At 70.3% G+C, this 55,624-nt stretch carries 54 protein-coding genes (2 of these 54 running past the window's edge); 15 read left to right on the top strand and 39 right to left on the bottom strand.

The features are described from left to right. Positions 1-866, top strand: partial view of a UDP-glucuronic acid decarboxylase family protein gene (locus tag ABFX50_RS30210; RefSeq protein WP_346150997.1) — the 3' portion only. The gene continues 121 nt to the left of window position 1, outside the view; the window shows 866 of its 987 coding nt (coding positions 122-987); its start codon lies beyond the left edge, outside the window; its stop codon occupies positions 864-866. On the opposite strand, the gene ABFX50_RS30205 is transcribed toward ABFX50_RS30210, so the two are convergent. The 7 genes from ABFX50_RS30205 to ABFX50_RS30175 all read right to left on the bottom strand — a co-directional run bounded on the left by ABFX50_RS30205 (position 795) and on the right by ABFX50_RS30175 (position 6,684). Then, positions 795-2,282 carry an FAD-dependent oxidoreductase gene (locus ABFX50_RS30205; RefSeq protein ID WP_346150995.1) on the bottom strand — a complete coding sequence of 496 codons (1,488 nt, stop codon included), beginning with the start codon at positions 2,280-2,282 and terminating at the stop codon, positions 795-797. The genes ABFX50_RS30210 and ABFX50_RS30205 overlap by 72 nt on opposite strands. Before the next feature lie 5 nt (positions 2,283-2,287). After that, the gene (locus tag ABFX50_RS30200) at positions 2,288-2,704 is read right to left on the bottom strand and encodes a CBS domain-containing protein (protein WP_346122260.1); all 417 of its coding nucleotides are present in this window, start codon (positions 2,702-2,704) and stop codon (positions 2,288-2,290) included. Between the two features lie 94 nt (positions 2,705-2,798). After that, positions 2,799-4,022, bottom strand: coding sequence for a cysteine--1-D-myo-inosityl 2-amino-2-deoxy-alpha-D-glucopyranoside ligase (mshC, locus tag ABFX50_RS30195; protein WP_346150993.1), 1,224 nt, complete (start codon positions 4,020-4,022; stop codon positions 2,799-2,801). Between the two features lie 9 nt (positions 4,023-4,031). Continuing rightward, the gene (locus ABFX50_RS30190) at positions 4,032-4,688 is read right to left on the bottom strand and encodes an NRDE family protein (protein ID WP_346150991.1); all 657 of its coding nucleotides are present in this window, start codon (positions 4,686-4,688) and stop codon (positions 4,032-4,034) included. 2 nt (positions 4,689-4,690) lie between these two features. Further along, entirely contained in the window at positions 4,691-5,443 is a 753-nt protein-coding gene (locus tag ABFX50_RS30185) for an SCO1664 family protein (protein WP_346150989.1), read from the bottom strand. Further along, positions 5,440-5,988 (bottom strand): DUF3090 domain-containing protein, encoded by a 549-nt coding sequence (locus tag ABFX50_RS30180; RefSeq protein ID WP_346150987.1) that lies wholly within the window; start codon positions 5,986-5,988, stop codon positions 5,440-5,442. Before ABFX50_RS30180 ends, ABFX50_RS30185 begins: the two co-directional genes overlap by 4 nt. A 9-nt stretch (positions 5,989-5,997) precedes the next feature. Then, positions 5,998-6,684 (bottom strand): histidine phosphatase family protein, encoded by a 687-nt coding sequence (locus ABFX50_RS30175; protein WP_346150985.1) that lies wholly within the window; start codon positions 6,682-6,684, stop codon positions 5,998-6,000. Between the two features lie 102 nt (positions 6,685-6,786). Here ABFX50_RS30175 and ABFX50_RS30170 point away from each other — a divergent pair, with 102 nt between their 5' ends. Next, complete coding sequence (locus ABFX50_RS30170; protein WP_346150983.1) at positions 6,787-7,734, top strand: aldo/keto reductase; 948 nt, start codon at positions 6,787-6,789, stop codon at positions 7,732-7,734. Positions 7,735-7,922: 188 nt separating this feature from the next. Continuing rightward, a complete protein-coding gene (locus ABFX50_RS30165; RefSeq protein WP_346150982.1) occupies positions 7,923-8,822 on the top strand; it encodes a hypothetical protein in 900 nt (299 codons plus the stop codon). Between the two features lie 33 nt (positions 8,823-8,855). Here ABFX50_RS30165 and ABFX50_RS30160 read toward each other — a convergent pair whose 3' ends face one another. The 4 genes from ABFX50_RS30160 to ABFX50_RS30145 all read right to left on the bottom strand — a co-directional run bounded on the left by ABFX50_RS30160 (position 8,856) and on the right by ABFX50_RS30145 (position 12,914). Next, positions 8,856-10,433, bottom strand: a complete 1,578-nt coding sequence (locus tag ABFX50_RS30160; protein WP_346150980.1) for an MDR family MFS transporter — start codon at positions 10,431-10,433, stop codon at positions 8,856-8,858. A 265-nt stretch (positions 10,434-10,698) separates the two neighbouring features. Beyond that, a complete protein-coding gene (locus ABFX50_RS30155) occupies positions 10,699-11,319 on the bottom strand; it encodes a TetR family transcriptional regulator (protein WP_346150978.1) in 621 nt (206 codons plus the stop codon). A gap of 131 nt (positions 11,320-11,450) precedes the next feature. Then, entirely contained in the window at positions 11,451-12,215 is a 765-nt protein-coding gene (fabI, locus tag ABFX50_RS30150; RefSeq protein ID WP_183661800.1) for an enoyl-ACP reductase FabI, read from the bottom strand. Positions 12,216-12,218: 3 nt separating this feature from the next. Then, entirely contained in the window at positions 12,219-12,914 is a 696-nt protein-coding gene (locus ABFX50_RS30145) for a beta-ketoacyl-ACP reductase (RefSeq protein ID WP_183661802.1), read from the bottom strand. A 77-nt stretch (positions 12,915-12,991) separates the two neighbouring features. Here ABFX50_RS30145 and ABFX50_RS30140 point away from each other — a divergent pair, with 77 nt between their 5' ends. Together ABFX50_RS30140 and ABFX50_RS30135 are read left to right on the top strand one after the other, a co-directional pair. After that, a complete protein-coding gene (locus tag ABFX50_RS30140) occupies positions 12,992-14,485 on the top strand; it encodes a TldD/PmbA family protein (protein WP_346150976.1) in 1,494 nt (497 codons plus the stop codon). A gap of 14 nt (positions 14,486-14,499) precedes the next feature. Continuing rightward, positions 14,500-15,855: a metallopeptidase TldD-related protein gene (locus tag ABFX50_RS30135; RefSeq protein WP_346150974.1), complete on the top strand. Its 1,356-nt coding sequence runs from the start codon at positions 14,500-14,502 to the stop codon at positions 15,853-15,855. Between the two features lie 34 nt (positions 15,856-15,889). On the opposite strand, the gene ABFX50_RS30130 is transcribed toward ABFX50_RS30135, so the two are convergent. After that, the gene (locus ABFX50_RS30130; RefSeq protein ID WP_346150972.1) at positions 15,890-16,912 is read right to left on the bottom strand and encodes a linear amide C-N hydrolase; all 1,023 of its coding nucleotides are present in this window, start codon (positions 16,910-16,912) and stop codon (positions 15,890-15,892) included. Positions 16,913-17,008: 96 nt separating this feature from the next. After that, positions 17,009-17,221, bottom strand: coding sequence for a dodecin (locus ABFX50_RS30125; protein ID WP_183661808.1), 213 nt, complete (start codon positions 17,219-17,221; stop codon positions 17,009-17,011). 99 nt (positions 17,222-17,320) lie between these two features. On the opposite strand from ABFX50_RS30125, the gene ABFX50_RS30120 reads away from it, so the two are divergent. Beyond that, complete coding sequence (locus ABFX50_RS30120; RefSeq protein ID WP_346150971.1) at positions 17,321-17,635, top strand: DUF3099 domain-containing protein; 315 nt, start codon at positions 17,321-17,323, stop codon at positions 17,633-17,635. 257 nt (positions 17,636-17,892) lie between these two features. On the opposite strand, the gene ABFX50_RS30115 is transcribed toward ABFX50_RS30120, so the two are convergent. From ABFX50_RS30115 to ABFX50_RS30105, 3 genes are all read right to left on the bottom strand, one after another. After that, positions 17,893-18,150, bottom strand: coding sequence for a DUF6457 domain-containing protein (locus tag ABFX50_RS30115; protein WP_183661812.1), 258 nt, complete (start codon positions 18,148-18,150; stop codon positions 17,893-17,895). Further along, positions 18,147-18,782: a molybdenum cofactor guanylyltransferase gene (mobA, locus tag ABFX50_RS30110; RefSeq protein ID WP_346150970.1), complete on the bottom strand. Its 636-nt coding sequence runs from the start codon at positions 18,780-18,782 to the stop codon at positions 18,147-18,149. The genes ABFX50_RS30115 and mobA overlap by 4 nt, the downstream gene beginning before the upstream one ends. A 121-nt stretch (positions 18,783-18,903) precedes the next feature. Next, positions 18,904-20,064, bottom strand: coding sequence for an acyl-CoA dehydrogenase family protein (locus tag ABFX50_RS30105; RefSeq protein ID WP_346150969.1), 1,161 nt, complete (start codon positions 20,062-20,064; stop codon positions 18,904-18,906). A gap of 72 nt (positions 20,065-20,136) precedes the next feature. On the opposite strand from ABFX50_RS30105, the gene ABFX50_RS30100 reads away from it, so the two are divergent. The 3 genes from ABFX50_RS30100 to ABFX50_RS30090 all read left to right on the top strand — a co-directional run bounded on the left by ABFX50_RS30100 (position 20,137) and on the right by ABFX50_RS30090 (position 22,998). Continuing rightward, positions 20,137-21,249 (top strand): CaiB/BaiF CoA transferase family protein, encoded by a 1,113-nt coding sequence (locus ABFX50_RS30100; protein ID WP_346150967.1) that lies wholly within the window; start codon positions 20,137-20,139, stop codon positions 21,247-21,249. Then, a complete protein-coding gene (locus ABFX50_RS30095; protein WP_346150965.1) occupies positions 21,246-21,908 on the top strand; it encodes a GntR family transcriptional regulator in 663 nt (220 codons plus the stop codon). The genes ABFX50_RS30100 and ABFX50_RS30095 overlap by 4 nt, the downstream gene beginning before the upstream one ends. A 154-nt stretch (positions 21,909-22,062) precedes the next feature. After that, complete coding sequence (locus ABFX50_RS30090; protein ID WP_346150963.1) at positions 22,063-22,998, top strand: LLM class flavin-dependent oxidoreductase; 936 nt, start codon at positions 22,063-22,065, stop codon at positions 22,996-22,998. Here ABFX50_RS30090 and moaA read toward each other — a convergent pair. After that, on the bottom strand, positions 22,985-23,974 hold the full coding sequence (moaA, locus tag ABFX50_RS30085) for a GTP 3',8-cyclase MoaA (RefSeq protein WP_346150961.1): 990 nt from the start codon (positions 23,972-23,974) through the stop codon (positions 22,985-22,987). The two genes, ABFX50_RS30090 and moaA, sit on opposite strands and share 14 nt — an antisense overlap. 193 nt (positions 23,975-24,167) lie before the next feature. On the opposite strand from moaA, the gene ABFX50_RS30080 reads away from it, so the two are divergent. Further along, the gene (locus ABFX50_RS30080) at positions 24,168-25,325 is read left to right on the top strand and encodes an RtcB family protein (RefSeq protein WP_346150959.1); all 1,158 of its coding nucleotides are present in this window, start codon (positions 24,168-24,170) and stop codon (positions 25,323-25,325) included. Positions 25,326-25,356: 31 nt separating this feature from the next. Here ABFX50_RS30080 and ABFX50_RS30075 read toward each other — a convergent pair whose 3' ends face one another. The 5 genes from ABFX50_RS30075 to ABFX50_RS30055 all read right to left on the bottom strand — a co-directional run bounded on the left by ABFX50_RS30075 (position 25,357) and on the right by ABFX50_RS30055 (position 30,418). Further along, positions 25,357-25,773: a hypothetical protein gene (locus ABFX50_RS30075; protein ID WP_346150957.1), complete on the bottom strand. Its 417-nt coding sequence runs from the start codon at positions 25,771-25,773 to the stop codon at positions 25,357-25,359. A gap of 15 nt (positions 25,774-25,788) precedes the next feature. Beyond that, on the bottom strand, positions 25,789-26,646 hold the full coding sequence (locus tag ABFX50_RS30070) for an aldo/keto reductase (protein WP_346150955.1): 858 nt from the start codon (positions 26,644-26,646) through the stop codon (positions 25,789-25,791). A 94-nt stretch (positions 26,647-26,740) separates the two neighbouring features. Beyond that, positions 26,741-27,223, bottom strand: coding sequence for a hypothetical protein (locus ABFX50_RS30065; protein ID WP_346150953.1), 483 nt, complete (start codon positions 27,221-27,223; stop codon positions 26,741-26,743). 116 nt (positions 27,224-27,339) lie between these two features. Further along, positions 27,340-28,521: a hypothetical protein gene (locus ABFX50_RS30060; RefSeq protein ID WP_346150951.1), complete on the bottom strand. Its 1,182-nt coding sequence runs from the start codon at positions 28,519-28,521 to the stop codon at positions 27,340-27,342. A gap of 67 nt (positions 28,522-28,588) precedes the next feature. Then, positions 28,589-30,418 carry an AMP-dependent synthetase/ligase gene (locus tag ABFX50_RS30055; protein WP_346150949.1) on the bottom strand — a complete coding sequence of 610 codons (1,830 nt, stop codon included), beginning with the start codon at positions 30,416-30,418 and terminating at the stop codon, positions 28,589-28,591. 148 nt (positions 30,419-30,566) lie between these two features. Here ABFX50_RS30055 and ABFX50_RS30050 point away from each other — a divergent pair, with 148 nt between their 5' ends. Together ABFX50_RS30050 and ABFX50_RS30045 are read left to right on the top strand one after the other, a co-directional pair. Further along, complete coding sequence (locus ABFX50_RS30050; RefSeq protein WP_346150947.1) at positions 30,567-32,063, top strand: peptide MFS transporter; 1,497 nt, start codon at positions 30,567-30,569, stop codon at positions 32,061-32,063. Between the two features lie 5 nt (positions 32,064-32,068). Continuing rightward, positions 32,069-32,683 (top strand): trimeric intracellular cation channel family protein, encoded by a 615-nt coding sequence (locus tag ABFX50_RS30045; protein ID WP_346150945.1) that lies wholly within the window; start codon positions 32,069-32,071, stop codon positions 32,681-32,683. Here ABFX50_RS30045 and yczR read toward each other — a convergent pair. Next, a complete protein-coding gene (gene yczR / locus ABFX50_RS30040) occupies positions 32,667-34,100 on the bottom strand; it encodes a MocR-like transcription factor YczR (protein WP_346150943.1) in 1,434 nt (477 codons plus the stop codon). The two genes, ABFX50_RS30045 and yczR, sit on opposite strands and share 17 nt — an antisense overlap. Positions 34,101-34,162: 62 nt before the next feature. Between yczR and yczE the strand changes: the two genes are divergently transcribed. Then, entirely contained in the window at positions 34,163-34,774 is a 612-nt protein-coding gene (gene yczE / locus ABFX50_RS30035; RefSeq protein ID WP_346150941.1) for a membrane protein YczE, read from the top strand. Positions 34,775-34,824: 50 nt separating this feature from the next. After that, on the top strand, positions 34,825-36,579 hold the full coding sequence (locus tag ABFX50_RS30030) for a glycoside hydrolase family 15 protein (RefSeq protein ID WP_346150939.1): 1,755 nt from the start codon (positions 34,825-34,827) through the stop codon (positions 36,577-36,579). Between the two features lie 21 nt (positions 36,580-36,600). Here the strand turns inward: ABFX50_RS30030 and ABFX50_RS30025 are convergent, their stop codons facing one another. The 3 genes from ABFX50_RS30025 to ABFX50_RS30015 are packed head-to-tail and all read right to left on the bottom strand — an operon-like array spanning position 36,601 to position 39,107. Beyond that, on the bottom strand, positions 36,601-37,470 hold the full coding sequence (locus ABFX50_RS30025; protein WP_183661843.1) for a hypothetical protein: 870 nt from the start codon (positions 37,468-37,470) through the stop codon (positions 36,601-36,603). Positions 37,471-37,516: 46 nt separating this feature from the next. Then, the gene (locus ABFX50_RS30020; protein ID WP_346150936.1) at positions 37,517-38,389 is read right to left on the bottom strand and encodes a S66 peptidase family protein; all 873 of its coding nucleotides are present in this window, start codon (positions 38,387-38,389) and stop codon (positions 37,517-37,519) included. Continuing rightward, a complete protein-coding gene (locus tag ABFX50_RS30015) occupies positions 38,376-39,107 on the bottom strand; it encodes an SIR2 family NAD-dependent protein deacylase (protein WP_346150935.1) in 732 nt (243 codons plus the stop codon). The genes ABFX50_RS30020 and ABFX50_RS30015 overlap by 14 nt, the downstream gene beginning before the upstream one ends. Before the next feature lie 30 nt (positions 39,108-39,137). On the opposite strand from ABFX50_RS30015, the gene ABFX50_RS30010 reads away from it, so the two are divergent. After that, a complete protein-coding gene (locus ABFX50_RS30010; protein ID WP_346150933.1) occupies positions 39,138-40,016 on the top strand; it encodes a sulfotransferase family protein in 879 nt (292 codons plus the stop codon). A gap of 13 nt (positions 40,017-40,029) precedes the next feature. On the opposite strand, the gene ABFX50_RS30005 is transcribed toward ABFX50_RS30010, so the two are convergent. The 13 genes from ABFX50_RS30005 to ABFX50_RS29945 form a co-directional block, all read right to left on the bottom strand. Then, positions 40,030-41,901: an ABC transporter ATP-binding protein gene (locus tag ABFX50_RS30005; protein ID WP_183661851.1), complete on the bottom strand. Its 1,872-nt coding sequence runs from the start codon at positions 41,899-41,901 to the stop codon at positions 40,030-40,032. A 40-nt stretch (positions 41,902-41,941) separates the two neighbouring features. Further along, positions 41,942-42,751: an enoyl-CoA hydratase/isomerase family protein gene (locus ABFX50_RS30000; protein WP_346150931.1), complete on the bottom strand. Its 810-nt coding sequence runs from the start codon at positions 42,749-42,751 to the stop codon at positions 41,942-41,944. Positions 42,752-42,885: 134 nt separating this feature from the next. Continuing rightward, complete coding sequence (locus tag ABFX50_RS29995; RefSeq protein WP_020547488.1) at positions 42,886-43,101, bottom strand: helix-turn-helix domain-containing protein; 216 nt, start codon at positions 43,099-43,101, stop codon at positions 42,886-42,888. A 113-nt stretch (positions 43,102-43,214) separates the two neighbouring features. Beyond that, the gene (locus tag ABFX50_RS29990; RefSeq protein ID WP_183661855.1) at positions 43,215-44,813 is read right to left on the bottom strand and encodes an ABC-F family ATP-binding cassette domain-containing protein; all 1,599 of its coding nucleotides are present in this window, start codon (positions 44,811-44,813) and stop codon (positions 43,215-43,217) included. A 146-nt stretch (positions 44,814-44,959) separates the two neighbouring features. Continuing rightward, positions 44,960-47,533, bottom strand: coding sequence for an exo-rhamnogalacturonan lyase family protein (locus ABFX50_RS29985; RefSeq protein ID WP_346150928.1), 2,574 nt, complete (start codon positions 47,531-47,533; stop codon positions 44,960-44,962). After that, the gene (locus tag ABFX50_RS29980) at positions 47,530-48,135 is read right to left on the bottom strand and encodes a rhamnogalacturonan acetylesterase (protein ID WP_346150926.1); all 606 of its coding nucleotides are present in this window, start codon (positions 48,133-48,135) and stop codon (positions 47,530-47,532) included. The genes ABFX50_RS29985 and ABFX50_RS29980 overlap by 4 nt, the downstream gene beginning before the upstream one ends. Continuing rightward, on the bottom strand, positions 48,135-49,022 hold the full coding sequence (locus ABFX50_RS29975) for a carbohydrate ABC transporter permease (RefSeq protein ID WP_346150924.1): 888 nt from the start codon (positions 49,020-49,022) through the stop codon (positions 48,135-48,137). The genes ABFX50_RS29980 and ABFX50_RS29975 overlap by 1 nt, the downstream gene beginning before the upstream one ends. A gap of 10 nt (positions 49,023-49,032) precedes the next feature. Further along, on the bottom strand, positions 49,033-50,004 hold the full coding sequence (locus tag ABFX50_RS29970) for an ABC transporter permease (RefSeq protein ID WP_246453717.1): 972 nt from the start codon (positions 50,002-50,004) through the stop codon (positions 49,033-49,035). Positions 50,005-50,060: 56 nt separating this feature from the next. After that, complete coding sequence (locus tag ABFX50_RS29965; protein ID WP_346150921.1) at positions 50,061-51,620, bottom strand: extracellular solute-binding protein; 1,560 nt, start codon at positions 51,618-51,620, stop codon at positions 50,061-50,063. After that, positions 51,620-52,246 carry a YesL family protein gene (locus ABFX50_RS29960; protein ID WP_346150919.1) on the bottom strand — a complete coding sequence of 209 codons (627 nt, stop codon included), beginning with the start codon at positions 52,244-52,246 and terminating at the stop codon, positions 51,620-51,622. Before ABFX50_RS29960 ends, ABFX50_RS29965 begins: the two co-directional genes overlap by 1 nt. Before the next feature lie 123 nt (positions 52,247-52,369). Next, a complete protein-coding gene (locus tag ABFX50_RS29955; RefSeq protein ID WP_183661868.1) occupies positions 52,370-53,005 on the bottom strand; it encodes a DUF1961 family protein in 636 nt (211 codons plus the stop codon). Then, positions 53,002-54,021 carry a LacI family DNA-binding transcriptional regulator gene (locus ABFX50_RS29950; protein ID WP_346150916.1) on the bottom strand — a complete coding sequence of 340 codons (1,020 nt, stop codon included), beginning with the start codon at positions 54,019-54,021 and terminating at the stop codon, positions 53,002-53,004. The genes ABFX50_RS29955 and ABFX50_RS29950 overlap by 4 nt, the downstream gene beginning before the upstream one ends. Before the next feature lie 134 nt (positions 54,022-54,155). Beyond that, positions 54,156-55,624, bottom strand: the 3' portion of a protein-coding gene (locus ABFX50_RS29945; protein WP_346150914.1) for a golvesin C-terminal-like domain-containing protein. The gene runs 31 nt beyond the window's last position; 1,469 of the gene's 1,500 nt are visible here — the last part of the coding sequence; its start codon lies off the right edge, out of view; the stop codon is at positions 54,156-54,158.

Here is a 55,624-nt window from a genome sequence, read left to right as displayed (position 1 = left end):
TGGAACATCTGCTGGGCAGGCCGGGCCTCGAGATCATCGAGTGCGACCTGACCGGCTTCGTGCACGTGCCGGGCGAGGTGGACCTCGTGCTGCACTTCGCCTCGGCCGCCTCCCCCGCCGACTACCTCAGGCATCCCATCGAGACACTCAAGGTCGGCAGCCTCGGCACGCTGCACGCGCTCGGGCTGGCCAAGGAGAAGCGCTCCAGGTTCGTCCTGGCCTCCACCAGCGAGGTCTACGGCGACCCGCTCGAACACCCGCAGCGCGAGACCTACTGGGGCAACGTCAATCCCGTCGGCCCGCGCAGCGTCTACGATGAGGCCAAGCGCTTCGCCGAGTCGCTGACCACGGCCTACCGCAACGCGCACGGCACCGACACCGGCATCGTGCGCATCTTCAACACCTACGGCCCGCGCATGCGCCCCTTCGACGGCAGGGCCATCCCGACCTTCATCAGGCAGGCCCTGTCGAACGAGCCGCTGACGGTCACGGGCGACGGACGCCAGACCCGCTCCATCTGCTACGTCGAGGACACCGTCGAAGGCGTGCTGCGCATGGCCGACAGCCACTTCCCCGGGCCGGTCAACATCGGCAACCCCGACGAGCTGACCATGATCGAGCTCGCCGAGCTGATCCGGGAGCTGGCGGGCTCCTCCTCACCCATCGAGTTCATCGACAGGCCCGTCGACGACCCCAAGGTCCGCAGACCGGACACCACGCTGGCCGCCGCCGAGCTGGGCTGGGCGGCCAAGGTCGGGGCCGAGGACGGGCTGCGCCGTACCGTCGAGTGGTTCTCACAGCTCGATGCGCTTGAGGGGTTCGGTGGCGGGGCCCTGGAGGATCGAACCGTCCAGCGCGAAGCGTGAGCCGTGGCAGGGACACTCCCAGGTCCGCTCGGCGTCGTTGAAGGCGACCACGCAGCCCATGTGGCTGCACAGCGCCGACACCGCGTGGACCTGGCCCTCGACGTCGCGGTAGGCCGCGCAGCGCTCCCCCGCCACCTTCACCACGGCCGCCTGGCCCGGCAGGAGCCCTTCGAGGTCGTCACGCCCGCCTGTGCCGAAACGGTCGCCGACGAAGTGCGCGGCGACCGAGGCCTGAGCCTTCAGCAGCGGGCCCGCCTCGCGCACCGGATGCACCCTGCGCGGGTCGTACAGCCCCGCCCACGGCCGGTCCTCGCCTGAGATCAGCGCTGCCAGCAGCAGTCCCGCCATGACGCCGTTGCTCATGCCCCACCCGCCGAAGCCGGTGGCGACGTAGGCGTGGCGGGCCCCCACGTGCAGCGGTCCCACGAAGGGCAGGCCGTCGGTGGTGTCGTTGTCCTGCGCGGCCCACCGGTAGCGGGGCTCGACGCCGAACCGCTCGGTCATCCACTCACCCAGCCGCTCCAGGCGGGCTCCCACCGAGCCCTCGCCCGGCCGGTACTTCTCGCCCGTCACCAGCAGCAGGCGCCGCCCGTCCTCGAGGGGAGCGGTCCTGACCGAGCGGGTGCCCTGCTCGGTGGTGATGAACGTGCCGCGCGGGTCGGCCGCCGCCTCGATCGGCGCGGCGACGACCAGCTCGCGGCGCGGCGTCATGCGGGCGAACAGCAGCGCCCTGTCGAAGACCGGGTAGTGGGTGGCGACCACCACGTCGTCCGCGGTCACGACGAGCCCGTCGGCGGTGGTCACCTTGCCGGAGTCGAGCCGTACGGCGCGGGTGTGCTCGTAGATCTGCGCGCCGCTCGCGGTCATCGCCTCGGCCAGCCCGAGCAGGTACTTGCGGGGGTGGAACTGGGCCTGGCCGCGCACCCGTACGGCGCCCACGATCGGGTACGGCAGCGCCGTCTCGGTGACGAACTCGGCCGGCAGCCCCGCCCGTCTGGCGGCCTCCACCTCGGCTCTGATCTGCTCGAGCCCCTCGGTGGTCTCGGTGTAGGTGTGGGCGGCGGCGCGCTCGAACTCGCACTCCAGGTCGAGCTCGGCGGCGGTGCGGGCCACGTGCTCGACGGCCTCGAGCTGGGAGCGCGCGTACAGCTCGCCGTCGCCCGCGCTCAGGCTGGAGTAGATGAGCGTGTGCAGCGCCGACAGCTTGGCCGTGGTGTGCCCGGTGACCCCCGCTGCGATGCGCCCTGCCTCCAGCACGGCGACCGAGCGGCCCGCCTTGGTCAGCTCCCACGCCGTGCTGAGACCGGCGATCCCGCCGCCGAGCACGGCGACGTCCACGCGGACGTCGCTGCTCAGCGGCGGGCGCGACGGCTGGGCCGCCCCGTCCATCCAGTACGACCCTGTGGTGTGCGCCATCGTGGTCAGTCGGTGGTGAGGGCGTCGAGCAGGTCGCCGACCGTGGCGTCCGGCAACGCCCTGGCGACCTCGGCCAGCGCGACGATGCCGACGAGCCTGTGCCCGTCGATGACAGGCAGGCGACGGACCTTGTGCGTGGCCATGGTGCGCAGGATCTCCCTGGCGTCATGGTCGGCGCCTATCGTGACGGCCTCTCCCTGGGCCAGCTCGCCCGCCAGGCAGGACTTGGGGTCCTTGCCCTTGGCGAGCACCTTCACCACGATGTCCCTGTCGGTGAGCATGCCCTTGAGCTTGTCGTCGGTGCCGCAGATGGGCAGGGAGCCGACGTCGAGCCTGGCCATCTTCTCCGCGGCCTCGCTGACCGACTCGTCGACGTTCACGCACTCGACGTTGGGGGTCATGATCTCTCTTGCGGTGGTCATCGTCTGTCTCCTTTCGTCGTGCGCCCGCTGCCCACGGCGGGCCGCCCGAAACGAGACGATGACGCGATGATGACGTCGCGCCGGTGAGATCGCGCTAGAGCGCCACTCCGAGCAGCGCGTCGGCCACATCACGGACCAGGCCGGGTGCCGACGTGTCGGAACCGCCCTCCGCCAGCGCCTCGGCAGCCCAGGCGTCGATCACGGCCAGGGCGCCGGGGGCGTCGAGGTCGTCCGACATCCGCGCCCGCACCCGCGCCAGCACGTCGTCCGCGGCCGGGCCTGACGGCAGCGCGACCGCCGCGCGCCAGCGCTCGAGCCGGGCCTCGGCCTCCTGGAGCTGGTCGCCGGTGTACTCCCAGTCGGTGCGGTAGTGGTGGGCCAGCAGCACGAGCCTGACGGCCATCGGGTCGTGCTCGGCGCGCAGCCTGGAGACGAAGACCAGGTTGCCGCGCGACTTGGACATCTTCTCGCCGTCGAGCGCCACCATGCCGGCGTGGGAGTAGAACTTGGCGAACGGCCACTCGCCGCCGGCGGCGTAGCCCTCGGAGGCGCCGCACTCGTGGTGAGGGAAGATCAGGTCGGAGCCGCCGCCCGCGACGTCGAACCCGGCGCCGAGGTTGGCCAGCGCGATGGCGGTGCACTCGATGTGCCAGCCGGGCCTGCCCTGCCCGAGCGGGGAGGGCCAGGACGGCTCGCCAGGACGCTCGGCCCGCCACAGCAGCCAGTCGAGCGGGTCGCGCTTGCCCTCACGGTCGGGGTCGCCGCCGCGCTCGCCGAACAGCGCCAGCATCTGCTCGCGCCCGTAGCCGGACACCTCGCCGAACTTGGGCGCGTCGGCGACGCTGAAGTAGACGTCGCCGTCGACGGAGTAGGTCAGCCCCTTGGCCGACAGGCTCTCGATCAGCTCCGACACCTGGTCGATGACCTCGGTCACACCGACGTACTCACGCGGGGGCAGCACGCGCAGCGCGCTCATGTCGGTGCGGAACAGCTCGATCTCGCGCTCGGCCAGGGCCCGCCAGTCAAGGCCCGTCTGCGCGGCCCGCTCGAGCAGCGGGTCGTCGACGTCGGTGGCGTTCTGCGTGAAGTGCACCTCGTGGCCGTTGTCACGCCACACCCTGCCCACGAGGTCGAAGGCGAGATAGGTGTTGGCGTGGCCCAGATGCGTGGCGTCGTAGGGGGTGATCCCGCACACGTACATGGTGGCGGTCGGCCCCGGCTCGGTGCGCCTGACCTGGCGCGCGGCTGTGTCGTACAGGTTCAGGGGTACGGCGGCGCCGGGCAGGTTGGGAACACTGGGGGCAGACCACGATCGCATGCTTTGACCTTATCCGTCTCGGGAAACACCACGATCAACGCGGGGCACGGCCACCGCATTCCAGCTGGTGAGGTCGGAGAAGTCATAGCCCACGCGCTCGCCGCCGAGGGTCAGCAGGGTGGCCGACAGCGAGGCGTGGCGGCGGCCGTCGGGCAGGTCGTGGCGGACCGTCGCCCTGCCGACCAGCTCGTGCCAGTCAGTGGCCGCGTCGAACAGCGGGGCGAGGTTCCTGGAGTCGGCGCCGAGGCCGCCGTTGACGATGACGCTGGTGCCCTCGGGAACCGGCGAGGCGGTCAGGTGCAGGCCGTCCCACGACCACAGGCGCGCGCCCGCGCCTTCGGCGAGCACGAGGTGGAAGGGGTCGTAGCGGGTGAGGTCCACCTGGGGCAGCGCGCCCGCCACCACCGCGCGCAGCGGCAGCTCGCCCCGTGAGACCTTGGTGCGCTCGTCGGCCGCCCTGCCCCTGCCGTTGAGCAGGGCCGCCGCGCGCCCCGCCGAGGGCAGGACGGCCAGCCACGTGCCGCCCGCCTTGAGGTCGCGCCCGCCGACGACGCCCGGGTAGTCGGGCCAGTGCTCGCCGGGGCCCTCCCACGGCCTGTCGGCGAACTCGTCGCGGACGCCCAGCAGGGTCAGCGGCTCGCCGGTCCTGACGATCACGGTGCACATGTCTAGATCGGGGGCCAGGGGACCGCGGGCCAGTCCTCCGACGGGTAGGGGTGGACGCCGGTGTCGAGCAGCCGCCTGACGCGGGTCCAGGTCGCCTCGACCTCGGCGAGGGTGAGCAGCTCGCGCAGGCGGCGGCCCAGCGCGCCCGACTCCAGCTCGCGCTCCAGCTTGGCCAGCACGCCGACGGCCTCGCGCGGCAGCGGCTTGCCCCTCCACTGCCACAGCACCGTGCGCAACTTGTCGTCGGCGGAGAAGCAGACGCCGTGGTCGACGCCGTAGATGGTGGCGCCGTCGGGCAGGGGCAGCAGATGGCCGCCCTTGCGGTCGGCGTTGTTGACGATCGCGTCGAAGACGGCCATCTTCCGCAGCGCCGGGTGCCGGCTGCGGATCAGCGACATCAGGTCGATCTCCTGGTCGGTGTCGATCCACAGCTGGCACATGCCGGGGCCGAAGGGCCCCTCGCGGTAGACCGTGGGCGGCACGATCTGCCAGCCGGTCGCCTTGGAGACCTCGTAGGCGGCCACCTCGCGGGCGGCCAGCGTGCCGTCGGGGAAGTCCCACAGCGGCCGCTCGCCGCGCACCGGCTTGTAGACGCACGCCGCCGAGCGGCCGGCGAGCGTGACGCCGCAGTAGAGGGTCATGTTCGTCGCCTCGACCAGGCGACCCGCCACCTCCAGTCGTCCGTCCCTGAGCAGCCTGAGGGCGGCTTCCTCGTCATAACGGAGGTCTTCCAGCTCACTCTCCGGCACACTCACGAAGCGACCTCACCTCCGCGGTAGCCGTTCAGGCGCACGCAGATGTGCCCGTCGGCGTCGAGTGGCTGACCACACAGCGGGCAGGGCGGACGGCCCGCCGCCACGATCTCCAGGGCGCGCTGGGAGAAGGCCCGTGCGGCGCCCGCGCTGATGTGCACCCGCAGCATGGACGGCTCGGGCGCCTCGAGGTCCTCCTCGTCGGTGATCTCCTGGGCCTCGATCACCACCTGCGACCTGTCGGGGTCCCACGCCAGGGCCATGGTGCCGACCCTGAAGTCCTCGGTGAGCGGCTGCTCGAGCGGGCCGTTGTCGGCCAGGTCGGCGGGCGCGACGGCAGGAACGTGAGCGGTGCCCCCGCTGCGTCTCAGCACCTCGTCGAGCAGCTCTTCGAGCTTGCCCGCCAGGGCGGCGACCTGCAGCTTCTCCAGTGCGACCGTGGTCAGCCTGCCTGCGGCCCGCGCCTGCAGGAAGAAGATCCGTGCCCCAGGCTGCCCCAAGGCACCGGCCACGAACCTTTCTGGTGGGTCGTAGTCGAAGACCGGCATAGCCCGACCTTACGTGGTCCCGGGTCCGCCGCCGACGGCGGCATCGCTCCCGGTGATGTTTTCTCCCCCGTCTTTCTCCTCCGAACCCTCGGGAAGCCGCAATTCCCCCACATCGTTAAGCCTGAGGACAAAGGGGCGTAGGGGGGTGTATCGAATGATCGTCACAGAGGCTGGATCAGCTGTTATGCGCTGAAACTGATCGAGGTGGAGCCCCAGAGCGTCGGCCACGACGGCCTTGATCACGTCTCCGTGCGTGCACACCAGGTAGGCGCTTTTCTCCCCCAGGCGCAGGTTCCAGTCCCTGACGGCGGCCACCGCGCGGTGTTGCATGTCGGCCATCGCCTCGCCGCCGGGGAAGACCGCCGCGCTCGGGTGCGCCTGGACGACGGGCCACAGCGGCTCCTTGGTCAGCTCGCTCAGCGGGCGCCCCGTCCACTCGCCGTAGCCGCACTCGCCGAACCGCTCGTCGGTCCCGATCTCGAGCCCCCTGTCCTGCGCGACCGCCTGGGCGGTCTCCTGGCAGCGTTCGAGCGGGCTGGAGACGATCGCGTCCAGCCTCACCTGCGCCAGCCGTACGGCCAGCGCCTTGGCCTGCGCCTGGCCCGCCTCGTTGAGGTGGACGCCGGGGGTCCAGCCGGCCAGCACCGGACCCGTCATAGCGGTGAGGCCGTGTCTGGCCAGGAGGACGGTCGTCATGACGACAAGTCTTGCAGGCGTCGATCACATTTCTTTGCCTGGGCGGACGGTAGCCTGGCCAGATCCTTGGCCGTGATCGACAGACGGGAGCGCCTGAGCTTCATGGAACAACGCTATGTCGGTCGGAGCGGCCTTTCGGTGTCCCGGCTCGGTCTCGGCACGATGACATGGGGCAGGGACACCGACGCAGAGGACGCGGCCGCCCAGCTGCGCACCTTCGTCGAGGCCGGCGGCAACCTGATCGACACGGCCGACGTCTACACGGGCGGCGACGCCGAGCGGCTGCTCGGAAGGCTGCTCAGAGACTCCGTGCCGCGCTCGGAGGTGGTCGTCTCCACCAAGGCCGTGCTGACTCCCGCGGCGCGGCGGCCGCGCGACGCCTCCAGGCGCCACCTCATCGCCGCCATCGACGCCTCGCTGACCAGGCTCGGCGTCGACTACGTCGACCTGTGGCAGCTGCACACCTACGACGCCGAGGTGCCGCTGGAGGAGACGCTCGCCGCGCTCGACGCCATCGTCGCCTCCGGGCGGGCGGTCTACGCGGGCGTGTGCGACTACACCGGGTGGCAGCTGGCCGCCGCCGCGGTCGCCCAGCGGGCGGTACCAGGCCGCATCCCGATCACCGCCGCACAGGTGGAGTACTCCCTGCTGGCGCGCGACGCCGAGCGCGACGTGCTGCCGGCCGCCGAGCACGTCGGGGCGGGCGTGCTGGCCTATTCGCCGCTCGGGCGGGGGGTGCTGACGGGCAAGTACCGCACCGGCATCCCCGCCGACTCCCGCGCTGCCACGCCGCACTTCGCCGACTTCGTCCGTCCCTACCTCGACGAGCGCAGCCGCAGGGTGGTCGAGTCGGTCACCACCGCCGCCGAGGGGCTCGGGGTCTCGCCGCTGTCGGTGGCCCTGTCATGGGTGCGCGACCAGCACGGCGTCGCCTCCGCGATCGTCGGCTCCCGCACCCACGCGCAGCTCGGCGGCATCCTCACCGCCGAGGACGTGGTGCTGCCCCGCGAGATCCGCGAGGCGCTGGACGACGTCTCCTCCGTCGACTGACGGCCGCCTGGCGTGCGCCGTGACGATCAGTCTGAGTAGGCTTGCTTCCCTCCGCCGCCCCGGCCGACAGGGACAGAACGAGAGTCACCCTCGCGTATCACTAGTCGATATCGAATCGTAACTTTGCGTGGAAATCGGCTCCGACTCCACCAAGCTGGCCACGGGCGGATCGACACAGGAGGGGATAGATGGGCGTTGGGCGCCGCAGGACGGCGGTCTCAGTCGGCCTCCTCGCGTTCGCGCTGGCGGCGCTCCCGCTGGGCGCGGGGGCGGCGACGGCCGGGCTGCGCGACTGCGAGCGAGGCGGCGGGCTGCTGTCCGGCGTGACCAACGGGGTGTGCGAGCTGGTCGACGGGGTGACCGACACGGTCGACGGCGTCACCGGCGACTCCCTGGGCCCCGTGACCGATGGCGTCGACAAGGCCACGGGAACGGTCCTCGGCACCGTGGGCGAGGTCGCCCCTACGGGCAGGCCCGCCCCCTCCCCCACCTCGAAGGCCGCCGACGAGCCGCCTCCCCCGTCGAGCGACGACGGCGGCGGCGATCGCGACGGCGGCGGGCTGGTCTCCAGCACGCTCGAGGACGTCTGCCTGCCGGTGCTCGCGTGCGAGGGGCAGGGGGTGCTCGGCTCCGTGACGGACCAGGGACGGCCCGAGCCGAGCCCGTCGGGTTCGCCCGGCGCCACGGGCACGCCCACGCCGTCCGCCACGGCCACGCCGTCCAGGCGGCCCAGGCAGCAGGGGATCCTGCCCACCGAGGCGCCGGCCCCGCCCGTCACCAGGCCCCACATGGAGAGCAGCGACCCGGTCGTCGCCGACGAGCCCGCGCCCGTCGATCCCGACGATCCCCGGGTGGAGCTGCTCTGGCCTGGCCCGTTCTCCGAGAAGCTGTCCGACCAGATCGGCGGCCGGGTCGTACGGCCCAGCGAGCCCGACTCCGACGTGCTGGGCACCGCGCTGACGGCCGTGCTGCTGGCCTCGGCGGTCCTGGCCGCGCGGGTGTCGCAGCAGCGGCGCAGGCGCGAGGAGCACGGCGAGTCGATGCCGTTCGAGCCCATCCGCGTCGGAGGCAGGCACCGCCTGGCCTGAACTCGGCCGGGGCGGCGCCCGCGAGAGGGCGGGTCAGTGATCGGCCGCCGCGCGCTCCCTGGCCAGCCGCTCCTCGCCCGACAGCGTGTTGAGCGGCTTCTCCTTGATGAACAGCACCGCCACCAGCGCGAGCGCGGTCAGCGGCACGCCGATGAGGAACAGGTCGGCGGTGGCCGTGGCGTACACGTCCTGGATGATCCGCACCACCGGGGCCGGCAGCGTGGAGATGTCGGGAACCGTCTGGCCCTCGCCGCCCGAGCCGCCCGCCATGGGGCCGAGCTTCTCCGTCATGAGCGTAGTGATCTTGTTGGCCAGCACCGCGCCGAGGGCGCTGACGCCGACCGCGCCGCCCATGCTGCGGAAGAAGGACAGCATCGAGGTGGTGACGCCGAGGTCGTGGGCGGGCACGTCGTTCTGCGCGGCCAGCACCAGGTTCTGCATGAGCATGCCGACGCCGATGCCCAGCACGGCCATGTACACCGACAGCAGCAGCGTGCTGGTCTGGCCGTCGATGGTGCTGAGCAGCCCCATGCCCGCCAGCATCACGACGCCGCCGGCCACCAGGAAGCCCTTCCACCTGCCCCACTTGGTGATGAGCTGGCCGGCGACCGTGGAGGAGACCAGCAGGCCGAAGACCATGGGCAGGCTCATCAGGCCGGCGACCGTCGGCGACTTGCCGAGCGCGATCTGGAAGTACTGCGACAGGAACACCGTGCCGCCGAACATCGCCACGCCGACCAGCACGCTGGCGATGGTGGCGAGGGCGACCGTGCGGTTCCTGAACAGCGTCAGCGGGATGATGGGCTCGGCCGCCTTCGACTCCACCCAGACCGCCAGCGCGAGGACGACGACACCGCCGCCCGCCAGGCCCACGCTCCACCATGAGGCCCACTCGAACTGGCTGCCCGCCAGCGACGACCACACCAGCAGCGTGCAGACGCCCAGCGTGATGAGGAAGGCGCCGAGATAGTCGACCTTGACCTGCTTGCGCACCACCGGCAGGTGCAGCGTGCGCTGCAGCAGGACGATGGCCACGAGCGTGAAGGGCACGCCGATCAGGAAGCACCAGCGCCAGCCGAGCCACGAGGTGTCGACGAGCAGTCCGCCGATGAGCGGCCCCGCCACGGTTCCGACGCCGAAGACGGCGCCGAAGATGCCGGCGTAGCGGCCCAGCTCGCGCGGCGGGATCATGGCCGCCATCACGACCATGGACAGCGCGGTCATGCCGCCCGCGCCGATGCCCTGGACGACGCGGCTGACGATGAGGATCTCCACGTTGGGCGTGAGGCCCGCGATCAGGGAGCCCACCACGAACAGCCCGAGTGACAGCTGGATGAGCAGCTTCTTGCTGTAGAGGTCGGCCATCTTGCCCCACAGCGGCACGGTGGCCGTCATCGCCAGGAGCTCGGAGGTGACGATCCAGGTGTAGACGGTCTGCGAGCCCTGCAGGTCGGTGATGATGCGCGGCAGGGCGTTGGCCACGACCGTCGAGGCCAGGATGGACACGAACATGCCCACCATCAGCCCGGACAGCGCCTGGAGTACCTTTCTCCTCGAGGTGGGCCCTGCGGGCGCGGCCGGGGATTCTGGCTGCGCGCTGGTGGTTGTCATGCTTCCTCAATTTTCTCTGGCGGTGGCCGGTTCACGGCGCGGTTCGGCCGCGCGACCGCCGCCGGGCGGTTCGGGTGGAGATCGGGCCCGCTTCGGTGCGAGCCGGCTTTCGAGGGGGCCGGCTCGGACGGTCCGGTTCTCGGAGAGCCGGATGCGGAACGGGCCGGGGGTTTCAGCTGGGCTGGTTTCAGACGGTCCGGTTCTCGGAGAGCCGGATGCGGAACGGGCCGGGTTTCAGATGGGCTGGTTTCAGGCGGGCCGGCTCTCAGGCGGGCGGGTTCGGGTCGGGCAGCCCCTCGGCCACCTGCGAGAAGACCTCGTCGACCAGGCCCGCCAGCGGGATGTCGACAGTGCTCCAGCGCAGCACCGCCACTCTGAAGGCGGTGAGCGCCACGGCGGTGACGAGCTCGGCGTGCGCCGTCCCCGAGGGACCTTCGGGAAGCCGCCCCGCCACGGCCGCCACCAGCCGCCGCTCGGCCTCGGCCCCTCCGGAGAACAGCTTGAGCAGCAGCGAGGGGTTCTGCTCGAACACCTTCAGCCTGAGCAGCCACTCCTCGCGCCGCTCCTGGACGCGCTCGGCCTCGTCGAGCAGCACCAGGCGCAGCGCGGCCAGCGCGGACATCTCGGCGGGCACCCGGGCCAGCCGTTCGATCAGCTCCGCCTCCGCCCTCGGGCTCCTGCCGAGCAGCGCGTCCTCTTTGGAGGGGAAGTAGTTGAAGAACGTGCGGGAGGAGACATCGACCGCTTCGGCGATGTCCTCGACCGTGACACCGGCCAGGCCCCGCTCGGCGACCAGCGTGAGAGCGGCGCGCTCGAGAGCGGCCCGGGTCTCGAGCTTCTTCCTGTCTCTGCGCCCGAGCTCTTCTGTGCTCTCCACGATGGTCACAACATCAAGATTACGGATGAAATTTCAGAGTCTGCAACATTTCATCCTCTGAAGTGCCGCACATCACACCGCAGCGGGCATGACGAAGCCCCCCGCGCAGACAGCGCAGGGGGCTGGAGAGCTTGGGTGACCTAGACGCCCATCGCGTGGACGCCGCCGTCGACGTGGACGATCTCGCCCGTGGTGGCGGGGAACCAGTCGGACATCAGCGCGACGCACGCCTTGGCCGCCACCTCGGTGTCGGAGAGGTCCCAGCCCAGGGGCGCCTTCTCCGGCCAGGCCTCCTCGAACTCCTTGAAGCCGGGGATCGACTTGGCCGCCATCGTGCGCAGCGGCCCCGCCGCGACCAGGTTGACCCTGATGCCCTGCTTGCCCAGGTCGCGGGCGAGGTAGCGGTTGGCCGACTCCAGGCCCGCCTTGGCCACGCCCATCCAGTCGTAGACGGGCCAGGCCTTGGTGGCGTCGAAGTCGAGGCCGACGACCGAGCCGCCCTCCTTCATCAGCGGCAGGCAGGCCACCGCCAGCGACTTGTAGGAGAAGGTGGAGATGTGCAGGGCGGTCGCGACGTCCTCCCACGTGGTGTTGAGGAAGTTGCCGCCGAGCGCGGTCTGCGGAGCGAAGCCGATGGAGTGGACGACGCCGTCGAGGCCGTCGACGTGCTCGCCGACGCGGGCGGCCAGGGTGTCGAGGTGCTCGGTGTTCTGCACGTCGAGCTCGATCACCGGCGGCGTCTGCGGCAGCCGCTTGGCGATGCGCTCGACCAGCGACAGGCGGCCGAAGCCGGTCAGCACGACCGTGGCGCCCTGCTCCTGGGCCAGCTTGGCCACGGAGAAGGCGATGGAGGCGTCGGTGAGGACGCCGGTGACCAGGATGCGCTTGCCTTCGAGGATTCCCATGCTTCAGTGCCCCATTCCCAGACCGCCGTCGACGGGGATCACGGCCCCTGTGATGTAGGAGGCGTCGTCGCTGGCGAGGAAGCGCACGACGCGCGCGATCTCCGCGGGGACCGCCTGCCGGCCCAGCGGGATGTTCTTGACGATCGCCTCGGAGTCGAGCTCGGCGGTCATGTCGGTCTTGACGAAGCCGGGGGCGACGACGTTGACGGTGATGCCGCGCGAGCCGTACTCGCGGGCGAGGGATCGGCCGAAGCCGACCAGGCCGGCCTTGGAGGCGGCGTAGTTGGACTGCCCGGCCTGGCCGCTGAGGCCGACGACGGAGGAGATGAGGATGATGCGGCCGCGCTTGAGCTTCATCATGGGCCTGATCGCGCGCTTGGCGACCCGGTAGGCGCCGGTGAGGTTGGCGTCGATGACGTCGGTGAAGGTCTCCTCCTTCATCATCGCCAGCAGGGTGTCCTTGGTGATGCCCGCGTTGGAGACGAGCACCTCGACGGGGCCCTGCTCGGCCTCCACCTTGGCGAAGGCGGCCTCGACGTCGTCGGAGCTGGTCACGTCGCAGCGGACGCCGAACAATCCCTCGGGCGGCTCCCCCGATCGGTAGGTGACGGCGACGTTGTCGCCTGCCGCGGCCAGTTCGCGGGCGATCGCGAGGCCGATGCCGCGATTGCCTCCGGTGACGAGTACAGAGCGTGCCATGAGACCTGACGCTATCTCCTACCCGCCGGTATCCCCTTGTCCGGGACGTACAAGATCACAGGGCTAGGATCGTTGACATGCGCCAGATCGATCCCGATTTCCTCGCCCTGCCGCTCAGGCAGCTCGCGGACGCAGCCCTTCAGCGCGCCCGTGACCTCGGCGCCTCGCATGCCGACTTCCGGCTGGAGCGGGTGCGAGCCGAGTCTCTCGCTCTCTACGACGCCAGGCTCGAAGGGGCCATGGACGCCGACGACCTCGGCTATGCCGTACGGGTGGTCAAGAACGGCACCTGGGGCTTCGCCGCGGGCCTCGTGCTCACCCCCGAGGCCGCCGCGGAGGTGGCCGCGCAGGCCGTCAAGGTCGCGGAGGTGAGCGCCCCGATCAACAGGGAGCCCATCGAGCTGGCGCCCGAGCCCGTGCACGGCGAGGTCAGCTGGGTCTCCGCCTACGAGATCGACCCCTTCTCCGTGCCGCAGAAGGAGAAGGTGGCGCTGCTGGCCGACTGGTCGGCGGGGCTGCTGAAGGGCGCCGACCACGTCAGCGCGCGGCTCCTGCAGGTGAAGGAGCAGAAGTTCTACGCCGACACCGCCGGCACCGTCACCACCCAGCAGCGTGTCAGGGTGCACCCCGAGCTGAACGCGATGAAGGCCGGCCCCAGCGGGTTCGACGACATGTCCACGATCGCGCCGCCGGTCGGCAGGGGCTACGAGTACCTGACGAACGGCCACTACGACTGGCAGGGCGAGCTGGCCCAGCTGCCCGAGCTGCTGGCCGAGAAGCTGGCCGCGCCCTCGGTCGAGGCGGGCGACTACGACCTGGTGATCCACCCCTCCAACCTGTGGCTGACGATCCACGAGTCGATCGGCCACGCCACCGAGCTCGACAGGGCGCTCGGCTACGAGGCGGCCTACGCGGGCACCAGCTTCGCCACCTTCGACCAGCTCGGCACGCTCGTCTACGGCTCGCCCGTCATGAACGTCGTCGGCGACCGCACCGTCGAGCACGGCCTGTCCACGATCGGCTACGACGACGAGGGCGTGGCCACCTGCGAGTTCGACATCGTCAAGGACGGCATCCTGGTCGGCTACCAGCTCGACCGCAGGATGGCGCTGATGAAGGGCCTCGGCGCGAGCAACGGCTGCGCCTTCGCCGACTCGCCAGGCCACATGCCGATCCAGCGGATGGCCAACGTCTCGCTGAAGCCCGCCCCCGGCGGCCCCTCCACCGAGGAGCTGATCGGCGGCGTGGAGCGCGGCCTCTACATCGTCGGCGACAAGAGCTGGTCGATCGACATGCAGCGCTACAACTTCCAGTTCACCGGGCAGCGGGCGTTCAGGATCGAGAACGGCGCGCTCGCCGGCCAGGTGCGCGACTTCGCCTACCAGGCGACCACGACCGACTTCTGGGGCTCGATGGAGGCCGTGGGCGGCCCCGAGACCTACGTGCTCGGTGGCGCCTTCAACTGCGGCAAGGGCCAGCCCGGCCAGGTCGCCCCTGTCAGCCACGGCTGCCCCTCGGCGCTGTTCCGCGGCGTCAGGATCCTCAACACCGTGCAGGAGGGTGGAAAGTGACATCTCCTCAGGAAATGGTCGAGAGGGCGCTTGAGCTCTCCCAGGCCGACGACTGCGTCGTCATCGTGGACGAGGGCTCGACGGCCAACCTGCGCTTCGCGGGCAACACGCTCACCACCAACGGCGTCGCCAGGTCGGCGCAGCTGACCGTGATCTCGATCGTGGGCGCGGGCGTCGGCGTGGTGTCCCGTGCGGCCGTCAGGCCCGAGCAGCTGCCCGAGGTGGTCGCCGCGGCCGACGCGGCGGCGCGCGAGGCGCAGCCGGCCGAGGACGTCAGGCCCCTGGTGGAGGGGGCGGGCTCGAGCGCCAACTGGGTCGAGCCCGTGCTGCCCACCTCGATCGGGGTCTTCGGCGACTTCGCCCCCGCTCTCGGTGAGACGTTCGCCGCCGCGGAGGCGGGCGGCAGGAAGCTGTACGGCTTCGCCGAGCACACGCTGACCTCCACCTTCGTCGGCTCGTCGAGGGGCCTGCGGCTGCGCCACGACCAGCCGACGGGGCGTCTCGAGCTCAACGCCAAGTCCGCCGACCTCAAGCGCTCGGCCTGGACGGGTGTGGCCACGCGCGACTTCTCCGACGTCGACGTGGCCGCGCTCGACTCCTCGCTGGCCCAGCGCCTCGAGTGGGCCAAGAACCGGGTCGACCTGCCGGCCGGCCGCTACGAGACGCTGCTGCCGCCGAGCGCGGTCGCCGACCTGATGATCTACATGCTGTGGTCGAGCGGCGCGCGTGACGCGCTCGACGGCCGCACGGTCTTCTCCAAGCCGGGCGGGGGCACCCGCGTCGGCGAGCGGCTCGCCCAGCTGCCCGTCACGCTGAGCAGCGACCCCGCCGCCCCCGGCATCGAGTGCGCGCCGTTCGTGACCGCCCACGCGCCCAGCCGCCGCAGCTCGGTCTTCGACAACGGCCTGCCGCTGGCGGCGACCGACTGGGTGAAGGACGGCACGCTGACCGCCCTCATGCAGACCCGCCACTCGGCCGAGCTGAGCGGTCTGCCCGTGACGCCGTCGATCGACAACCTGATCATGCGGGGCGGCGAGGGCGGCAGGTCGCTGGAGGAGATGATCGCCTCCACCGAGCGCGGGCTGCTGGTGACCTGCCTGTGGTACATCCGCGAGGTCGACCCGCAGACGCTCCTGCTGACCGGCCTGACCCGCGACGGGGTCTACCTGGTCGAGCACGGCGAGGTGGTCGGCGAGGTCAACAACTTCAGGTTCAACGAGAGCCCCGTCGACCTGCTGGGCCGCCTGAGCGAGGTCGGGGCCGCCCAGCAGACGCTGCCGCGCGAGTGGAACGACTACTTCACCCGCACGATCATGCCGCCGGTCAGGGTGCCCGACTTCAACATGTCGACGGTCAGCCAGGCCAACTGATCCGCCTCGCGGTGCGCCGCCTGCCCTGGCGTGATCACAGGGTCAGGCGGTGCACCCGGTTCCACCGCTTGGCCGTCACCAGCCTGGCGGTGCCCTTGTTCAGGTCGTAGACGACCGACCAGCGGGTGTGGCCCTGGGCCACGCTCTTCAGCAGGTCGAGCCCGTCGGCCTTCGAGTCGACCGTCGCGGTGAGTCTCCTGTGGCGGTCGTCGGGGGTGCCGCTGACGACGCTCCAGTTGGTCAGGACGCGGTCGTCGCGGACGTGCATCTTGCCCTCGCCGTACTCCACGACGGCCGACGCGCCGCTCTTGTCGGCGAGCAGGTAGTGCACCTGGGGTCCGCCGTCGAAGTCGACGTTGTAGGTGCGCATCAGCGCCAGCGCCTCCTTCACCGTGGCCGCCTTGTCGAGCAGGACCCGGATGATCCGCACGCTGCTCACCGTGGGCCTGCCCTTCATGGGGGCGGGCAGCTCGGCGGTCGGGGTGGCGGCCAGGCCGACGGCCAGGCCCTTCTCGTTCATGCCGTCGAAGGGGGCGAGCACCGCGTGCCCGAGCCTTCGCCGCTCGACCGGGTCGCCGAGGTCGACGGGGCCGGTCTTGCCGAGCACGTAGTAGGCGTCGGCCACCGACAGGGAGGCGTAGCCGTCCGGCGGGTCGGCGCGCACGACGATGGCGGGGTTGTCGTCCCAGTCGAAGTTGCGGCCGAACTCGGCGCCCCTGTGGAACAGCGAGCAGGCCCACCCCTCGGCCTTCCTGCCGAGTTCGTCCTCGGTGAGCGGCGCCTCGACGTCGTAGCCGCCGTGGAAGGTCATCTCGTACATCGGCAGGTCGTCCAGCCGCCTCATGCTCGCGCTGGTGCGGGCGACCTCGTCGGCGCTCTGCCGCAGCACCGGCGCGGAGGTGGCCTTCACGGGAGCCGCCTTCCCTGTCACGGCCTGGCCCGCCCTCTCCTGGCCCGCCGTGCCGGCGGCCGAACAGGCGGTCGCCAGCGGTACGGCCAGCGCCAGCGCCGCGAGCAGCGAGGCGGTGGAGCGTAGCGCGCGTAAGGCCGGTGTCATCAAGTGGTCCCTTCGCCGAGCCGACAGCCCCCTTCATATCAGAGTGTGCCGCGCGGGCCCGGCGAAGTCACGTCAGGCGCGAAACGGTGACGGAGATCAGGCGTCCTCGAGCCTGAAGCCCACCTTCATCCCCACCTGGTAGTGGGCCACCTCGCCCTGTTCGATGTGGCCCCTGATCTCCGTGACCTCGAACCAGTCGAGGTGCCGCAGCGTCTGCGCGGCCCTGCGGATGCCGTTGCGGACGGCGTCGTCGAGGCTCTCAGCCGACGTGCCGACTATCTCGGTCACCCGGTACGTACGATCCGACATAGCTCCTCCTCCCTTACCCGAAAGCCATGATCGCATGACCTGTCGCGCCGTCCAGGGGCGCCGACGCACCCGTGCCGTCCGAGGTCTACGGTGGAAGACGTGAAGGGTTTGCGGCGCGAGCGGGACGTCCACCGGGTCACCGACGCCCGGCCGTCTCTCAGCGCGGACATCAACCGCAGGGAAAAGGTCTACCTCATCCAGATGGGCATCCGCACGATCTGCCTGATCCTGGCCGTCGTGGTGCCGGTGCCCTGGCCGTTCAGGCTGCTGTTCATCGCGGGAGCCATCTTTTTGCCATACATAGCCGTAATCGGTGCCAATGAGCGGGGCAAGGATGCCCCGCCTCCGACCTTTTCCAGCCCCGCGCCTGACCAACAGGAGATTCCACTCCACCGACGCGAGATCGGGTCGTGACTAAGTCTTGACGCATCCCATGGGTTGTAGGTGTACGCTTTAGCCAAGCGCTCCGGTCCCCCGTCGGAGTGCTGGTGCCGGCGTTCCGGGCCCCCGTCGGAACGCCGATGAAGCGAAGCCGGGTGGTTTGCCCCCGTAACCACCCGGCTTCGCCCTTTTCTCAGTCATTTTGTTTCCGACTGTTCGGTCGGATAGGCGTGCTTTCCCGAAATCGTTTGCTCGGGTTCACAGCAAACCTTCAGGTTTGACCGCGATCATCAGCCGTCGGTCAAGGTCTCTGTCGTGGCCCGTTCCCAGTTGCGAGCCAGCGTCGTGATGCGCTCGACGGCGTCCTCGGGCGCGGTGCCCGACCCCTGGGCCAGCCCGAGCAGGTAGGCGGTCAGCGGCGCGGCGGGCCTGGCGACGCCGTGGGCGACCTCCTTGGTCAGTTCGAGGATGAGGTCCCTGTCGACGGAGGCGGGATCGACGCCCAGCTCCTTGCAGGCCAGCGCGGTCCATTCGCTCAGCACGTTCATGTGTGGTGTGGCGAGCGCTCGCCCGCCTCGGGTCCTGAGCTCACGCCACCCCTCCTTTCGGGCGGTCGGTGCGGGTCGTCGCCGGTCTGCGTGAGGCTCCGCAGATCGTCCATTGTGTCGCAGTCGAGCCAGGGCGTGCCGGGCAGGCGCACCCGTACGGGGTCGAGGGGGGCGAGCAGGCCGTGCAGGGAGCGGCCCCCGTAGTCCTCCAGCGCCGCGCGCAGCGCGGCGGTCCGCCACACCCCCGCCAGCCACTGCTCACGCCCGCCGTCATCGAGCAGGACGGCCCCGGCGGCCCGCTCCGGCGTGTCGGCGGCGTCGAGGAGCGCGATGACGTGCTCGGGCAGCAGGAGCGGCAGCTCGTCGGCCAGCAGCGCCAGCGAGGGCGCCGCCGCCAGGGCCAGCCCCGCGCGCAGCGCGGGAACGGGGCCACCGCCGGGCGGGTCCTCGCGGGTGAAGAGCGCCCCCGGCAGGTCGCGCGGCGGGCCGACGACGACCAGGCGTTCCGCCTGGGGAACGGCGGCCGCCACCCGCTCCACCATGCTCCTGCCGCCGACCAGCAGGCCGGGCTTGTCCCTGCCGCCCATCCGGGTGGCCGCCCCGCCGGCGAGGATGATCGCGTCATGCCGCATGTGTCACACGCTACGACGTTCATGGGCGGATCACCCACTCGCCAGGACCATCCCTCACGATGACCCACGCGTCACTGGAAGGGGCGCTCGTCCAAGGCGGCCCGACCGGCGGAAGGCGGCGTCAGGCGAAGGCGGCGTGGCCGGTCAGCGCCTTGCCCAGGACGAGCGCGTGGATCTCCGAGGTGCCCTCGTAGGTGAGCACCGACTCCAGGTTCACCGCATGCCTGATCACCGGGTACTCCAGGGTGATGCCGCTGGCGCCCAGGATGGTCCTGCAGGTCCTGGCGATCTCCAGGGCCTCGCGCACGTTGTTGAGCTTGCCCGCGCTGACCTGCTCGGGCGTGATCGTGCCCGCCTCCTTCAACCTGCCCAGGTGAACGGCCAGCAGCAGCCCCTTGCCCAGTTCGAGGGCCATGTCGGCGAGCTTGTCCTGGGTGAGCTGGAAGGAGGCGAGGGGCCTGCCGAACACCTCGCGCTCGCCCGCGTAGGCGATCGCGGTCTCCAGGCAGTCGAGCGCCGCGCCCATCGCGCCGAACACGATGCCGAACCTGGCCTCGTTCAGGCAGCGCAGCGGTCCCGACAGGCCGAGGGCGCCCGGCAGGACGGCCTCCTGCGGCAGCCGTACGGAGTCGAGGACCAGCTCGCTGGTCACGGAGGCGCGCAGGGAGACCTTGTGCTTGAGGTCCGTGGCGGTGAAGCCGGGCGTGCCCGCAGGAACGAGGAAGCCGCGGATGCCCTCCTCGGTCTGCGCCCACACCACGGCCACGTCGGAGACCGAGCCGTTGGTGATCCACATCTTGGTGCCGTTCAGCACCCAGTCGCCTCCCTCGCGCTTGGCGCTGGTGCGCATGCCGGCCGGGTCGGAGCCGAAGTCGGGCTCGGTGAGGCCGAAGCAGCCGATCCGCTCGCCGGCGGCCATGGCGGGCAGCCACTCGTTCTTCTGCTCCTCGCTGCCGTAACGCCAGATGGCGTACATGGCCAGCGAGCCCTGCACCGAGACCAGGCTGCGCAGGCCCGAGTCGGCGGCCTCCAGCTCCAGGCAGGCCAGGCCGTAGGAGACCGCGCCCAGGCCCGCGCAGCCGTAGCCCTCCAGGTGCATGCCGAGCACGCCCAGCTCGCCGAACCTGCGTGCCAGCTCCCTGGCGGGGATCCGGCCCTCCTCGAACCAGGTGGTGAGGTTGGGGCGCAGCTCGCGGTCGCACACGCGGCGGACGGCGCTCCTGATCTCGCGCTCCTCCTCGGTCAGGAGCCCGTCGACGGCGAACAGGGTGGTGGGGTGCATGGGTCGAACCCTCCGGCTAGATTGGATCCAATATTGAATATCCAACATGACACAGCCTAGGGTGCGTTGACTATGGAGAGTCTTGGCGGCCTGCTGGTGGCCGACTTCAGCAGGGTGCTGGCCGGGCCCTACGCGACAATGCTGCTGGCCGACCTGGGCGCGGACGTGGTGAAGATCGAGCGGCCCGACGGCGGCGACGACACGCGGGCCTGGGGCCCGCCGTACGCCGACGGGCAGGCGACCTACTTCCTCGGCGTCAACCGCAACAAGCGCTCGATAGCCCTCGACCTGCGTGACCCCGGCGACCTGGAGGTGGCCAGGGCGCTGGTCGCCCGCGCCGACGTGCTGGTGGAGAACTTCAGGCCGGGCACGATGGAGCGGCTGGGGCTCGGCTACGAGCAGGTGAGCGCGGCCAACCCCGGGCTCGTCTACTGCTCGGTGACCGGGTTCGGCGCGGGCAAGGGCGCCGAACTGCCCGGCTACGACCTGGTGGTGCAGGCGGTGGGCGGGCTCATGAGCGTGACGGGCGAGCCCTCGGGGCCGGGGACCAAGACGGGCGTGGCCCTGGTCGACGTGATCACCGGGCTGCACGCCGCGCTCGGCGTGCTCGCCGCCCTCCGCCACCGCGACGCGACGGGGCGGGGACAGCGCGTGGAGGTGTCCCTGCTGACCTCGCTGCTGTCGGCGCTGGCCAACCACGCCTCCGCCTTCGCCGCGGCGGGGGTGGTGCCGCGGGCGATGGGCAACAGGCACCCCAGCATCGTGCCGTACGAGGTCTTCGAGGCCGCCGACCGGCCGATCGTGATCGCGGCGGGCAACGACAGGCAGTTCCGCGCGCTGTGCGAGGTGCTGGACAGGCAGGACCTGGCCGCCGATCCCCGCTACGCGACGAACGCGGGCAGGGTCGCCGACCGGCTGACGCTGGTGCCCGAGCTGTCGCGGACGCTGGCCACCGCGTCGGCCGACACGTGGTTCGCCGCGCTCACCTCGGCGGGGGTCCCCTGCGGGCCGATCAACGACGTGGCGGGGGCCTTCGCGCTGGCCTCGTCGCTGGGTTTCGAGCCCGTGGTGGACGGCCAGGTGGCCAACCCCATCGCGCTGGGGCGCACGCCCGCCTCCTACCGGCTGCCGCCTCCCGGCCTCGGACAGGACGCCGCATGGGTCCGTGAGATATTGGGGCGATGAGCTCGGTCGAAGAACGGCGCAGGCCGCCCACGGCGCAGCAGTTCGTGCTCGCCGAGCTCCGCAGGGCGATCACCACGGGCAGGCTGCGTCCAGGCAGCCCGATCAGGCAGGACGCCCTGGCGGAGGAGTTCGACGTCAGCAGGGTGCCGCTGCGCGAGGCGCTGAAGACGCTCCACGGCGAGGGCCTGGTCACCTACCAGGCGCACCGCGGCTACTTCGTGGAGACGCTCTCGCTCGACGACCTGCTCGAGGTCTACCGCATCCGCGAACTGCTGGAGGAGGAGGCGGTACGCAAGGCCGTCCAGCGGCTCGGCGAGGACGATCTGCTGCGGCTCGAGCGGGCGCAGGCGGAGGTCGAGCGGTTCGCCGCGACGGGCGAGGTGCAGGAGATGGCCGGCGCGAACAGGGTCTTCCACATGACGCTGTTCGAGTGCTCAGGGATGCCGCGGCTGGTCCGGCTGATCAGGACCCTGTGGGACTCCACCGACGCCTACCGCTCGCTCTACTACGGCGAGGGCGGCAACAGGGAGCGCGTCGTGGCCGAGCATCGGGGCGTGCTCGACGCGCTGCGGCGGGGCGCCGCCGACGAGGTGGTCAGCAGGCTGGACGAGCACCGCGCCCACGCGGTCGCGGCCCTGTCCACCGTCCTCATCCCCTGACCCGCCTCTGCCCTTCGCGGCCCTGGCGTGATCGCTCCTCTGCTCCTCGATCATGAGCGCGCCAGCGAGGGCCCGCCCCAGCCCTGCGCCCTCCGCGGACCGCGCGGGAGCCCCGAATCGGGAATCCCTCCGCGCCCGGCGTGTTGCACGAGAGGTGACAAAGCTGTCGATCCTCGACCGATCCCTCGTCAGGCAGGGACACGACCCCGCGTGGGCGCTGCGCGACACCGTCACGTTCGCCAGGCAGGCCGAGGCGCTCGGCTATCACCGGTTCTGGGTGTCGGAGCATCACGCGGTGCCCGGCGTGGCCGGTTCGGCGCCCACCGTGCTGGCCTCGGCCGTGGCGGCGGCGACCTCGCGGATCAGGGTGGGCACGGGCGGCGTCATGCTGCCCAACCACAGGCCGCTGGTGGTCGCCGAGCAGTTCGGCGTCCTCGACGCGCTCTACCCCGGGCGGATCGACATGGGCCTGGGCAGGTCCGTCGGCTTCACCGGCGGCATCAGGCGGGCGCTGGGCCACGACAAGCAGGACGCGGAGAACTTCGCCGAGCAGATCGAGGAGCTGCTCGACTACTTCACCAGGGGCAGGGACGGCGTGCACGCCATGCCCGCCGAAGGCAGGAAGGTGCCCGCCTTCGTGCTGGCGATCGGATCGGGCGCGGACGTCGCCGCCGAACTCGGACTCCCCCTCGTGATCGGCGGAGGCAGGGCCGAGGAGGGCGCCAGGCGCTACAGGGAGCGGGTGAAGGGCACGCCGTACGTGATCGTGGCGGCCAACATCGCCGTCGGCGAGGACGCGCACCTGCTGCAACTGCCGGAGGCCTGGGCCACCGCCCACTCACGCACGCGCGGCGTCTTCCCGCCGCTGCGCCCCCCGGAGGAGATCCTGTCGATGGAGCTGACCGAGCGCGAGCGCACCTACCTCGACGAGGCGCTGCGGGGGCAGATCCACGGCACCGAGGAGCAGGTGGCGCGGCGACTGCACGAGCTGGTGGAGCGGACCGGCGCCGACGAGGTGCTGGTGACGATGAACACCTACGACCTCGACCGGCGCCTGGACTCCTACCGGCGGCTGATCAGCCTCCGATAGCCGACATCGGCCTGGAGGGCTGCAGGAAGGACGGGTCGTCGATGCCGTGCCCTGCCCGCTTGCCGCGCACCGCGGCGATCCAGCGCTCGGCCAGCTCCTCGTCGCCCGCCCCTGCGCGCAGCGCGGCCTTGAGGTCGGACTCCTCCCTGGCGAACAGGCAGTTGCGGATCTGGCCATCGGCGGTCAGCCGTACCCGGTCGCAGGCTCCGCAGAACGGACGGGTCACCGAGCCGATGACGCCCACCCGCGCGGGGCCGCCGTCGACGAGGAAGCGCTCGGCGGGCGCGCTGCCGCGCTCCTCCAGATCGTCGGCGCACAGGTCGACCTCGGCCTGCAGCAGCGCGAGGATCTCGTCGGCCGTCACCATGTCGGCGCGGTTCCAGCCGTGCTGGGCGTCGAGTGGCATCTGCTCGATGAAGCGCAGCTCGTAGCCTCGCTCGAGGCAGAAGCGCAGCAGCGGCACCGCCTCGTGGTCGTTGATGCCGCGCATCAGCACCGCGTTGACCTTGACGGGACGCAGCCCCGCCCGGTCGGCGGCCTCCAGCCCCGCGACGACGTCCTCGAACCTGTCGCGGTGGGCCAGGCGCTTGAACGTCTCGCGGTCAAGGGTGTCGAGGGAGACGTTGACCCGGTCGAGACCGGCCTCGGCCAGCGCGCCTGCCAGCTTGGCCAGGCCGATGCCGTTGGTGGTGAGCGACACCTGCGGCTTGGGGCGCAGCGCGGCCGTACGGGCCACGATGTCGACCAGCTCCCTGCGCAGCAGCGGCTCGCCGCCGGTGTAACGCACCTCGGTGATGCCCAGACGCTCGACGCCGATCGTGACCAGCCTGACGATCTCGTCGGCGGTCAGCAGCTGGGCGTTGGGCAGCCAGTCGAGCCCTTCGGGCGGCATGCAGTAGGTGCAGCGCAGGTTGCACTTGTCGGTGAGTGACACCCGAAGGTCGGTCGCCACCCTGCCGAAGGAGTCCTTCAGCACAGGGGGGTCACCTCCTAGCTTTCCGAGGGGAACATCAGTTCAGCCTATTCCATCCCCCCGACAACGGACCGAGCCCCCGCCGCTCGACTCCCCCGCGGCCCACCAGGAGGCGAAAACCCCTGGCGATAAAATGGATGGGATTTCCTTCCTGGTCCCGCCAGACTGATCAACAACCAGTAAGGAGATTCCTCACATGCCGCCGAACCAGCCCGCACCGAACCTGCTGTCGTGGGCCAGCGAGATCGACGAAGGCGCGATCACGCAGGCCGCCCGTGCCGCGCGCCTGCCATTCGTCTCCGGCCACGTCGCTCTCATGCCCGACGCGCATGTCGGCATCGGCGCGACAGTCGGCTCGGTCATTCCGACCGAGGGCGCGATCATTCCCGCGGCCGTGGGCGTCGACATCGGCTGCGGCATGGTCGCGACGGAGACCACCCTCACCGCCGCCGACCTTCCCGACAGCCTGGCCGCGTTGATGCCCATGGTGGAGCGCCGCATCCCGGCCGGCGTCGGCAAGGGCCACGCCGACCCCTCCATGGATCGCGCCCTGGGCGAGCTCGGGCTCCCCCACACCGACCTGAACCCCAAGCTGACGAAGAAGGTGTCCGACCAGTTCGGCACCCTCGGCTCCGGCAACCACTTCGTGGAGGTCTGCCTCGACGAGCGCGACCGGGTCTGGACGGTGCTGCACTCAGGATCGCGCGGCATCGGCAACCAGCTGGCCACGATGCACATCGTGGGCGCCAAGAAGCTGATGAAGAAGCAGGCGATCGGGCTCGAGGACCCCGACCTGGCCTACCTGGTCCAGAGCACGCCCGAGTTCACCGCCTACATCGAGGACATGCTGTGGGCCCAGCGCTACGCCATGGCCTCGCGCGCCCGGATGGACAAGGTCCTGATCAACGCGCTGTTCCGGGTCGTCGGCAAGGGCCAGCGGGTCCGCACCATCAACTGCCATCACAACTTCACCCAGCAGGAGACCCACTACGGCAAGTCTCTCTGGATCACCCGCAAGGGAGCCATCAAGGCCGACACTGGCGACGAGGGAGTGATCCCCGGTTCGATGGGCACGCGCTCGTACATCGTGCGCGGCCGGGGGAACCCCGAGTCGTACAACTCCTGCTCTCATGGCGCGGGCCGCCGGATGTCGCGCACCAAGGCGAAGCGGGAGCTGTCCGCGGCCTCCCTGACCCAGGCGATGAGCGGCCGTGTCTGGAACCAGGACCGCGCGGCCGCCCTGGTGGACGAGCACCCCGAGGCGTACAAGTCCATCGACCAGGTCATGGCCGACCAGAAGGATCTGGTGGAGGTCCAGCACACCTTGCGCCAGATCTTCAACTACAAGGGCTGACGCTCCCCGCCACATCGGCGGGGAGCATTCATCACGCGCATTCCTTGAAATCGCGCAATTCCTGCTCGAACTCCTTCAGCGGCAGCACGACGTCGGGATGCGTCCGCGTGCGCTCGTCATACCCCTGGACCAGCACGCTGCCGGGCGTGAGCTTGGCCGCGTCATCGGCCTGGAAGCTCACGCTCCTGGTGGAGTAGCTGTTGTCACGCGTCGCGCCGAAGACGGTGTAGGTGATCGCCGGATCCGGGACCAGCGGTGCGGGGGCCGCCGTCCATCCGCCCGATGGCGCGTCGATCAGGAACGACGCCCGCTGACCGGGTAGCGCGGGCGCGTCGTAGGTGGCGTCCGTGACGGTCGGATCATCTGGCCTCCCGGCGCTCTCGCCGCGGGCACGATCGTGGTAGACGATCACCACGTCCGGCGCTCGGCCGCACCAGGCGAGCACCACGGTGAGACGGCGCACCTACCCCAGGCGGGCGAGTTCCTCGCCGGTCAGGGTGAGGTCGGCGGCGGCCACCGAGTCCAGGATGCTCTCGGGACGGCTGGCGCCCGGGATCGGGATCACCACGCGGCTGCGGGCCAGCTCCCATGCCAGGCACACCCGTTGCGGTGACACCCCCCGCTCGGCGGCCACCTCGTTGAACGCCGTGTGGGCGTCGCCGAGCCCGGCCGCCGACGTGATGCCGCCCAGCGGCGACCACGGCAGGAACGCGACGCCGAGCTCCTCGCAGACGTCGATCTCCTGCTCGCTGCTGCGGAAGCGGGGAGAGTACTCGTTCTGCACGCTGGCCAGCCGTCCGCCGAGGATGTCGTGGGCCTGCCTGATCTGGGCGGGGTCGGCGTTGGAGATGCCCGCGAGCCTGATCTTCCCCTCGTCGAGCAGCTCGCGCAGCGCCCCGATGCTCTCCTCGTACGGCACCGCCGGGTCTGGCCTGTGGTGCTGGTAGAGCCCGATGGCCTCGACGCCCAGCGCCTTCAACGACCTCTCGCAGGCCCTTCGCAGGTAGTCGCGGCTGCCGTCCAGGCCCCAGCCGTCGCCGCCGGTCCTGGTGTGGCCGCCCTTGGTCGCCACGAGGACCGTGTCGCGGTCGCCGCTCCACAGCTCCAGCGCCCGCGCCACGAGCCGCTCGTTGTGGCCCGTCTCGGCGGTGGTGGGCGCATAGGCGTCGGCGGTGTCGATCAGGGTGACCCCCGCGTCGAGCGCGGCGTGGATCGTCCTGATCGAGCGCCCCTCGTCGGGCATGTGGCCGGCCACGGACATCGGCATGGCGCCCAGGCCGATGGCGCTGACGGACAGGTCGGCGATCAGTCGAGTCTTCATGCGGCACATCCTGGCCGATGGAGTTCACTCCAGGTCAAGCGCGCCACAAGGGAAAGGCCCCGATCCAGGTGGATCGGGGCCTTTCGTGGTGGTGCTAGTGACGGATGACCTTCACCCAGTCGGTGGCCTCGGTCGGCTTGAGGTACCAGGCGCCCTCGAACACCGCCCGCCACGTACCGGAGGTCCAGGCCCGCTCCCTGGTGGAGAAGTACCCGTCGCGGTGGGTGCGGACGGTCTCGACGTGCTCCCAGCCGCGCGAGCCGTCGGCCTTGAACAGGATCACGATGCTCTTGCCGGCCAGTCGCTTCCAGCCGCCCGCCCGCTTGCAGTGGTCGGCGTGGGTGACCACGACGAAGCCGTCGATGTAGTCCTGCTCGCACTCGACGGAGAGCTTGCCTCTGATCGAGATGCCGCGTCCCTCCCATGCGGGCTCGGGGCCGACGTCGAGCGACAGCCTGGTGTGGCCGCCGTCCCAGTCGGGGTCGTGCCCCGGGTCCGCGGAGGCGGGCGCCGCCGTGGCGAGCACCGAGACGCCCAGCGCGGCGGCCGCTGCGCCGGCGGCCAGTCGTCGCATCATGTGGAACTTCCTCTCCCCGTGGGTGACGCGCTCGGGACAGAGTGCGTCAATACCAATGACGCGTAAAGGTAAAGGAAAGTTGGCGCAAAACTGGTAACGATCAGATAAAGGACGGTTTAGCTACGGGTTCCGGCCTGCTCCGCGGCGTAGCTGTCGTTTCCTGGGTAGTGCACCTTCCACTGGCCGTGCATCCTGCCGTCCACGCGCCGCTCGAAGCGTCCGGTGGCGGCGGTGTCCACGGTGGCCACCCGCTGCCACTCCTCGGTCTCGGTGCGCCGGTAGGAGATCTCCAGCCGCTGCTTGCCGAAGGGCGCGAAGTCGGCGTACCCGTTCGGGTCCACCCTCCTCAGGGTGCCGCTCAGCCGTACGGCCTTGGCTCCGCGCACCCTGTCGATCTCCAGATCGCCGAGTTTGGTCTCGTGGCGCAGGTTGAAGGTCTGGTGCTCGGTGACCGTGCTGCCGTCCTCGGCCTTGGCGGTCGCGGTGATCGTCCAGACGCCCGAGGGGTAGAAGCGGGTCAGTCCCTGTGACGGCATGAAGCGCCAGGTCTCCCAGCCGTCGCCGACCCGCTGCGGCTGCACGCCCGGCGTGGCGAGCTCCTCGGGCGCGACCGGCCGCTGCACGGCCGGCTGGCCCATGGGCGCGGGCGGCGCCTGGGGCTTGAGGGCCGAGGTCGCGGCCGGCGTACCGGCGGGACGGCCTGGAGCGAGCGGGGCCGGAGCGACGGCGGGACGCCCGGGAGCGGCCGGGGCCGGAGCGACGGCAGGACGGCCAGGAGCCGCCGGGGCCGGAGCGACGGCAGGACGGCCAGGTGTCGGCGCCTGCACGGCAGGGGTGAGCGCCACCGACGGCGACGGCCTCGGGGCCGGCTTGACCGCAGGGGCCGACTTCACCGCAGGGGCCGGCCTCACCGCAGGGGCCGACTTCACCGCAGGGGCCGGCCTCACCGCAGGGGCCGACTTCACCGCAGGGGCCGACTTCACCGCTGGAGTCGGGGTGGTCACGGGCGAGGGCAGCACATCGGGGACGGGCCCGAGGGTCGGGCCGCCGTCGATCGGCTTCCTTCCGGGTACGGGCTTCGGCGGGGCGCCGGGTTCGACCTTGACCGACACCCCGTTCTTTGCCGCGCCCTTCGCCACGACGTCGATCACGAGCTTCACCGAGCCACGTGCCCCCACCACGGGTTCGGCGGGCCTCACCGTGATCTCTTTGATTGCGAGGGTGGCGGGAGCGTCGACCAGCACGGGACCGGTCAGTGCTCCCGCCACCAGCGACGCGAGTAGAACTGTCTTGGTCATGTGCAGGACGGTAGGAACCGTCCGGCAATGGCAGGGGGCGAGACACACGCCCCTGTTGGTAAAGGTGTCAGCCGGTGTAGAGCTCCTCGATCACTTCCGCGTACTTCGCGTGGATGACCCTGCGCTTGAGCTTCAGGCTGGGCGTGAGCTCGGAGGTCTCGGCCGTCCACTCCGCGGGCAGCAGCGCCCATCGCTTGACCTGCTGCACCCTGGCCAGTTTCGCGTTGGCCGTCTCGACGGCCGCCTCCACGGCCTTGAGCACGTCGGGGTGTTCGACCAGCTCGGCCAGCGAGGTGTAGGCGATGCCCTGCGCCTGGGCCCAGCCCGGCGCGATCTCCCCGTCGAGGGTGAGGATCGCCACGGGGAAGGGCCTGTTGTCGCCGTAGGCGAGCGCCTGGCCGATGAGCGGGTGCTCCTTCAGGTAGTTCTCGATCGCCGCAGGCGAGATGTTCTCGCCGCCCGCGGTGATGATGAGCTCCTTCTTGCGGTCGACGACCCGGTAGAAGCCGTCGTCGTCGACGGTGCCGATGTCGCCGGTGTGCAGCCAGCCGTCGGCGTCGATAAGCTCCTCTGCCGCCCTGCCGAGGTAGCCGCTGGTGTTGAGCGGGCTGCGGGTGAGGATCTCGCCGTCCTCGCCCAGGCGCACCTCGACGCCGGGCTCGGGCCTGCCGACCGAGCCGAGCTTGTAGACGGCGGGGCTGTTGGCGGTGAACGCGCCGGTCGTCTCGGTCATGCCGTAGACGTCGATGACCCTGAGGCCGAGCCCTGCGAAGAAGCCGCGCACCTCGTCGGGCAGCGGGGCCGCGCCCGTGGCCGTCCATTCGGCGCGGTCGAAGCCGATCATGCCGCGGACGATGGACAGCAGCGCGGCGTCGGCGGCCTCGTAGGCGGCCTGGATCTCGGGGGTGACGGTGTGGCCGTACTGGCCCGCCTCGATGTAGGCGCGCCCCGCCGCCATGGCCTGCCTGACCTGCTCCTGCTGCTCCTCGGGCTGGGTGGACAGCAGCGCCTGGAGCTTGGCCATCATCTTCTCCCAGACCCGCGGCACGCCGAAGAACATCATCGGCCGCACCTGCCCGAGCGCGGCGCCGAGGTTGGCCAGGTCGGTGCAGAAGTGCACGTGGGAGACCTTGGTCAGCGGCAGGTAGAGGCTGAGGACGCGCTCGGCGATGTGGGCGTAGGTCAGGTAGGAGATCTGCGTGCCCTGCGTGGGCAGCGCGGTCATGCGGTCGGTGGCCGCGCACTCGTAGAAGGCGTTGGCGTGGGTCAGCGGCACGCCCTTCGGCATGCCGGTTGTTCCCGAGGTGTAGAGCACGGTGAGCACGTCGCCCGGTGTGACCGCCCTCCAGCGCTCCTCGACGGCGGAGTGGTCCTCGGCCAGCCTGGCCCTGCCGAGTTCGAGGAAGTCGGCCCAGCTCATGAAGAGCTCGCCGGTCGGCGTGCCGTCGAGCACGATGATCTTGCGTAGGCCAGGCACCTCGCCCAGCACCGGGTCCCATCTGGCCAGGTCCGCAGCGCCGCCGAGCACCGCGTACCTGGCGCCCACGTCGTTGGCGACGTAGGAGATCTGGTCGGGGGCGAAGGTGGAGTAGACCGAGCACGGCATGCCGCCGGCGTGCACCGCGCCGAGGTCGGCGAGCACGTGCTCGCTGCGGTTGACCATCATCAGCGCCACCGCGTCGCCCGGCTCCATGCCCAGCGCCATGAAGCCGGCGGCGATCTCGAGCACCCGCTGCCTGGCCTGGCCGTAGGTCAGCGTGCTCCATCCGCCCTCGGCCGGATCGGAGTAGGCGGGCGAGTCGGGATAGCGCTCGGCGATCTGCCTGAGCTGCTCACATACCGTCCGGCCGGCGATCTCCCGCAGGATCTCGGCCTGTACCTCAAGGACATCGGCCATAGCGCGCCCTCCACGTCAGTGCTCACTTGCACGAGTGGGATGCATCGCACCACACGCGTCGAGCCCCGACAAGCCCTGGGCAGGGGACAAGAACACCTCATGACGTAGAGTAGTTGATCACATACGCAACATGTCGTCGGGGGGCGGGATGAAGGCGGAGGAAAAGACGTTTTTCGGGCATCCGTGGGGTCTGGCCACGCTGTTCGGCACGGAGATGTGGGAGCGGTTCAGCTTCTACGGCATGCGGGCCGTCCTGGCCGCCTTCCTCATGGCTCCCGCCGTCCGCAACGGTCTCGGCCTTCCGGAGGCCACGGCCTTCGCGATCGTGGGCGTCTACCAGGGCATGGTCTACCTGACGGCGCTGCCTGGCGGCTGGCTGGCCGACCGGGTGCTCGGCGCCCGCAGGGCGGTTCTGCTGGGCGGAGTCATCATCATGTCCGGCCACATCAGCATGGCGATCCCGGTGCGCAGCCCGGTCTTCGTCTACCTGGGCCTGCTGCTCATCGTCTCCGGCACGGGACTGCTCAAGCCCAACGTCTCCGGCATGGTCGGCTACCTCTACAGGGAAGACCAGGACGCCAGGCGCGACTCGGGCTTCTCGCTGTTCTACATGGGCATCAACATCGGCGCGCTGGCCGGCATCAGTCTGACGCCCGTGCTGGCCGGCGACAGGAACTGGCACCTGGCCTTCGGCTCGGCCGCGGTCGGCATGGCGCTGGGCCTGATCTGGTACACGCTGGGCAAGCGCAGCCTGCACGGCGCGGGCGAGCGGGTGCCGCAGCCGCTGTCGGCCGAGGAGCGGCGCGGGGCCGTCAAGTGGGTGCTCGTCGGGCTGGTCACGCTCGCGGTGCTGGCCGCGCTGCTGGCCGTGACCGGCCTGTTCACCGAGGACGGCGTCACCTGGACGGTGACCGCGATCATCGCGCTCATCACGATCTTCTACCTGTCGTACATCATGCACGGCGGGCACGGCATCACCCCGCTGGAGCGGCGCAGGTTCGGCGCCTACATCTACCTGTTCTTCGCCGCCGTCATCTTCTGGATGATCTTCGACCTGGCTCCAGGACCCGTGACGGACTTCGCGATGAAGAGCGTGGACCTGACCTTCTTCGGCTTCACCATCCCCGCGGGCTGGACGCAGAACTTCAACTCGCTGTTCGTCATCGTCTTCTCCCCCGTCTTCGCCGCGATCTGGCTGACCAGATGGGGCAGCAGGGTGAGCGCCCCGTTGAAGTTCACCTTCGCGCTGTTCATGGCGGGCCTGAGCTTCGTCGTGCTGGCCACGGCCGCCAACGTCGCCTCAGGCGGGGTCAGGGTGTCCATCCTGTGGTTGATGGTGATGTACCTCATGCAGACCGTCGGCGAGCTGACGCTCAGCCCCGTGGGCCTGTCTGTCTCCACCAAGCTCGCCCCCCACCACTTCAAGGGCCAGATCCTGGGCGTGTGGTTCCTGGCCGCGGCGCTGGGCGACGCGATCGGCGGCCAGACCTACCGGCTGACCGGCTTCCTGTCGCTCACGCAGTACTACCTGGTGCTCGGCGGCGTGGCGCTGGTGGCGGGCCTGATCCTGCTGATGTTCGTGCGCAGGCTTAAGGCGCTCATGGGGGACGAGGACGTGGCCCCCGGCCAGGCACTGACACACTGATCGTCGTGTCGGAACTGCTCGATCTCGCCGGAATCCTCGTCTTCGCCCTGTCAGGCGCCCTCATGGGCGTGCGCAAACGCCTCGACGTGGTGGGCATGGCGGTGCTGGCCTCGATGACCGCGCTCGGCGGCGGCATCATGCGCGACCTGATACTCAACGTGCCGCCGGCCGCCTTCCAGAGCCTGGGTTACGTGCTGGTGCCCATCGGGGCCACGGCGATCGTCTTCTTCTGGCACCCGCAGGTCGCCCGCATCATGCCGCTCCTGCTCGTCCTCGACGCCGCGGGCCTCGGCCTGTTCTGCGCGGTCGGCACGGAGAAGGCGCTGCTGTACGACCTGTCGCCGCTGCACGCGGCCCTGCTCGGCGTGACCACCGCCGTCGGAGGGGGTGTGCTGCGCGACATGCTGGCGGGAGAGATCCCGACACTGCTCTACGACCGCCAGCTCTACGCCGTGCCCGCGATGCTCGGCTCGGCGGCGATGGCCGCCTTCTTCGAGCTCGGCCTGCACGGCTGGCCCGCGGTGCTGACCTCCGCCGTCCTGGCCTTCGGGCTGCGCATCCTGGCCATGAAGTACGGCTGGCGCGCCCCGCTGGCCAGCGGGGTCACACCATCCGAATGAGCGGGTCGGCGGGGCGCGAGCCGACGGGGCCGGTGGCGCGGGCCTCGGCGAGACGGGCCACCGCCTCGGTGATGACCTGGGGCGACTGGGTGAAGGGCAGGCGGAGGTAGCCCTCGAGAGTGCCGCTCACACCGAACCATGGACCAGGCGCGAGCCGTACGCCGTGGTAGGCGGCGGCCTCGGCGAGGGGGGTGGCGCCTTCGCCCGCCAGCCGTACCCACAGGGTGCCGCCGCCGCGCGGCACGGTGAAGGACCACTTGGGCAGGTGCTCGCGCAGCGCCGCCACCAGCGCCGACCTGGAGGCGGTGAGGGAGCGGCGGCGCTCGGCGCGGGTCTCCTCGATGCGGTCGAAGAGCCTGGCGACGACGAGCTGGTCGAGCACGGGGCTGGCGATGTCGACGGCCGAGCGGTGCACGGCCAGGCCGCGCGCCAGCGCCGCGGTCGTGCGGATCCAGCCGATGCGCAGCCCGCCCCACCACAGCTTGGAGGCCGAGCCGATGGTGATCACTCTGCTGTCGGTGTCGAAGGCGGCCATCGGCGCCGCCTCGTTCGGCGCGTCGATCCCGAGCTCGGTCCAGGTCTCGTCGACCAGCAGCGTGGTGCCTGCGCGCCTGGCCATGCCGACGACGGCGGCGCGGGTGGCGTCGTCCATCAGCGCGCCCGTGGGGTTCTGGAAGTCGGGCATGAGGTAGGCCAGCCGGGGGGCCGACTGGCGCATGGCGCCCGCCATCAGGTCCGGCTGCCAGCCTTCCGCCGTGATGCCGACCGGCACGATGCGCGCCCCGCGGTGGCGGGCGGCGTCGATGGCGTGCGGGTAGGTGGGCGACTCGACGACGACGGGGTCGCCAGGCGTGAGCAGCAGGCTCATGACGAGCTGCAGGGCGTGCTGGGAGCCCGTCGTGACCAGGATCTGCTCGGGGCGCGTGGCCAGGCCCCTCGCGGTGTAGTGGGCCGCGATGCGCTCGCGCAGCGCGGGCAGGCCCATCGGGTCGTAGCCGGTGCCCATGCCGTATCTCGGCAGGTCCTCCATGGCGCCCGCCACCGCCTCGGTCAGCATCGTGGTGGCGGGAGGGGCGGCGCAGTGCATCTGGAGCAGGCCGTCGTCGTCGACCGACAGCCACGGGTTGTCGGCGCACACCGAGGGGTCGGGCAGCGCGGTCCAGCTGCCCGACCCCTGGCGGCTGTCGAGGTAGCCCTGCTCGCGCAGCAGGTCGTAGGCGGCCGTGACCGTCGTGCGGCTGACGCCGAGCTCCTGCGCCAGGTGCCGCTCGGCGGGCATGCGCATCCGCACGGGCACGCTGCCGTCGCGCACCAGCCCCCGCACGCCCTGGGCCAGCGCCCGGTAGAACGGGCGGGCCGAGCGGTCGGTGTCGAGGAGCCGGCCGAGCTGCTGCGCCGACAGGTGACGTTCTGACATAAGGCCACTTTCGCTGATTGGCCCTTTTGATGCAAACCACTGGCCTGGATGATTGGGGCATTATGAGTGAGATTTCCCTTCCGTCCCTTGGTTCGCTGCCCTCCCGCCTCCTCCGCCTGTACGGCGGCCTGGCCCTGTACGGCACCGGCATCGGCCTGCAGGTGGAGTCGGCCCTGGGCAACGACCCGTGGGACGTCTTCCACCAGGGCCTGGCCGTCAGGACCGGCCTGTCGATCGGCACCTGGATCATCCTGGTGGGCGCGCTGGTCATGCTGCTGTGGATCCCGCTGCGGCAGAAGCCGGGCATCGGCACCATCAGCAACATCATCTTCCTTGGCCTGTTCGCCGACGCCGCCATCTACCTGCTGCCCAGCCCTGGCCACTGGACGGTGGCGTGGGCATACCTGCTGTCGGCCATCGTCGCGGTCGCGCTGGCCACCCTCCTCTACATCGGCGCGGGCATGGGCCCAGGCCCACGCGACGGCGTCATGACCGGCCTGATCAGGCTGGGCCTGTCCGTGCGGCTCGCGCGCTTCCTCATCGAGATCTCAGTCGTGGCGATCGGCTGGCTGCTCGGCGGCACGGTCGGCGTCGGCACGCTGCTCTTCGCCGTGGCGATCGGCCCGATCACGCAGGTGTTCACCCGCTGGTTCCCTCTGCCGGGCCAGCACTGACGGCTCTTCGGGCGTTCGCGGGGGCGGTTGGACCTAGTACCGTCTGGTGCATGCGGATCGAGGACTACGCCCTCATCGGGGACATGCAGTCGGCGGCGCTGGTGGGCCGCGACGGTTCGATCGACTGGCTCTGCCTGCCGAGGTTCGACTCGCCGTCGTGCTTCGCCGCGCTGCTCGGCAGCGAGCGCAACGGCCACTGGTGGCTCGGCCCCACCGGCCGACCGATGGCCGACAGACGCCGCTACAGGGACGAGACGCTCATCCTGGAGAGCGAGTACGACACCCCCACGGGCACCGTCCGCGTGATCGACTTCATGCCGCCGCGCGACCGCAACCCCGACGTGGTCCGCATCGTCGAGGGGGTGTCGGGCACGGTGGAGATGTCCACCGTGATCAGGATCCGCTTCGACTACGGCAGGATCGTGCCGTGGGTGCGCCGCACCAACGGCCACCTGCAGGCCGTCGGCGGCCCCGACTCCATCTGGCTGCACTCCCCCGTGCCGCTCAAGGGCGGCGACTACGCCCACCGCGCCACCTTCCACGTCAAGGAGGGCGAGCGGGTCGCCTTCGTCTTCACCTGGCATCCCTCGCACGAGCCGATGCCCAGGCTGATCTCCGCCGAGGACCACCTCGTCCAGACCGAGGAGCTGTGGGCCGAGTGGGTGGAGCAGTGCACCTACAAGGGGCCGTGGCGCGAGGCCGTGGTCCGCTCGCTCATCACGCTGAAGGCCCTCACCTACGCCCCGACCGGCGGCATCGTGGCCGCTCCGACGACGTCACTGCCCGAGGACCTGGGCGGGGTGCGCAACTGGGACTACCGCTTCTGCTGGCTGCGTGATGCCACCATGACGCTCGACGCCCTCATCGGCGCGGGCTACCTCGACGAGGCCGCCGCCTGGCGCACCTGGCTGCTGCGGGCCATCGCGGGCAGGCCACAGGACCTGCAGATCATGTACGGCGTGGCGGGCGAGCGCCGCCTGCCCGAGATGGAGCTCGGCTGGCTGGCGGGCTACGAGGACTCCCGCCCCGTGCGCATCGGCAACGGCGCGGTCGAGCAGCTGCAGCTCGACGTCTACGGCGAGGTCATGAACTGCCTCTACCTCGCGCGCACCTCCGGCCTGGCCCCCGACGACAGGGCGTGGTCCATCGGGCGCGAGCTGCTCGACTACGTGGAGGACCACTGGGACGAGCCCGACGAGGGCCTGTGGGAGGTGCGCGGTCCCCGCAGGCACTTCACGCACTCCAAGGTGATGTGCTGGGTGGCGGTCGACAGGGCGATCAGGCAGGTCGAGAACTTCGGCCGCACGGGGCCCGTCGAGCGGTGGAAGGCGCTGCGCGCGCAGATCCACGCCGAGATCTGCGACAAGGGCTACGACCCGGTCCGCAACACCTTCACCCAGTCCTACGGCTCGGCCGAGCTCGACGCCTCCTTGCTGCTGATCCCGATCGTGGGCTTCCTGCCGGTGGACGATCCGAGGGTGCGCGGCACGGTGAGCGCGATCGAGAACGAGTTGCTGTCCGACGGCTTCGTGCTGCGTTATCCCGTCGCCGCCGACAACGACGTCGACGGCCTGCCTGGAGGTGAGGGCGCCTTCCTGGCCTGCAGCTTCTGGCTGGTGGAGGTGATGGCCATGCAGGGCAGGAAGGACGAGGCGTGCGAGCTGTTCGACAGGCTCCTGACGCTGCGCAACGACGTGGGACTGCTGGCGGAGGAGTACGACCCCCGCTACGGCCGCCTGGTCGGCAACTTCCCCCAGGCCTTCTCCCACGTGCCCCTCGTCCACGCCGCCCGCGCGCTGTCGTAGCCGCCGGGCCTGCCGAGGGAGCTAGGCGGCCAGGCGGGCCAGCACTCTCGCGAACTCGGGAGGCGGGGCGACGACCAGGCGGGCCTGGCCGTCCTGAATCACGATGTCGGCCCTGATCAGGGTCAGCCTGCCCTCGTGCCACCAGTAGACCTGCTGGCTGAGGCCCGCCGCGCGCTCGGCGTGCACGCGCATGCGCTCGATGGCGCGCACCACCCCGATGCCGTCGACGGGGTAGACCACCAGCGTCGCGGGGTCGGGCAGGATGACCAGCATGCCGTCCTCCGGCACGGAGACGTACTGCGAGAGCCAGCGCAGGTGCGCGGCGGCCGCCACGGTACGGCCCGACAGCCGCCAGGCCTGCAGCCCCGACAGGTCGAGGGAGGAGATGGCGAGCCGCTCATCCTCGCGCACGTTGGCCAGCGCCAGGTCGAGGGCCTGGCCGGAGGGGATGGGCCAGCAACCGGCCTCCTCGGGGCGCACGAAACGGGCCCCGACCGTCAGCAGCTCGACCAGGTCGCCGTTGAGCGAGCGCCCCACCACCCTGGTGAGGTCCTCGACCGCGTCGACCGACTCCACCCTGGTGCGCAGCAGTGGCTTCACCTGGTCGAGATCGCACACGTCGAGCAGGTCGTCGGCCGCCGCGACGGCGTTGGCCAGGTGCTCGGAGACCAGCACGGGCCAGTCCTCGCGGGAACGGCGGCCCGCCTCCCTGCGCAGACCCGCCAGGCGGACCAGGATCTCTCTGCCCCCGCCGAGCGTCAGCGAGCCGCCGTCGCGGGCGAAGACGCAGGTGTAGCCGAGCGAGTCGGCCACCAGCGACAGGAGTGAGTCCAGGTCGACGTCTTCGACGGATCTCCGGGAGGGCTCCCGGTCACGCCTGAAGAACTTCACGCGTCACGCCCTCCGCAAATCGTCGGTTATCTCCCTCTCCGTCTCTCTACATTGCCTGCTCCGAGCCGCCAAGCCGACCAGACAGGGAGCACGATTCGGTATCGATAACACCAAGCGCCCCAAGCCACACCGACCACTGTGGCGTGCCGTGTCCCACCGGCAACCCCGCGATGACAGGCACTTCGAGCGGCAGGAGCCGCTCGGCGAGCACGGGCAGCGGGTCGCCGCAATCCACCCAGGAGCCGAGCGCGATGCCGCGCACACCGTCGAAGACGCCCGACTGCAGCAACTGGGTCAGCATCCGGTCGATCCGGTAGGGATGCTCGGCGATGTCCTCCAGGAGAACGAGCCTGCCGGCGAAGGAGGGCTGGTGCCTGGTACCGCACAGCGAGGCGAGCAGCGACAGGTTGCCCCCTGCCAGGACCCCTTCGGCCCTGCCCTCCCTCAGCACCGTGTCGCCGGTGACGGGCGGCGCCTGGCCGAACAGCGCGGCCTGGAGGTTGTCCCAGGTGACAGGGTCGGTGACGGCGTCGCATGCGGGCATCGGGCCGTGCAACGTGGGCAGGCCGAGCTCCGTGGCGACGACGTGGTGCAGGGCGGTGATGTCGCTGGAGCCGAGCAGGACCTTGGGCCCCGCCTCGCGCATCGCCGCCCAGTCGAGCAGGTCGAGCAGCCTGGCCGCGCCGTACCCGCCTCTGGAGCAGAAGACCGCCGACACCGCCGGGTCGCACCAGGCGGCCTGCAGGTCGGCGGCGCGATCGGCGTCGGAGCCCGCCAGGAAGCCCTCCCTGTCGAGGACGTGCTCGCCGAGCACGACCTTCAGCCCCAGGCCCTCCAGCAGCCGCACGCCCCTGGCGAGCAGGGTCGCGTTGGCCGGGCCCGAGGGCGAGACGATCGCGACCGTGTCACCCGCGCGCATCGATCAGCTCCCTCACCAGGGCGGGCAGCGCCTCGCCGATCGGCCTGTCGATCACCAGGTCGGCGAACGCGTCGTAGGGGGTGGGCTGGGCGTTGATGACGACCAGCGCGGCGCCCGCGTCCAGCGCCTCGCCGCACAGCCCGGCGGCCGGCTGGACGGTGAGTGAGGTGCCCACGGCCAGGAACAGGTCGCACTCGCGGGCGGCGGCGACCGCCTCGCGCAGCACCTCCTCCTTCAGCGACTGGCCGAAGGAGATCGTGTTGGCCTTCTGGATGCCGCCGCAGCGCAGGCAGGGCGGGTCGGGCTCCTGCCTGTCGAGCACCTCCCGCATGGGCGTGAGGAGCCCGCACGACAGGCACACCACCTCGAAGATCGTGCCGTGCAGCTCGATCACGCGGGTGGAGCCGGCCTTCTGGTGCAGGCCGTCGATGTTCTGGGTGACGAGCGAGCGCAGCAGCCCCGAGCGCTCCAGCAGCACGAGCGCGCGGTGGCCCGCGTTGGGCTCGGCGCTCCAGGCGGGATGGTCTCTGCGGGCCTGCCAGGCCCTGCGCCGGACCTGCGGATCGGCCAGGTAGCTGTCGATGCTGACCATGGCCTGGGCGGCGGGATCCTTGGTCCACACGCCCTGGGGCCCTCTGAAGTCGGGGATTCCCGAATCGGTGCTGATGCCCGCTCCTGTGAGCACGGTGACCGATGTGGGCGGGGCCGGTTCGTTCACCTCGCAAACGGTGTCACACTTACCTGACGTATGCGACCTCCGCCCCACATTCTCGTGGTCAACGGCATCAAGGTCCGCAGGCCGGTGTTCCTGCTCGGTGCTCCGCACTCCGGCGCGGACCTGCTCGCGCGTGCCCTCAAACGCTCCCCCGGCTTCCACCTGACCATGGGCCGCCAGTCGGTCGCGCACGTGGTGCACGCCTTCGCCCGCCGTCCCTCCATCGCGCGCAGTTCGGGCGCGGTGCGGGTGATGCGCGACTCTCTGGCCGAGTCCTGGCAGGTGCTGCCCGGATCGTGCGGTCACTGCCCGCTGCCCTGCAGGCAGGCCGGCGGCGTGACAGGCAGCGGTCCCTGCGTCTCCACCGCCGCGGTCACGCGCTTCGGCGACGCCAGCCCCGACCTGCTCTACAGCGCCGAGGTGCTGCTGCAGGCCTTCCCCGACGCGCGCTTCGTGCAGCTGATCCGCGACGGCCGCGACGTCACCGCCGACATGGTCAACGACCCCGACTGCCTGTCGTGGTTCAAGCCGTCGATGCTGAGCGACGACACCGAGTTCCCCAACGCCTTCCTGGGGGTCAACCGCGACGAGCACCGCGACAGGTGGAAGAGCATGCCGACGGCGGGCAAGTGCGCGCTGCGCTGGCGCAGCGCGGTGCGGCTGAGCGCGACCCTGCGCAGGGACCTGCCCGCCGACCAGCTGCTCACGCTGCGCTACGAGGACCTGGCGCTCTCCCCCGTCGAGGCCCTCGCCTCGCTGTCGAGCTTCCTGGAGACCCGCGTCTCCAGGGTCTCCATGTACGGCACGCGCGTCCCCGAGGTCGGCTCGTGGCGCACACGCCTGCGCTCGGCCGACAGGGAGCTGGTGGAGAAGGTGGCCCGCGAGGAGCTCACCCGGCTGGGCTACCAGTGAGGCGCCGCGTTCGTCACTGCTGGCTGAACTGGGTGCGGTAGAGCTCGGCGTAGGGGCCGCCGCGCGCCAGCAGGTCCTCGTGGCGGCCGCGTTCGGCGACCCTGCCGTCCTGGACGACGAGGATCTCGTCGGCCTCTCTGATCGTCGAGAGCCGGTGCGCGATGACCAGCGAGGTGCGCCCGGCCAGCGCCGTCTTCAGCGCCTGCTGGACGGCGGCCTCCGACTCCGAGTCGAGGTGGGCGGTGGCCTCGTCGAGCACGACCACGCTCGGCGCCTTCAACAGCAGCCTGGCCAGGGCGAGCCGCTGCTTCTCCCCGCCCGACAGGCGGTAGCCGCGGTCGCCGACGACGGTCTCGAGCTGCTCGGGCAGCCCCTCGACCAGGTCGGCGATCTGCGCGGCGCGCAGGGCGTCCCAGATCTCCTCGTCGGTGGCCTCCGGCCTGGCGTAGCGGAGGTTGGCGCCGATGGTGTCGTGGAAGAGGTGGGCGTCCTGCATGACCACGCCCACGGTGTCGCGGAGGGAGGCCAGCGTGGCGTCGCGCACGTCGAGCCCGTTGAGGCGCACCGCGCCCTCGTCCACGTCGTAGAGGCGGGAGACCAGCGAGGTGATCGTGGTCTTGCCCGCGCCCGAGGGGCCGACCAGCGCGATGAGCCTGCCAGGGGCGGCGGTGAAGGCGACGCCCTTGAGCACGGGGTGTGAGGGGCCGGTGTCCTGCCTGGCCACCGACTCGAGCGAGGCCAGCGAGACCTCCTCGGCCGCGGGGTAGCGGAAGTGGACGTCGTCGAACTCGATCGTCACGGGGCCCGGCGGCACGGCCCTGGCGCCCGGCTTGTCCGCGACCATCGGCTCGAGGTCGAGCACCTCGAAGACGCGGTCGAAGCTGACCAGGGCGGTCATCACGTCGACGTGCACGTTCGACAGCGAGGTGAGCGGGCCGTAGAGCCGCATCAGCAGCGCGGCCAGCGCCACCAGCGTGCCGAGCTCGAAGAAGCCGTCGACGGCCAGGACGCCGCCGATGCCGTAGACCAGGGCGGTGGCCAGCGCGGCGACCAGGCCGAGCGCGACCCTGAACACGGTGCCGTACATGCCCACGATGACGCCGACGTCGCGGACCCTCGCGGCCCTGCCGCCGAAGTTCGTCGCCTCCTCCTCCGGCCTGCCGTACAGCTTGGCGACCATCGCGCCCGCCACGTTGAAGCGCTCGGTCATCACCGAGCTCATCTCGGCGTCGAGCTGCATCTGCTCGCGGGTCAGGACGGACATCCGCCTGCCCACCCACTTGGCGGGCAGCACGAAGACCGGCAGCAGGACCAGGGCGGCCAGGGTGACCTGCCACGACAGCACCAGCATGGCGCCGAGCACCAGCACCAGGCTGATGACGTTGGAGACGACCGACGACAGCGTGCTGGTCAGCGCCCGCTGCGCGCCGATGACGTCGGTGTTGAGCCTGGAGACCAGCGCGCCGGTCTGGGCGCGCATGAAGAAGGCCACCGGCATGCGCTGCACGTGGTCGAAGACCTCGGTGCGCAGGTTGTAGATGAGACCCTCGCCGATGCGCGAGGAGAACCACCGCTGCGCCAGCGTCAGGCCCGCGTCGACGGCGGCGAGGACGGCGATGGCCACCGCCAGCCCGATGACCACCCCTGGCCGCTTGGGCAGGATGCCGTTGTCGATGATGGCCTTCATCAGCAGCGGGTTGGCGACCACGATGACCGCGCCCGCGACCACCAGCACGAGGAAGGCGGTGATCTGCCTGCCGAAGGGCTTGGCGTAGCTCGCGATCCGCCTGACCGTGCCGGGACGCAGCCGCTGCTGCATGACCGAGTCGTCACGTCGCAGCGACCGCATCGTCTGGGGCCCGAAGCCCCCGCCCATCATCGCCATCTGCCATCACAGCGTCGTGCGAGCCGCCGCGATTCCCGCGTCAGCTCACCGCGAACAGAGCCTTGATCCTGGCGGCCTGCTCGACCCTCTCGGCCGCCGTCTGCTCCTCCAGGGTGCGCCCCCTCGCGCCCTGGAGCAGTCGCTTGGTCGCCGTCGCCGCGTCGCGGTTGGTCGAAAGCAGCTCGGCCGCCTTGTCGCGCACGGCCTGGGTCAGCTCTGCGCCGCTGACGACGCGTTCGGCCAGTCCGATCCTGAACGCCTCCTGCGCGTCCACGAACCTGGCCGTCAGGCAGATGTCGATCGCCTTGGCCGTTCCGACCAGATCGACAAGGGGTTTGGTCCCTGTCAGGTCCGGCACGAGCCCCAGTGCGGGCTCCTTCATGCAGAACTTGACGTCGTCGGCCACGATCCTCAGGTCACAGGCCAGCGCCAGCTGGAACCCGGCGCCGATGGCGTGACCATGAACCGCGGCGATGGAGACGATCTCCGGACGGCGCAACCACAGAAATCCCTGCTGGGCCTGCTCGATCCGCTGCTCGAACGAGACGTTGTCGAGTTGTGCCACCGAGCTGAACGAGCCCTGTCCTGGCACCCCCTCGGGCGTGAACATCCGCAGGTCGATCCCTGCCGAGAAGGACGGTCCCTCACCTTGCACCACGACGATACGAACCTGCTCAGGCAGGTCGTCACCGATTCGAGCCAGAGCCGACCAGGTAGCGAACGTCTGGGCGTTCCGCTTCTCCGGTCGATCCAGCGTGATCGTCGCGATCTCACCGTCCACCTCGTAGCGCAGTCCTGCCTCCTTGATGGAGACGTCCTCCGCACTCCCCCCAAGCACCGCTTCCGCCATCGCTCACTCCCGCCGTCGCTGGTCCGTCGCGCCCGAGCCTACCGAATTCCCTAGAACGAGGTTCTAGTAGGCCCGGGCGCGACGGCACGCTGACTGGAGACGAGCGGCTGCGGTCGCGCGTTTCCGAGGCGGCCTCAGCGCTTGGACTTGCCTCGGGTGGCCCCGCCGCGCCCGCGCAGAGTCACGCCGGACTCGCTCAGGATGCGGTGGATGAACCCGTACGACCGGCCGGTAGAAGCGGCCAGGGCGCGGATGCTCTCACCCGCGGCGTAGCGCTTCTTGAGATCGCCGGCCAGTTTCTCACGGTCGGCCCCGGTCACCCGGGTGCCTTTCTTCAGAGTCTCGGCCACGAGTACCTCCTGTAGTGCCAGACTTCCGCAGCGTTACTCCGCCATGATCAGTCATTTCAGCGGGATCGGCTACCTACTCCAGGGGAAAAGATCCCTACCCGCTCAAATTAAGATCAGGCAAGTGCCACAAGATCGGAAAATTCAGCGCTCCAAGCGTCTTCAGTTCCGTCAGGTAGCAAGATCACCCTATCGGGTTGCAGAGCCTCAACTGCACCCTCGTCGTGCGTAACCAGCACGATCGCCCCAGAATAGGACCTTAGCGCCGAAAGAACCTGCTCTCTACTGACCGGGTCGAGGTTGTTCGTGGGCTCGTCGAGCAGCAGGACGTTGGCGCTCGACAGCACCAGGATCGCCAGCGCCAGCCGGGTTTTCTCGCCGCCGGACAGCACGCCCGCGGGCTTGTCGACGTCGTCGCCGGTGAACAGGAACGAGCCGAGCACCTTGCGCAGCTCGGTGTCGGTGAACGTGCCTCCCGCCGACCGCATGTTCTCCAGCAGCGTGCGGTCGGCGTCGAGGAGCTCGTGCTCCTGCGCGTAATAGCCGACCTTGAGTCCGTGACCTGGCCTGATCTGGCCGGTGTCGGGCTGCTCCACCCCTGCCAGCAGCCGCAGCAGCGTGGTCTTGCCCGCGCCGTTCAGGCCGAGGATGACGACCCTGCTGCCCCTGTCGACGGCCATGCTGACGTCGGTGAAGATCTCCAGCGAGCCGTAGGACTTCGACAGCTCGTCGGCCATCAGAGGCGTCTTGCCGCAGGGCAGCGGCTCGGGGAAGCGCAGCTTGGCGACCTTGTCGCCCTTGCGCACCTCCTCGGTGCCGGTCAGCAGCCTGTTGGCGCGGCGCATCATGTCCTGGGCGGCCTTGGCCTTGGTGGCCTTGGCCCGCATCTTGTCGGCCTGCGCCAGCAGGGCGCCCGCCTGCTTCTCCGCGTTGGCCCGCTCGCGCTTGCGGCGCTTCTCGTCGGTCTCGCGCTGGGCCAGATAGGCCTTCCAGCCGACGTTGTAGATATCGATCACACTGCGGTTGGCGTCGAGGTGAAGGACCTTGTTGACCGTCGCTTCAAGAAGACCAACATCGTGGCTGATGATCACCAAGCCACCCTGATGTGATCGCAAAAAATCACGAAGCCACCCAATTGAGTCGGCATCGAGGTGGTTTGTCGGCTCGTCCAGAAGGAGAGTTTCTGCCCCACTGAAGAGAATTCGCGCCAATTCCACCCTTCTGCGCTGACCGCCGGAGAGCGTTTCCAGCGGCTGCTTGAGCACGCGGTCGGGCAGGCCGAGGCTGGAGGCGATCGAGGCCGCCTCGGACTCGGCCGCGTAGCCGCCGAGGACGTGCATCTGGTCCTCGAGCCTGCCGTAGCGCTTGACCGCCTTGTCGCGCACCTTCGGGTCGTCGCTCGTCATGCCGAGCTCGGCCTCGTGGAGCTTGCGCAGCACCTCGTCGAGGCCGCGGGCCGACAGGATGCGGTCGCGCGCGAGCACCTGCAGGTCGCCCTGGCGGGGGTCCTGGGGAAGGTAGCCGACGCTGCCCGAGGTGGTGACCGATCCGGCGGCGGGCATCCCCTCACCGGCCAGGACCTTGGTGAGGGTCGTCTTGCCCGCGCCGTTGCGGCCGACCAGACCGATCTTGTCTCCTGGGTTGACCCTGAACGACGCGTTCTCGATGAGCAGGCGCGAGCCCGCGCGCAGCTCGATGTCACTGGCGATGATCATGTTGGAAAGGACACTCCCGGGATAGGGATGACGGTCATGGCGGCGTGGGGGCCGGTCAGTCGGGAGTGTGCATGGGGATCAGTGTACGGGCAGGGGCACGCCTCCTCCTCTGCATAACGGACGGGCGGGCCCCGTGCTTCCCCCGGTCACAGGTGCCCGCCGATCAGCGCCAGGTTCTGGATGGCCGCCAGGCCGTACTGCGCGGCGTCGTTGGTGGAGACGAAGGGCGCCTCCATCACGGGGGCGGGCACGCCTGGGCCGTCGACGAGCGTGGCGCTCCAGTCGTCCTGGCGTTGCAGGGCGTTGGTGTTGAGCTGGTCGCCCTCGTCGAGGCGGAACCTGCGCCAGGCCCACGCGGCCAGCTCGGCGTCGCCGGTGCGGGCCGCCGCGTAGGCGGTCAGCCGGCTGTGCGCCTGCACCAGCGACACACCGCTCAGCGCCTGGCCTAGCTCGGCCTCCTGCACGTCGGCGGGGGCGAGGTAGAGCCTGCAGTAGTCGAGCCAGGCCCGCTCGAAGCCGGGGACGCCCAGGTCGAGGGCGATGAGCTCCGCGCACATCTCGGGCAGCCCGAAGACCGCCGACAGGTGCGAGAGGGTGACAGGGGCCTGCCCGGCGGTGTCGAACCGTCCGGTGGTGAGGTCGAGCATGGCCTGGCCGTGCAGGAAGCCGTGCGGCAGCGCGCCGATGTCGGCCATCGTGCCCAGCAGGCGGTCCCTGGCCCGCTCGTCGCCGTGCCGCTCCCACCTGGTCAGCCACGCGGCGGCCAGGGCGCCCCAGTCGGCGCCGAGCCCGACCGACAGCGCCGAGGGATCGGGGGTGTAGACGTCGTCGCGCACCTTGCGCAGCGGGTCGATCGCGACGAAGGTCTCCTCGGGCGCGGCCAGCTCGTCCAGCAGGTCGCCGGTGCGCTCGTCGGCGGTCAGGTAGAAGTAGAAGCGGCGGTAGGCGGCGTTGGAGATGCGCAGCTGCTTGCACGAGCAGCCCCAGTGCTGCACGTTGTGCCTGGTGCCCAGGCCCTTCCACCTGCCGAGGTGGTAGACGTCCACCTCCCCCGTATGACGGGTCATGGACTCGGCGAAGCGGAAGACGTCGGCCCTGCCGGTGCGCAGGTACTGGTACCACAGCCACAGGTCGGGCGAGAGCTCGGAGTTGTCCCAGGCGTAGCCGCCGACGTCGTAGCGCCAGGTGTGCCTGTCGGCGTCGTAGGTGTGCATGACGTCGCCGTAGTCCCAGAACCCGTACCACCTGCGCTGCTCGCGTTCGCGCGCGTAGTGCTCGAACAGCAGGTCCAGGCGTTGCTCGATCTCGGCGCGGGCGGCGTTCGACCGGTCGGGCAGGCCCCAGTCGCCGAAGACGCCCGCCAGCAGGATCCGCTCGGGGGCGGCGGCCAGCAGCCCTGGAGAGTTGAGCGCGGTGGCGTGCTCGGCCAGCTCCTCGGCGCGGGGGGTGGCCTCGTAGGCCGTGAGCGTGAGCTCGTGGGTGCGGGCGATGCCGCGGGCGTCGCCGAAGCCCGGCTCGTAGTCCTCGTAGGTGATCTCCAGGCCCTCCAGCTGCTCGGCGAAGGTGTCCTGGCCCATGCCGTCGTGGTAGAAGCGCAGGTCCATGGGGGGCGCGGACGGCGACCACAGCCACACCGTCGCCGTGGCCAGCTCGGTGGCCGCGCCCCTCACGTCGATGCGGGTGGGGTGCAGCCGCCAGAAGTCGCGCAGGCCGAAGCCCAGGCCGCCGCTCACGCCGCCGACGTAGCCGTAGCCCTGCGCGCGGGTGCCCGAGGGGATCGTCACCCACGCGTGGCCGGGGGCGGTGCGTTTGCGCAGGGTGAAGCCGTCGGCGCTGGACTGATCCAGGGTGTAGTCGTTCCACGCGGGGATCAGGTGCAGCCGATCGGCCACCTCGGGGTTGCCGATCGGCCCGCAGGCGCGGCCCTCGACCTGCGCCTGCCGTACGGCGGGGCCGGGGTCGCGGCGCAGTCCCGTGAGGCCGCGCACGGCCTCGGTGAGGAAGCCGCTCTCCCCCGCCAGCCGCACGTGACGGTCGTGGAGCTCGTCGCGCATGACCACGTCGGCGCGCAGCCCGAGCCCGGCCAGGAAGTCGCGCTCCGGGTCGCCGTCCCAGACGAAGGTGTGGACGACGCGCACGTCGCAGGCGCCGGCGTAGAAGTACAGGCGGACGGTGAACGGCAGCCAGTCGCCGTGGCGGCCCTCCAGCCGCAGCACCGCCCTGACCGGCCCCTCCTGCTCCACCACGACCCGCTGGACGAGGCCCTTCGCCTGCCGGCGGACGCGCGAGCCGTCCTCGTCGGGGCTGTCCTGGCGCAGGCTCACCAGGCGCACCTCGCGCGCCAGCTCGCGGCCGCCGAGGCGGATCGAGCTGATCAGCGTGCCGCCCGTCTCGGCCACCGTCCACTCGCGCTCGCCGGTGGCGACCCGCACCAGGCCGCTCTCCCTGGTCACGGTCACGGGCCGCTCCGGCGCGGCGGGCTCGCCGCCCGCCAGCAGTTCGTACGAGCCCGCCGGTACGGCCTGCGGCCCGATCGCGTGAGCAGACCACTTGACCGAGCCGTCGGGCCAGGTGGCGGTCACCCAGCTCTGCACCGGGGTGCCGTCGGCCATGGCGAAGGGCTCGTGGGAGCCGACGGCGCCGCGCGGCCAGGGCACCCCCCAGGTCACGCCCTGTCTCCTCGGCTCCTCCAGCCAGTGCAGCGGCGTCGGCGTCGTCATGGAAGCTCCCTCGCCACGATCGCGGCCACAGCGTCGGCGCCGCGGAAGTTGAAGTGGGTGTCGTCGCTGATCCCGCCGGGGTAGAGCGGATGCTCGCCCGGCCCGAACCAGGTGAACAGCGACCTGGACTCCTCGGGGCCGAGCCGCTCGTAGAGCTCGGTGGTGGCCCGCGTGAGGTCGACGAGCCGCACGTCCTCCCGCCCGGCCAGCTCGCGCACCTGGCGGGGCAGGTCGCCGTGGGTGGGCACGAGGCGCTCCCCCTCGAACCTGCGCCGCTGCACGGGAGTGCACAGGATCGGGTTCGCGCCCGTGGCGCGAGCCTCCTCGACGAACACCCGCAGGTTCTCCTGATAGGTGATCGCCGGATCCTTCTGGTCGTTGTGGCCGAACTGGATCACGACGAGGTCGCCTGGTCCCGCCTCACGCAGCAGTGCCGCCCACAGCCCCTCGGCCCGGTGGCTCGCCGTGGTCGCGCCGCCCTTGGCGAAGTTGCGCACGGGGCTCGAGACGAACGCGCCGAGCTGCGCGCCCCAGCCCGACATCGGCGCCTCCCACGCGGGGCAGGAGGCCACCGTCGAGTCGCCGGCCAGCAGGATCGCCACTACTCCTTCACCGACCCGATCAGCACACCCTTGGCGAAGTGCTTCTGCAGGAACGGGTAGAAGAACAGGATCGGCAGGGTGGCGATGACGACGACGGCGAACTTCAGGCCCTCCACGGGGAAGAAGACCGAGTCGAGCGAGGCCAGGGCGTTCTCGGCGTTGGCGCTGGTGAGCTGCCTGACGATCACCTGGAGCGTCCACTTGCTGTTGTCGTCGATGTAGAGCAGCGGCGACATGTAGTCGTTCCAGATGCCCACCGCGTAGAACAGCGAGAACGTCGCGATGATGGGCTTCGACAGCGGCAGCACGATCTTGAAGAAGACGCCCATCTCGTTGCAGCCGTCGATGCGCGCCGCCTCCTCCAGCGCCTGCGGAAGCTCCTGGAAGAAGCTCTTGACGATGATCAGGTAGAACGGGTTGATCGCCAGCGGCAGGATCAGCGCCCAGTAGCTGTTGAGCAGTCCGAGGTCGCGCACCACCAGGTAGGTGGGGATCATGCCGCCGCTGAAGACGAGGGTGAAGATGACCAGGTTGAGCACCAGCGTGCGGCCCGGCAGATAGCGCTTGGCCAGCGGGTAGGCCATCGTCAGCGTGAGGATCACCTGCACGGCCGCGCCCACGGCCGTCACGACGATCGTGGTGATCAGCGCGCGGACGAAGGTGTCGGTGGCGAAGATGTACTCGTAGGTGCTGGTGACGAACTTCTCCGGCCAGAGGAAGAACGGCCGCGAGGCGATCTCCGACTCGGTGGCGAACGAGCCGGCCAGGACGTAGAGCAGCGGCAGGACCGTGACCAGGGCCAGGCCCACGAGCAGCATGATGTTGAGTGCGTCGAAGACGCGGCTGCCGACGGAGGTGTGGTGACCCACCGACTTCTTGGCTGACATACGAACTCCTTTAGAACAGTCCACGCTGACCGAGGCGCTTGGCGAGCCAGTTGCAGCCGAAGATCAGCACGACGCCGGCGACGCCCTTGAACAGGCCCACGGCGGTCGCGTAGCTGTAGCCGCCCTGCGTGATTCCGACGTAGTAGACGAAGGTGTCGAACACGTCGGCGGTCGAGCGATTGAGCGAGTTGGTCATCAGCCAGAGCTGCTCGAAGCTGGCGTCCAGCAGGTTGCCCGAGGTGAGGATGGCCATGACGACGATCGTCGGGCGGATCGCGGGCAGCGTCACATGCCAGAACTGCCGCCAGCGCCCTGCGCCGTCCATGCGGGCGGCCTCGTACTGGTCGGCGTTCACACCGGCCAGCGCGGCCAGATAGATGATCGTGCCCCAGCCGGTCGACTTCCACAGCGTCTGCATGACGATGATGGGCCTGAACCACTCGGCCTGGGCGACGTAGTCGACCTTGGCGCCGCCGACGAAGCCGTGGATCCAGTTGGCGATCACGCCGAAGTCCACCGAGAACAGCAGGTAGGTCAACGACGCGACGATGGTCCACGACAGGAAGTGGGGAATGTAGACCAGGGACTGGATCGAGCGCTTGAGGACGTTGAACCTCAGCTCGTTCAGCATGAGGGCGACGATGATCGGCGCGGGGAAGGCGAAGACGATCATCAGGAGCGCGAGGATCAGCGTGTTGCCGAGCAGGCGGCCGAAGTCGGGGCCGGTGAACAGGTCCTGGAAGTGGGCCAGGCCCACCCACTCGCTGCCGGAGTAGCCGAGGAAGGGGACGAAGTCCTGGAAGGCGATGGTCAGGCCGTACATCGGCAGATACTTGAAGATCGCGAAGTAGACGAGACCGGGCAGGAGCATGAGGTAGAGCCAGCGGTAGCGCAGCAGCGCGGCGCCGACCGACAGCCTGTCTCGGCGCCTCGGCTTTCGTGGGACCGCCTTCACGGGAGGCGGCGCCAGGTCGGTGGCCAAAGCGGCCTCCTTTCGTGACGCGGGGGCTCGGGACTGTTCCCGAGCCCCCTGGCGAATCAGTTACCGGCCTTGGCGACCAGGGCGCCCAGTTCGGTGACGACCTGCGTGCCGCCGCTGTCGTACCAGCGCTTGATCTCGGCCTTGAGCTGCTCCTCGGTGATCTCTCCCGCCAGGTACTTGACCCTGGCGTCGGTGACGATCGGGTGAAGGGTCGCGCCCTTGGCCGTCAGCGTCGGAGAGATGTAGGGAAGCGCCGGGTCGTGCACCGCCGTCTGCAGGTCGAGCTCCTCCAGCTCCTTGCGCAGCTTGAGGTTCTCCCGCTCCGCCTCGCTCGCCGGCCTGAGCTCGTAGGCGTCGCCCGCCACGCCGACGCTCGACGTGGTGCCCAGCTGGATGAAGGCGTAGTCGACGTCGTTGTTGATGGTCTTGACCGCGGGGTCGTTCTCGTTGATCCGTACGGCGTAGCCGTCCTCGACCTTGTAGTTACGCCCCTCGATGCCGTTGTTGACGAGCCTCGCGCCCTCCTTGGAGGCCAGCCGGTCCAGAGCCTTGAGCACGTCGTCGAGCTGGGCCTCGGTCCTGATGTTCTGCTTGGAGATCGCGACGATGCCGTTGAAGCCGGTGAAGGGGAGCGAGAACTTCTTGCCGTCTGGGCGCGAGAGGTTGCCGGTCATCGCCAGCTTCTTGGCGTAGCCGTCCGGGTCCTGCTCCTTGAGCAGGCTGTACAGCTGGGTGGCCCGCACGTTGACGTCGATGATGATGCCGCCCTTGCCCTGGACGAACGGGTCGTTCCACTTGGCGGTGTCGAGAGTGGCGAAGTCGCGGTTGACCAGGCCCTCGTCGACCATCTTCTTCATGTAGCGGTTGGCCTCCATGAATTCAGGCGTGTCGAACTCGGGGACGAGCTTGCCGTCGCGCATGCCGTAGCCGTTGGGGGCGCCGAACCAGACGTCGATGGCGTTGAACGGGTTGGAGGAGTTGAAGATCGGGGTCGGCCACTTCGGGATGATGAGGCCGTAGGTGTCCTTCTTGCCGTTGCCGTCGGGGTCCTTCTCGGTGAAAGCCTTGGCCACGTTGTAGAGGTCGTCGGTGGTCTTGGGCAGCTCCAGGCCGAGCTTGTCCAGCCAGTCCTTGCGCAGCAGCACCGCCGAGCGCAGCAGCGGCCTGATGCGGTAGATGCCGTAGTTCTTGCCGTTGGTCGAGGAGTTGAGCCTGACCTGCTCGTTCCTGGGCTTGAGGTTCGGGTACTTGTCCAGCTTGTCGGTCAGGTCCCAGAACGCGCCTGCCTCGGCGGCCTTGACGAAGGACGGGCCCTTGTTGTCCTGGATGACCATGACGTCAGGGATCTTGTCCGAGGCCAGCGTGACGTTGGTCTTGTCGGGGTAGTCGGCGTTGGGCACCCAGGTGATCTGGAGCTTCTTGCCGGTCAGCTTCTCGACGGCCTGCTGGATCTCACCCGAGGGGTTGGGAGCCGTGCCGAACAGCGGGACCATCATGGTCAGCGTGCTGTTGCCGCCCTGACCCTCGCCTGCTCCTCCGCCCGAACAGGCGGCGGCGAGGAGAGCGGCTGTTAGCGTTAACACACCGGCCAGGAGGCGGCGGGGGGATGTGCTCATCAGTTTCCTTTCGGATGCAGACGCGCTTCGTTCTCCGCGAAGAAGCGCAGGCAGAGCCAGGTGTTCAGCTGGATCCACGCTCCCGCGCCGACGGCGAGGGCGAGGATCGGCAGCGTCGCGCCCGCATAGACCACCGCCACGAAGACGAACAGCAGCACGATCGTGGAGGCGGGACGGACCAGCGCGAACAGTGAAGCCTTGACCAGGTAGGCGGGCAGCCTGAGGTCGTAGCGGACGTACAGGGGCAGCAGGTGGGCGGTGATGACGACCAGCACGAGCAGCGCCACGAGGGTCGCCGCCCTCGGGGCCTCGCCCGCCGGGCCCAGAGCAGAGAAGTACAGGTAGTTGCCCGCGAGGACGGTGCCCAGCGCCGCTGGTGGCAGCACGAGCAACGAGCCCCTGACGAACTCCCGCCGGTAGACGTCGAGAAATTCGCGCCAGCTATGAATCGTTTCATTTTCAGCGTGCCGCCGCGCCAGCGTGTACGCCGCGACGGTGGCGGGACCGAGCCCCAGGACCACGCCGCCCGCGAGGGTGAACACGATCCAGAGCAGGTTGAGCCTGACCGCCCACAGCACCTCGTCACAGGCCGAGTAGAGCCTGGTCAACCAGGTGGAGCCGGTCATGTCGCACCACCGGTGAAGGTGGAGCGGCCAAAGGGGATGAAGAGTTGCACCGGGGTTCCTGCCCTGTAAAAAGCGGGTGAACGGCGGTTGGTGCTGCGAACGTAGTGTTGAATCGACTCAAAGTCAATGAGTCGAAACCCGCAGATTCGCGTACTCGCCGATCATCGGGGCCATCTGCCGCAACCCGATCTTGCCGCCGGTCAGCGGGCTGTCGTCCTTCCAGGTGAAGGAGGTCAGGCCGTTGACCTGGAAGGAGATCTCCCCCCGGCTGATCGTCAGCTTCATGGCATAGGGCCCCTGGGCGTCCATGACCGCGGGCAGGGGGTCGGCGCCCTGCGCGACGAGGTGGAAACCGTAGCTCTTGCGCAGGTTGCAGGTGTGCAACGAGCGCTCCGACGGCCACATGCGGCGGAAGTACGAGACATGGTAGGCGTCGAGGTCGCCGTGGTGGTACTGCTCGTAGGGCCCCGTGCGCGGGGCCAGGTCGAACAGATCCTCGCCCCGCCTGCCTCTGGCGTGGAAGAACATGATGCACAGGCCAGGCTCGCGCACCGGCCAGAAGTCCCACTCGACGGTGACGTCGGCGGGGAAGTCGTCCGGGCACCACAGCACGATGTTGGCCGCCTGGCCGTCCTCGGGCGGGCGCAGGCTCTCCAGGCGCAGCCTGCCCTGGGGGAAGGACAGCGCCCCGTCGCCCTCGAGGCGGAAGCCCTCCAGGTCGGAGGGGCCTGCCAGTGCGTTGCGATACAGCTCTGTCACGTGCCGGCTCCCGGTCGGAGGCTGGACTCCCTCACCACCAGATCAGGCTGGAAGATCACCTGTCTGTGGCTGTGCCTGTCGGGCTCCTCGACCTCTTCGAGCAGCAGGTCGATCGCCGTACGGCCGAGCAGGTCGCGCGGCTGCCTGACGGAGGAGAGCGGCACCGCCGAGGCGGCGGCGAAGTCGATGTCGTCGTAGCCGACGATGGCCACGTCGTGCGGCACCCGCACCCCCTGCGTGGTCATCGCCTGGAAGAAGCCCAGCGCGAGCAGGTCGTTGGCGCAGAACACGGCCGTCGGCCTGGACGGCGGCGGCAGCGCGGCGACGCGCTCCCCCGCTGCCCTGCCCTCGGCGATGCTCAGCGCGGGCATCGACAGCGTCTCGAGCACGACGCCCTCGGCCGCCTCGACGGCGCTGGTGATGCCCGCGTGACGGTCGGCGACCTGCTGGAAGGAGAGCGGCCCTCCGACGAAGGCGACGCGCCTGTGCCCCTGCTCGATGAGGTGGTTGCCGGCGAGCCTGCCGCCCAGCCTGTCGTCCACCGACACCGAGCACTGGCTCCCGTGAGCGGCCCTGTCGACCAGGACCACAGGGGTTCCCCTCGCGGCGAGCTGGAGCAGCCTGGGGTTGTCGGCCTCCACGGGCGTGATCAGGATGCCGAGCACGCGCTGCTGTTCGAGCTGGTCGAGATGGCGGCGCTCCCTGTGCGGGCTGGCCGCGCTGTTGCACAGCACGACCATGGTGTCGTGCTCGTCGGCCAGCGCCTCCGCGCCCTGCGCGACGTCGGCGAAGAAGGGGTTGGCCACGTCGAGCACGACCAGCCCGACGGTGCGGCTGCGCCCGACCCGCAGGTGGCGGGCGACCTCGTTGCGGACGAAACCCAGCTGGCGGATCGCCGCGAAGACCCGCTCTCTCGTGGCGGGAGAGACGATCTCGGGGCGGTTGAGCACGTTGCTCACCGTGCCCACGGAGACGCGCGCCAGCTGCGCGACCTCCTTGATGTTCGTGGTGGCCATTGATCCTCACGAAGCCTTCCCCGCTGTGAACGGGGCTCATCATAGCGGGAGGCATGATCTTTTTGAATCGTCTTAAGGCCTCATGATGAGAGGGTACGGCACGCGCGAGGTCGCGTGCCGTACCCTCGGATGGATCAGAGGCGGGTGATCCGGACGGCGTCGGCGACGACGTAGCCCACGCCCGACGTCCAGCGGCTCACGCCGACGACGTCGCGGTCACCGGCGTTGAGCGTGAAGGTGCCGATGCTGCGCCAGCCTCCACCGCCCGAGCGCTGGTCCACGAAGACCGTCTGATTGCCGCTCGACGTGGCGACGATGTACGGCGCCGAGCTGTTGTAGCCGGGGTCGGAGGGGTACCAGACCTCGACCCGGTAGCTGCCGGTGCTGGGCAGGTTGGCCCTGAACCAGGCGGGGTCGCTGGCCGCGACCGGGCTCGCGAAGCGGTAGTCGGCGCCGTGGCGCTGGGCGGAGTAGGACGAGGTGCCCCAGTTGGCGCTGGCGGTGAAGGCGCCCGAGTTGTCGACCGTGGCCGACCAGGTGCCGCCGCCACCACCGGTCACGTACGACATGTAGGTGGTCCAGTTCCAGTGCGGGCCTGGGTCGGTGTGCGTGGCGCCGGGAACCTGGTTGTGCCCGATGATGTGGGTCCGGTCCTTGGGGATGCCGTACTTGTCGCAGATGTGGCGGGTCAGCGCGGCCGAGGCGCGGTACATCGCGTCGGTGAACCAGGAGGCGTCGCTGACCCAGCCCTCGTGCTCGATGCCGATGGAGCGGGTGTTGTAGCTCCAGTTGCCCGCGTGCCAGGCGACGTCCTTGTCGCGGACCATCTGCGTGGTGGCGCCGTCGGAGGAGCGGATCACGTAGTGGGCCGAGACGTTGGCGCTCGGGTTCTGGAACCAGGAGATGGTGCCGGCGTAGGAGCCCTGGGTCACGTGAACGATCACCCGGTCGATGGCGTAGCTCGACGGGCGGCTCGAGGCGGTGTAGTTGCCGGAGTTGGCCGGAACCCAGCTGGCGTTCGGGTAGTCAGGGCTGGCCGCGACCGCCCTGGCGTTCAGGTCCTGCGCCGCGGCGTACTCTCCCCTGTCGGCGGTGACCTCGCGGGGCGCCACGCGCAGGCCCTTGGCCTTGAAGCCCAGCCCGAGCAGTTCGTAGACGGCGTCGGCGTACAGGCGTGAGAGCTCGGGGGTGGAGGCGTTGCCGTACCTGGCGACGGCGCGGTACCAGCGGCCCTCGTCCTTCCTGGCCGCCTCGTCGAGGCCGAGCTCGTCGGCGATGGAGCGAAGGACGGCGGCGCCGCCGAGGATGTTGGCTTCCGTGTCGGCGCGCAGCTTCTCCACCGGCAGGCCCGTGAGCTCGGCGGCCTTCTCCAGCGTGTGCGTGGTGGGGTTGCTGACCAGGTGCATCACGCCGTAGCCGCCGCTGGCGCTGGGGCTGCCGTCGTGGCCGTCGAGGTGCGTCTCGGCGTAGGCGATGGCGGCCAGCAGGTCTCGCGGGACGTCGTGGGCGGCGGCGGCCTTGTCGAAGGCCGCGCGCAGGGGGTCCCGGTCGGCGAGGGCGGTGTGAGCGGGGTGCGCGGCGAGGATGAGGAGGGCGGAGAGGG

The sequence above is a fragment of the Nonomuraea recticatena genome (assembly GCF_039533245.1).
Classification (GTDB): Bacteria; Actinomycetota; Actinomycetes; order Streptosporangiales; family Streptosporangiaceae; genus Nonomuraea; species Nonomuraea roseola.
This window is presented reverse-complemented; position numbering and strand designations above follow the sequence as displayed.

Coding starts and splice junctions, on each gene's coding strand:
- ABFX50_RS30170 (WP_346150983.1), top strand. CDS start 6,787: ATGGAACAACGCTATGTCGGTCGGAGCGGCCTTTCGGTGTCCCGGCTC.
- ABFX50_RS30070 (WP_346150955.1), bottom strand. CDS start 26,646: ATGAAGACTCGACTGATCGCCGACCTGTCCGTCAGCGCCATCGGCCTG.
- ABFX50_RS30050 (WP_346150947.1), top strand. CDS start 30,567: ATGAAGGCGGAGGAAAAGACGTTTTTCGGGCATCCGTGGGGTCTGGCC.
- ABFX50_RS30130 (WP_346150972.1), bottom strand. CDS start 16,912: ATGACACCGGCCTTACGCGCGCTACGCTCCACCGCCTCGCTGCTCGCG.
- ABFX50_RS30060 (WP_346150951.1), bottom strand. CDS start 28,521: ATGACCAAGACAGTTCTACTCGCGTCGCTGGTGGCGGGAGCACTGACC.
- yczR (WP_346150943.1), bottom strand. CDS start 34,100: ATGTCAGAACGTCACCTGTCGGCGCAGCAGCTCGGCCGGCTCCTCGAC.
- ABFX50_RS30115 (WP_183661812.1), bottom strand. CDS start 18,150: ATGAACGTGCTGAGCGAATGGACCGCGCTGGCCTGCAAGGAGCTGGGC.
- ABFX50_RS29975 (WP_346150924.1), bottom strand. CDS start 49,022: ATGTCAGCCAAGAAGTCGGTGGGTCACCACACCTCCGTCGGCAGCCGC.
- ABFX50_RS30175 (WP_346150985.1), bottom strand. CDS start 6,684: ATGACGACCGTCCTCCTGGCCAGACACGGCCTCACCGCTATGACGGGT.
- mobA (WP_346150970.1), bottom strand. CDS start 18,782: ATGCGGCATGACGCGATCATCCTCGCCGGCGGGGCGGCCACCCGGATG.
- ABFX50_RS30065 (WP_346150953.1), bottom strand. CDS start 27,223: ATGATGCGACGACTGGCCGCCGGCGCAGCGGCCGCCGCGCTGGGCGTC.
- ABFX50_RS29985 (WP_346150928.1), bottom strand. CDS start 47,533: ATGACGACGCCGACGCCGCTGCACTGGCTGGAGGAGCCGAGGAGACAG.
- fabI (WP_183661800.1), bottom strand. CDS start 12,215: ATGGGAATCCTCGAAGGCAAGCGCATCCTGGTCACCGGCGTCCTCACC.
- ABFX50_RS29960 (WP_346150919.1), bottom strand. CDS start 52,246: ATGACCGGCTCCACCTGGTTGACCAGGCTCTACTCGGCCTGTGACGAG.
- ABFX50_RS30020 (WP_346150936.1), bottom strand. CDS start 38,389: ATGCGCGCGGGTGACACGGTCGCGATCGTCTCGCCCTCGGGCCCGGCC.
- ABFX50_RS30030 (WP_346150939.1), top strand. CDS start 34,825: ATGCGGATCGAGGACTACGCCCTCATCGGGGACATGCAGTCGGCGGCG.
- ABFX50_RS30190 (WP_346150991.1), bottom strand. CDS start 4,688: ATGTGCACCGTGATCGTCAGGACCGGCGAGCCGCTGACCCTGCTGGGC.
- ABFX50_RS30200 (WP_346122260.1), bottom strand. CDS start 2,704: ATGACCACCGCAAGAGAGATCATGACCCCCAACGTCGAGTGCGTGAAC.
- yczE (WP_346150941.1), top strand. CDS start 34,163: ATGAGTGAGATTTCCCTTCCGTCCCTTGGTTCGCTGCCCTCCCGCCTC.
- ABFX50_RS30010 (WP_346150933.1), top strand. CDS start 39,138: ATGCGACCTCCGCCCCACATTCTCGTGGTCAACGGCATCAAGGTCCGC.
- ABFX50_RS30135 (WP_346150974.1), top strand. CDS start 14,500: ATGGTCGAGAGGGCGCTTGAGCTCTCCCAGGCCGACGACTGCGTCGTC.
- ABFX50_RS29965 (WP_346150921.1), bottom strand. CDS start 51,620: ATGAGCACATCCCCCCGCCGCCTCCTGGCCGGTGTGTTAACGCTAACA.
- ABFX50_RS30080 (WP_346150959.1), top strand. CDS start 24,168: ATGCCGCCGAACCAGCCCGCACCGAACCTGCTGTCGTGGGCCAGCGAG.
- ABFX50_RS30205 (WP_346150995.1), bottom strand. CDS start 2,282: ATGGCGCACACCACAGGGTCGTACTGGATGGACGGGGCGGCCCAGCCG.
- ABFX50_RS30095 (WP_346150965.1), top strand. CDS start 21,246: ATGAGCTCGGTCGAAGAACGGCGCAGGCCGCCCACGGCGCAGCAGTTC.
- ABFX50_RS30100 (WP_346150967.1), top strand. CDS start 20,137: ATGGAGAGTCTTGGCGGCCTGCTGGTGGCCGACTTCAGCAGGGTGCTG.
- ABFX50_RS30125 (WP_183661808.1), bottom strand. CDS start 17,221: ATGTCGGATCGTACGTACCGGGTGACCGAGATAGTCGGCACGTCGGCT.
- ABFX50_RS30005 (WP_183661851.1), bottom strand. CDS start 41,901: ATGGCGATGATGGGCGGGGGCTTCGGGCCCCAGACGATGCGGTCGCTG.
- ABFX50_RS30140 (WP_346150976.1), top strand. CDS start 12,992: ATGCGCCAGATCGATCCCGATTTCCTCGCCCTGCCGCTCAGGCAGCTC.
- mshC (WP_346150993.1), bottom strand. CDS start 4,022: ATGCGATCGTGGTCTGCCCCCAGTGTTCCCAACCTGCCCGGCGCCGCC.
- ABFX50_RS30000 (WP_346150931.1), bottom strand. CDS start 42,751: ATGGCGGAAGCGGTGCTTGGGGGGAGTGCGGAGGACGTCTCCATCAAG.
- ABFX50_RS29990 (WP_183661855.1), bottom strand. CDS start 44,813: ATGATCATCGCCAGTGACATCGAGCTGCGCGCGGGCTCGCGCCTGCTC.
- ABFX50_RS30180 (WP_346150987.1), bottom strand. CDS start 5,988: ATGCCGGTCTTCGACTACGACCCACCAGAAAGGTTCGTGGCCGGTGCC.
- ABFX50_RS30160 (WP_346150980.1), bottom strand. CDS start 10,433: ATGACAACCACCAGCGCGCAGCCAGAATCCCCGGCCGCGCCCGCAGGG.
- ABFX50_RS30165 (WP_346150982.1), top strand. CDS start 7,923: ATGGGCGTTGGGCGCCGCAGGACGGCGGTCTCAGTCGGCCTCCTCGCG.
- ABFX50_RS30145 (WP_183661802.1), bottom strand. CDS start 12,914: ATGGCACGCTCTGTACTCGTCACCGGAGGCAATCGCGGCATCGGCCTC.
- ABFX50_RS30055 (WP_346150949.1), bottom strand. CDS start 30,418: ATGGCCGATGTCCTTGAGGTACAGGCCGAGATCCTGCGGGAGATCGCC.
- ABFX50_RS30105 (WP_346150969.1), bottom strand. CDS start 20,064: ATGCACCCCACCACCCTGTTCGCCGTCGACGGGCTCCTGACCGAGGAG.
- ABFX50_RS29950 (WP_346150916.1), bottom strand. CDS start 54,021: ATGGCCACCACGAACATCAAGGAGGTCGCGCAGCTGGCGCGCGTCTCC.